The 56,185-nt window shown below is 58.3% G+C and carries 57 protein-coding genes and 3 tRNA genes (2 of these 60 cut by a window edge); 42 read left to right on the plus strand and 18 right to left on the minus strand.

Annotated features, from left to right (window positions below; translation table 11 throughout):
• From ACR0DX_RS08305 to ACR0DX_RS08335, 7 genes are all read left to right on the plus strand, one after another.
• Nucleotides 1-124 carry the 3' portion of a helix-turn-helix domain-containing protein gene (locus ACR0DX_RS08305; RefSeq protein ID WP_170352519.1) on the plus strand. It extends 833 nt beyond the left edge of the window, so the window shows 124 of its 957 coding nt (coding positions 834-957); its start codon lies beyond the left edge, outside the window; it ends in the stop codon at nt 122-124.
• Between the two features lie 169 nt (nt 125-293).
• The gene (locus ACR0DX_RS08310) at nt 294-1,802 is read left to right on the plus strand and encodes a DUF1254 domain-containing protein (protein ID WP_170352520.1); all 1,509 of its coding nucleotides are present in this window, start codon (nt 294-296) and stop codon (nt 1,800-1,802) included.
• A 196-nt stretch (nt 1,803-1,998) separates the two neighbouring features.
• A complete protein-coding gene (locus ACR0DX_RS08315) occupies nt 1,999-2,706 on the plus strand; it encodes a hypothetical protein (protein WP_170352521.1) in 708 nt (235 codons plus the stop codon).
• 55 nt (nt 2,707-2,761) lie between these two features.
• On the plus strand, nt 2,762-3,301 hold the full coding sequence (locus ACR0DX_RS08320) for a helix-turn-helix transcriptional regulator (RefSeq protein WP_170352522.1): 540 nt from the start codon (nt 2,762-2,764) through the stop codon (nt 3,299-3,301).
• Between the two features lie 86 nt (nt 3,302-3,387).
• Nucleotides 3,388-3,606 (plus strand): AlpA family phage regulatory protein, encoded by a 219-nt coding sequence (locus tag ACR0DX_RS08325; RefSeq protein WP_170352523.1) that lies wholly within the window; start codon nt 3,388-3,390, stop codon nt 3,604-3,606.
• 4 nt (nt 3,607-3,610) lie between these two features.
• Entirely contained in the window at nt 3,611-3,874 is a 264-nt protein-coding gene (locus ACR0DX_RS08330; protein WP_170352524.1) for a helix-turn-helix transcriptional regulator, read from the plus strand.
• Nucleotides 3,875-3,937: 63 nt separating this feature from the next.
• Nucleotides 3,938-4,915 (plus strand): tyrosine-type recombinase/integrase, encoded by a 978-nt coding sequence (locus ACR0DX_RS08335; RefSeq protein ID WP_480845750.1) that lies wholly within the window; start codon nt 3,938-3,940, stop codon nt 4,913-4,915.
• 73 nt (nt 4,916-4,988) lie between these two features.
• On the opposite strand, the gene ACR0DX_RS08340 is transcribed toward ACR0DX_RS08335, so the two are convergent.
• Nucleotides 4,989-5,072 (minus strand) — tRNA-Tyr (locus ACR0DX_RS08340).
• A 116-nt stretch (nt 5,073-5,188) separates the two neighbouring features.
• Here ACR0DX_RS08340 and rlmB point away from each other — a divergent pair.
• The 4 genes from rlmB to ACR0DX_RS08360 all read left to right on the plus strand — a co-directional run bounded on the left by rlmB (nt 5,189) and on the right by ACR0DX_RS08360 (nt 7,471).
• Nucleotides 5,189-5,962 (plus strand): 23S rRNA (guanosine(2251)-2'-O)-methyltransferase RlmB, encoded by a 774-nt coding sequence (gene rlmB / locus ACR0DX_RS08345; protein ID WP_170352526.1) that lies wholly within the window; start codon nt 5,189-5,191, stop codon nt 5,960-5,962.
• Complete coding sequence (locus ACR0DX_RS08350) at nt 5,922-6,245, plus strand: hypothetical protein (protein ID WP_480845752.1); 324 nt, start codon at nt 5,922-5,924, stop codon at nt 6,243-6,245. Before rlmB ends, ACR0DX_RS08350 begins: the two co-directional genes overlap by 41 nt.
• A 106-nt stretch (nt 6,246-6,351) precedes the next feature.
• Nucleotides 6,352-6,801 carry a YHS domain-containing (seleno)protein gene (locus tag ACR0DX_RS08355; protein ID WP_480845754.1) on the plus strand — a complete coding sequence of 150 codons (450 nt, stop codon included), beginning with the start codon at nt 6,352-6,354 and terminating at the stop codon, nt 6,799-6,801.
• Between the two features lie 199 nt (nt 6,802-7,000).
• Entirely contained in the window at nt 7,001-7,471 is a 471-nt protein-coding gene (locus ACR0DX_RS08360; RefSeq protein ID WP_170352527.1) for a CoA-binding protein, read from the plus strand.
• Between the two features lies 1 nt (nt 7,472).
• On the opposite strand, the gene ACR0DX_RS08365 is transcribed toward ACR0DX_RS08360, so the two are convergent.
• From ACR0DX_RS08365 to hisF, 3 genes are all read right to left on the minus strand, one after another.
• Nucleotides 7,473-8,039, minus strand: coding sequence for a hypothetical protein (locus ACR0DX_RS08365; protein ID WP_170352528.1), 567 nt, complete (start codon nt 8,037-8,039; stop codon nt 7,473-7,475).
• A 61-nt stretch (nt 8,040-8,100) separates the two neighbouring features.
• Nucleotides 8,101-8,418 carry a phosphoribosyl-ATP diphosphatase gene (locus tag ACR0DX_RS08370; protein ID WP_170352529.1) on the minus strand — a complete coding sequence of 106 codons (318 nt, stop codon included), beginning with the start codon at nt 8,416-8,418 and terminating at the stop codon, nt 8,101-8,103.
• Complete coding sequence (gene hisF / locus ACR0DX_RS08375; RefSeq protein ID WP_170352530.1) at nt 8,415-9,176, minus strand: imidazole glycerol phosphate synthase subunit HisF; 762 nt, start codon at nt 9,174-9,176, stop codon at nt 8,415-8,417. The genes ACR0DX_RS08370 and hisF overlap by 4 nt, the downstream gene beginning before the upstream one ends.
• A gap of 174 nt (nt 9,177-9,350) precedes the next feature.
• Between hisF and ACR0DX_RS08380 the strand changes: the two genes are divergently transcribed.
• Together ACR0DX_RS08380 and ACR0DX_RS08385 are read left to right on the plus strand one after the other, a co-directional pair.
• On the plus strand, nt 9,351-9,743 hold the full coding sequence (locus ACR0DX_RS08380; RefSeq protein ID WP_170353119.1) for a DUF302 domain-containing protein: 393 nt from the start codon (nt 9,351-9,353) through the stop codon (nt 9,741-9,743).
• A gap of 19 nt (nt 9,744-9,762) precedes the next feature.
• Nucleotides 9,763-10,224 (plus strand): hypothetical protein, encoded by a 462-nt coding sequence (locus ACR0DX_RS08385; RefSeq protein ID WP_480845757.1) that lies wholly within the window; start codon nt 9,763-9,765, stop codon nt 10,222-10,224.
• A 16-nt stretch (nt 10,225-10,240) separates the two neighbouring features.
• On the opposite strand, the gene hisA is transcribed toward ACR0DX_RS08385, so the two are convergent.
• Complete coding sequence (gene hisA / locus ACR0DX_RS08390; RefSeq protein ID WP_170352532.1) at nt 10,241-10,963, minus strand: 1-(5-phosphoribosyl)-5-[(5-phosphoribosylamino)methylideneamino]imidazole-4-carboxamide isomerase; 723 nt, start codon at nt 10,961-10,963, stop codon at nt 10,241-10,243.
• A gap of 134 nt (nt 10,964-11,097) precedes the next feature.
• On the opposite strand from hisA, the gene ACR0DX_RS08395 reads away from it, so the two are divergent.
• Nucleotides 11,098-11,499: a DUF2147 domain-containing protein gene (locus ACR0DX_RS08395; RefSeq protein ID WP_170352533.1), complete on the plus strand. Its 402-nt coding sequence runs from the start codon at nt 11,098-11,100 to the stop codon at nt 11,497-11,499.
• A 4-nt stretch (nt 11,500-11,503) separates the two neighbouring features.
• Here the strand turns inward: ACR0DX_RS08395 and hisH are convergent, their stop codons facing one another.
• Together hisH and hisB are read right to left on the minus strand one after the other, a co-directional pair.
• Nucleotides 11,504-12,142, minus strand: coding sequence for an imidazole glycerol phosphate synthase subunit HisH (gene hisH, locus ACR0DX_RS08400; protein WP_170352534.1), 639 nt, complete (start codon nt 12,140-12,142; stop codon nt 11,504-11,506).
• A complete protein-coding gene (gene hisB / locus ACR0DX_RS08405; RefSeq protein ID WP_170352535.1) occupies nt 12,143-12,730 on the minus strand; it encodes an imidazoleglycerol-phosphate dehydratase HisB in 588 nt (195 codons plus the stop codon). It lies immediately after the preceding gene.
• Nucleotides 12,731-12,886: 156 nt separating this feature from the next.
• Between hisB and ACR0DX_RS08410 the strand changes: the two genes are divergently transcribed.
• Complete coding sequence (locus tag ACR0DX_RS08410; protein ID WP_170352536.1) at nt 12,887-13,126, plus strand: Lrp/AsnC ligand binding domain-containing protein; 240 nt, start codon at nt 12,887-12,889, stop codon at nt 13,124-13,126.
• Here ACR0DX_RS08410 and ACR0DX_RS08415 read toward each other — a convergent pair.
• The 7 genes from ACR0DX_RS08415 to ACR0DX_RS08445 all read right to left on the minus strand — a co-directional run bounded on the left by ACR0DX_RS08415 (nt 13,123) and on the right by ACR0DX_RS08445 (nt 21,597).
• A complete protein-coding gene (locus ACR0DX_RS08415; RefSeq protein ID WP_170352537.1) occupies nt 13,123-13,989 on the minus strand; it encodes a GNAT family N-acetyltransferase in 867 nt (288 codons plus the stop codon). The two genes, ACR0DX_RS08410 and ACR0DX_RS08415, sit on opposite strands and share 4 nt — an antisense overlap.
• Nucleotides 13,990-14,086: 97 nt before the next feature.
• Nucleotides 14,087-14,161: transfer RNA gene (locus tag ACR0DX_RS08420), tRNA-Gly, on the minus strand.
• A 33-nt stretch (nt 14,162-14,194) separates the two neighbouring features.
• Nucleotides 14,195-14,269, minus strand: a tRNA-Gly gene (locus ACR0DX_RS08425).
• A 316-nt stretch (nt 14,270-14,585) separates the two neighbouring features.
• Complete coding sequence (locus ACR0DX_RS08430; RefSeq protein WP_170352538.1) at nt 14,586-14,969, minus strand: MAPEG family protein; 384 nt, start codon at nt 14,967-14,969, stop codon at nt 14,586-14,588.
• 78 nt (nt 14,970-15,047) lie between these two features.
• Nucleotides 15,048-18,485: a pyruvate carboxylase gene (locus tag ACR0DX_RS08435; protein WP_480845762.1), complete on the minus strand. Its 3,438-nt coding sequence runs from the start codon at nt 18,483-18,485 to the stop codon at nt 15,048-15,050.
• Between the two features lie 124 nt (nt 18,486-18,609).
• Complete coding sequence (locus ACR0DX_RS08440; protein WP_480845764.1) at nt 18,610-19,767, minus strand: alpha-hydroxy acid oxidase; 1,158 nt, start codon at nt 19,765-19,767, stop codon at nt 18,610-18,612.
• A gap of 39 nt (nt 19,768-19,806) precedes the next feature.
• On the minus strand, nt 19,807-21,597 hold the full coding sequence (locus ACR0DX_RS08445; RefSeq protein WP_480845766.1) for a sensor domain-containing diguanylate cyclase: 1,791 nt from the start codon (nt 21,595-21,597) through the stop codon (nt 19,807-19,809).
• A gap of 179 nt (nt 21,598-21,776) precedes the next feature.
• Between ACR0DX_RS08445 and ACR0DX_RS08450 the strand changes: the two genes are divergently transcribed.
• A complete protein-coding gene (locus tag ACR0DX_RS08450; protein ID WP_480845768.1) occupies nt 21,777-24,170 on the plus strand; it encodes an ATP-dependent helicase in 2,394 nt (797 codons plus the stop codon).
• Between the two features lie 3 nt (nt 24,171-24,173).
• On the opposite strand, the gene ACR0DX_RS08455 is transcribed toward ACR0DX_RS08450, so the two are convergent.
• Together ACR0DX_RS08455 and ACR0DX_RS08460 are read right to left on the minus strand one after the other, a co-directional pair.
• Entirely contained in the window at nt 24,174-24,464 is a 291-nt protein-coding gene (locus ACR0DX_RS08455; protein WP_170352542.1) for a DUF1330 domain-containing protein, read from the minus strand.
• Between the two features lie 485 nt (nt 24,465-24,949).
• Complete coding sequence (locus ACR0DX_RS08460) at nt 24,950-25,174, minus strand: DUF1127 domain-containing protein (RefSeq protein ID WP_170352543.1); 225 nt, start codon at nt 25,172-25,174, stop codon at nt 24,950-24,952.
• A gap of 903 nt (nt 25,175-26,077) precedes the next feature.
• Here ACR0DX_RS08460 and mraZ point away from each other — a divergent pair.
• From mraZ to ACR0DX_RS08505, 9 genes are all read left to right on the plus strand, one after another.
• Nucleotides 26,078-26,581, plus strand: a complete 504-nt coding sequence (gene mraZ, locus ACR0DX_RS08465; RefSeq protein ID WP_170352544.1) for a division/cell wall cluster transcriptional repressor MraZ — start codon at nt 26,078-26,080, stop codon at nt 26,579-26,581.
• A gap of 4 nt (nt 26,582-26,585) precedes the next feature.
• Entirely contained in the window at nt 26,586-27,578 is a 993-nt protein-coding gene (rsmH, locus tag ACR0DX_RS08470; protein WP_480845771.1) for a 16S rRNA (cytosine(1402)-N(4))-methyltransferase RsmH, read from the plus strand.
• Nucleotides 27,575-27,943, plus strand: a complete 369-nt coding sequence (gene ftsL, locus ACR0DX_RS08475) for a cell division protein FtsL (RefSeq protein ID WP_170352546.1) — start codon at nt 27,575-27,577, stop codon at nt 27,941-27,943. The genes rsmH and ftsL overlap by 4 nt, the downstream gene beginning before the upstream one ends.
• Nucleotides 27,940-29,727 carry a peptidoglycan D,D-transpeptidase FtsI family protein gene (locus ACR0DX_RS08480; protein WP_170724334.1) on the plus strand — a complete coding sequence of 596 codons (1,788 nt, stop codon included), beginning with the start codon at nt 27,940-27,942 and terminating at the stop codon, nt 29,725-29,727. Before ftsL ends, ACR0DX_RS08480 begins: the two co-directional genes overlap by 4 nt.
• Before the next feature lie 22 nt (nt 29,728-29,749).
• Nucleotides 29,750-31,231 (plus strand): UDP-N-acetylmuramoyl-L-alanyl-D-glutamate--2,6-diaminopimelate ligase, encoded by a 1,482-nt coding sequence (locus ACR0DX_RS08485; protein WP_170352548.1) that lies wholly within the window; start codon nt 29,750-29,752, stop codon nt 31,229-31,231.
• Nucleotides 31,228-32,622, plus strand: a complete 1,395-nt coding sequence (locus tag ACR0DX_RS08490) for a UDP-N-acetylmuramoyl-tripeptide--D-alanyl-D-alanine ligase (RefSeq protein ID WP_170352549.1) — start codon at nt 31,228-31,230, stop codon at nt 32,620-32,622. The genes ACR0DX_RS08485 and ACR0DX_RS08490 overlap by 4 nt, the downstream gene beginning before the upstream one ends.
• 24 nt (nt 32,623-32,646) lie before the next feature.
• On the plus strand, nt 32,647-33,729 hold the full coding sequence (gene mraY, locus ACR0DX_RS08495) for a phospho-N-acetylmuramoyl-pentapeptide-transferase (RefSeq protein WP_170352550.1): 1,083 nt from the start codon (nt 32,647-32,649) through the stop codon (nt 33,727-33,729).
• 150 nt (nt 33,730-33,879) lie between these two features.
• The gene (murD, locus tag ACR0DX_RS08500) at nt 33,880-35,280 is read left to right on the plus strand and encodes a UDP-N-acetylmuramoyl-L-alanine--D-glutamate ligase (RefSeq protein ID WP_170352551.1); all 1,401 of its coding nucleotides are present in this window, start codon (nt 33,880-33,882) and stop codon (nt 35,278-35,280) included.
• A 105-nt stretch (nt 35,281-35,385) separates the two neighbouring features.
• A complete protein-coding gene (locus ACR0DX_RS08505) occupies nt 35,386-35,760 on the plus strand; it encodes a glycine zipper family protein (RefSeq protein WP_170352552.1) in 375 nt (124 codons plus the stop codon).
• Here the strand turns inward: ACR0DX_RS08505 and ACR0DX_RS08510 are convergent.
• On the minus strand, nt 35,757-36,935 hold the full coding sequence (locus ACR0DX_RS08510; RefSeq protein ID WP_170353120.1) for a BaiN/RdsA family NAD(P)/FAD-dependent oxidoreductase: 1,179 nt from the start codon (nt 36,933-36,935) through the stop codon (nt 35,757-35,759). The genes ACR0DX_RS08505 and ACR0DX_RS08510 overlap by 4 nt on opposite strands.
• Nucleotides 36,936-37,085: 150 nt before the next feature.
• Here ACR0DX_RS08510 and ACR0DX_RS08515 point away from each other — a divergent pair, with 150 nt between their 5' ends.
• The 16 genes from ACR0DX_RS08515 to ACR0DX_RS08590 all read left to right on the plus strand — a co-directional run bounded on the left by ACR0DX_RS08515 (nt 37,086) and on the right by ACR0DX_RS08590 (nt 54,028).
• A complete protein-coding gene (locus tag ACR0DX_RS08515) occupies nt 37,086-37,421 on the plus strand; it encodes a cupin domain-containing protein (protein WP_170352553.1) in 336 nt (111 codons plus the stop codon).
• Between the two features lie 137 nt (nt 37,422-37,558).
• Nucleotides 37,559-38,722, plus strand: a complete 1,164-nt coding sequence (ftsW, locus tag ACR0DX_RS08520) for a putative lipid II flippase FtsW (protein WP_170352554.1) — start codon at nt 37,559-37,561, stop codon at nt 38,720-38,722.
• Nucleotides 38,722-39,813, plus strand: a complete 1,092-nt coding sequence (locus ACR0DX_RS08525; protein ID WP_170352555.1) for a UDP-N-acetylglucosamine--N-acetylmuramyl-(pentapeptide) pyrophosphoryl-undecaprenol N-acetylglucosamine transferase — start codon at nt 38,722-38,724, stop codon at nt 39,811-39,813. Before ftsW ends, ACR0DX_RS08525 begins: the two co-directional genes overlap by 1 nt.
• On the plus strand, nt 39,810-41,219 hold the full coding sequence (gene murC / locus ACR0DX_RS08530; RefSeq protein WP_170352556.1) for a UDP-N-acetylmuramate--L-alanine ligase: 1,410 nt from the start codon (nt 39,810-39,812) through the stop codon (nt 41,217-41,219). Before ACR0DX_RS08525 ends, murC begins: the two co-directional genes overlap by 4 nt.
• Nucleotides 41,220-41,291: 72 nt before the next feature.
• Nucleotides 41,292-41,540 carry a DUF2484 family protein gene (locus tag ACR0DX_RS08535; protein ID WP_170352557.1) on the plus strand — a complete coding sequence of 83 codons (249 nt, stop codon included), beginning with the start codon at nt 41,292-41,294 and terminating at the stop codon, nt 41,538-41,540.
• Entirely contained in the window at nt 41,537-41,791 is a 255-nt protein-coding gene (locus ACR0DX_RS08540) for a DUF2484 family protein (protein WP_170352558.1), read from the plus strand. Before ACR0DX_RS08535 ends, ACR0DX_RS08540 begins: the two co-directional genes overlap by 4 nt.
• A gap of 45 nt (nt 41,792-41,836) precedes the next feature.
• Nucleotides 41,837-42,763, plus strand: coding sequence for a UDP-N-acetylmuramate dehydrogenase (murB, locus tag ACR0DX_RS08545; RefSeq protein WP_480845778.1), 927 nt, complete (start codon nt 41,837-41,839; stop codon nt 42,761-42,763).
• Between the two features lie 102 nt (nt 42,764-42,865).
• On the plus strand, nt 42,866-43,789 hold the full coding sequence (locus tag ACR0DX_RS08550) for a D-alanine--D-alanine ligase (RefSeq protein WP_170352560.1): 924 nt from the start codon (nt 42,866-42,868) through the stop codon (nt 43,787-43,789).
• The gene (locus ACR0DX_RS08555) at nt 43,777-44,778 is read left to right on the plus strand and encodes a cell division protein FtsQ/DivIB (RefSeq protein WP_170352561.1); all 1,002 of its coding nucleotides are present in this window, start codon (nt 43,777-43,779) and stop codon (nt 44,776-44,778) included. Before ACR0DX_RS08550 ends, ACR0DX_RS08555 begins: the two co-directional genes overlap by 13 nt.
• Before the next feature lie 8 nt (nt 44,779-44,786).
• Nucleotides 44,787-46,121 (plus strand): cell division protein FtsA, encoded by a 1,335-nt coding sequence (gene ftsA / locus ACR0DX_RS08560; protein WP_170353121.1) that lies wholly within the window; start codon nt 44,787-44,789, stop codon nt 46,119-46,121.
• A complete protein-coding gene (locus ACR0DX_RS08565) occupies nt 46,108-46,521 on the plus strand; it encodes a hypothetical protein (protein ID WP_480845781.1) in 414 nt (137 codons plus the stop codon). Before ftsA ends, ACR0DX_RS08565 begins: the two co-directional genes overlap by 14 nt.
• A 350-nt stretch (nt 46,522-46,871) precedes the next feature.
• Nucleotides 46,872-48,473 carry a cell division protein FtsZ gene (gene ftsZ, locus ACR0DX_RS08570; protein WP_170352562.1) on the plus strand — a complete coding sequence of 534 codons (1,602 nt, stop codon included), beginning with the start codon at nt 46,872-46,874 and terminating at the stop codon, nt 48,471-48,473.
• 213 nt (nt 48,474-48,686) lie between these two features.
• Nucleotides 48,687-49,607, plus strand: coding sequence for a UDP-3-O-acyl-N-acetylglucosamine deacetylase (gene lpxC / locus ACR0DX_RS08575; protein ID WP_170352563.1), 921 nt, complete (start codon nt 48,687-48,689; stop codon nt 49,605-49,607).
• Nucleotides 49,608-49,734: 127 nt separating this feature from the next.
• The gene (locus tag ACR0DX_RS08580) at nt 49,735-50,577 is read left to right on the plus strand and encodes an outer membrane protein assembly factor BamD (RefSeq protein ID WP_170352564.1); all 843 of its coding nucleotides are present in this window, start codon (nt 49,735-49,737) and stop codon (nt 50,575-50,577) included.
• Between the two features lie 35 nt (nt 50,578-50,612).
• A complete protein-coding gene (gene recN / locus ACR0DX_RS08585; RefSeq protein WP_170352565.1) occupies nt 50,613-52,262 on the plus strand; it encodes a DNA repair protein RecN in 1,650 nt (549 codons plus the stop codon).
• An 80-nt stretch (nt 52,263-52,342) separates the two neighbouring features.
• Entirely contained in the window at nt 52,343-54,028 is a 1,686-nt protein-coding gene (locus tag ACR0DX_RS08590; protein WP_170352566.1) for a chloride channel protein, read from the plus strand.
• On the opposite strand, the gene ACR0DX_RS08595 is transcribed toward ACR0DX_RS08590, so the two are convergent.
• A complete protein-coding gene (locus ACR0DX_RS08595; RefSeq protein ID WP_170724331.1) occupies nt 54,025-55,392 on the minus strand; it encodes a DUF3179 domain-containing protein in 1,368 nt (455 codons plus the stop codon). The genes ACR0DX_RS08590 and ACR0DX_RS08595 overlap by 4 nt on opposite strands.
• 222 nt (nt 55,393-55,614) lie before the next feature.
• Between ACR0DX_RS08595 and ACR0DX_RS08600 the strand changes: the two genes are divergently transcribed.
• Nucleotides 55,615-56,185, plus strand: partial view of a PQQ-dependent sugar dehydrogenase gene (locus ACR0DX_RS08600; protein WP_170352568.1) — the 5' portion only. 1,055 nt of this gene lie beyond the right edge of the window; only the first 571 of its 1,626 coding nucleotides appear in the window; its start codon is at nt 55,615-55,617; its stop codon lies beyond the right edge, outside the window.

The following is a 56,185-nucleotide window of genomic DNA, read 5'->3' on the forward strand; positions in this document are numbered from 1 at the left end:
CTCGAATGGGGCTACAATAGGCAGCGTGGCCGCGACTTACGGCTTTCACCATCAAGGGCATTTCACGAACCAATACAAGCGGCTGTTCGGCTGCCTGCCATCGGAAACACTGCATCGCAATTAGACGGAAGTTTAGTCTCAAAAACCCAGTCTCAAGAGATGTTTGCAGATTTTGGATAAGAATGATGCGTGATTTTGACAGCCAAAGAGGCCACCATTGTCGAGTAGTCTGATGGTTGCGCAGCGGCGCCTTCAGCCACAAGAATTCCGATCAAATTTTTTAGGAGAGATACATGAAACTTCTTACCAATCATTTATCGGCGGCAATTGCCCTCAGCCTCATTGCGGCGGGCGCCAGCGCCTCCAAGGCCCATGCAAATGAGGACACTGTCTCAACGGAGCTTCCGCCATTGATGCAGCAAATCAACAATGGCAACTGGCTTGAGGAGTCTGAGGCGCAGAAATTGGTAGACGAACTCTACTATCATAGAGCGATTCAGGCCTACTACGACATGTTACCGGCAATGAACACCATTGGCCTGCGCGATGGGTCTGAGGCAGTGTTTGGAGCGGGCTACAACGTCATTCCGATCTGGAAAGAAAGAATGGACTCCCGCGCCTGGGTTCCGACACCTAACGCTGACGTTATTTATTCAATGGGTTACGCAGATCTCAAAGAAACCGGCCCATTGGTTGTTGCGGCTCCACCCAATACAGTGAGCATGCTCACAGATTTCTTCCAAGTAACGTTGACGGACGTAGGCGCCGCTGGTCCAGATGGCGGAAAAGGCGGACTGTATCTCCTTCTTCCACCCAACTACGATGGCCCGGTTCCGAATGGCGGGTATTACACGTTCGAGTCTCCGACATACAACGTGTTTATCTTCTTTCGCACAATCATGAAGCAGGGTGATGGTGGTCCAGATCCCTCCGAGGCGGTCGCGACGGCGGAACAAATTCGTATTTACCCACTTTGGGAAGTGGAGAAGGATATTCCGGCAATGGAGTTCCCGAACGCCTCGGGCAAGCGCCTCAACATGATGTATGAAACCGATTTCGACTTTTGGACGAAAATGAAAGAGTTCGTGGACCATGAGCCTTACTCGGCCATTCCGCCGGCTACTCGCGGTGTTTTGGCTTCCCTCGGCATCAAGAAGGGTGAGCCATTTAATCCAACTGCCAAGCAAATGGAATCCTTGAACAAGGCGATGGAAGTTGCACCAAAGATGATCTTTGCCTCCAGGCAGGTCGGTCGACCGGATGGCCGTAACTTCTATTACTATGACAGACAGTATGAACGCGTTTGGTCTGGAGCTACCGCCGAGTTTATGCAGGACGGCTACCTCGACATCGACCAAAGGGCTGCCTTTATGCAATTTGCATACAGCACGTCACCAGCAATGGTTAAACGCGTTATCAATGGTGGTGCAAAATATCCGGTTACTGCCAGAGACGCGGACGGCGAATTCTTGAATGGTAGCCACCACTACAAGCTACATCTGCCGGCGGGTATTCCGGCGAAGCTGTTCTGGGCAGTAACGCTCTACAACGTAACCGATGGGACGATGCCGGAAACTGACCAGTTCATGCCGTCTATCAATCAATTCAACGATTACGAGAAGAATGATGATGGTTCGGTTGATCTCTACTTCGGTCCGACGCTGCCAGACGGCGCTCCTGAGTCCAATTTCATCAAGACCGTTGAGGGAAGAAACTTCCTGACAGCTGTGCGACTGTTTGGAACGGGTATCGAGTTCTTCGACCAAACTTGGAAACCCGACGATGTTGCGAAAATTGACTAATTTTCAAATCGTTGGATAAAAAAGTTCTGAAAGCCCGCAGGGAACTGTGGGCTTCCTGGACAACTGTGATCGCAGCGCACCAAGGAATCTGACCTTTCACAATCGCGAAGTATCTATTGCTCTCGTGGCAACCGGCAGAAAAGCAATTCCTCGTCGAATCCACAACATTTTGTAGCTTTCTGAAGTTGACCACAAAATGACACCCCCAACGAGGCGTCGGGGGCACAACTTAAGTGAACGGCTGGCTGTCTACACCCGACGTAGGGGGCAGACTGCTCCAATAACGGGTGAAGAGTTTTCGCAACTTCTGAACTCTCGCGACGATAAGACCCGTAGCGAAATATTCTCATATCTCAGCCGGGGGCGCGACATTGGGTTCGATCAGGTGATTGTCGCGGATCCTAGGAGCGGCGCAGAAGATGATGGGCAAGAAATGACATTCTATCTGCCTGAGACTGCCGCAGCGGACATGAATGTTATCGACGAGGGAACGCTTGTTCAGGACGACGGCGCACCCGCGTACAAACTTGTGGGCAACGTCCAATTGGCTGCGCCCGCCGACAATGACCCCCGCAACCCAATGCGAACCAAAGACGCCGTCGACGTGATGCGTCCAACCATCGTAGGGGTGTTCGGCGATCAGTTCCCTTGGTCATACGCGCATCTGCGAAAAGCAGCAGAACACCTTGGGTTCTGGGACCAAGCGGTTGGCGACAAGACGAACACCGGAGTGGAGCCAATCACTGGAACGACGCTCTACTATGGAAGGGGGCGCGAGGCGGTGATGCAGTTCGCGAAACAGACCCCCGACGACTTTGTAGAAGTGGTTGGCTCGAAACAGACGCAAACAGTCTGGAAACAGCAGCACGATGTTGCGGCCTTAGAAGCCGAGCAAGAAGGTTGAAGCTGAACACACCATACGCCAACTTCAAAAGCTCTTTCCAACGGATAGTCCCGCAATGACCGAAGTACGAAAACGCAAGAAACGTGAGATTATGCCGCCGCAAAGGGAATGGCCGCCGATACCTTTAGAACCTACCGATACCGAAGACCAAGATAATACTATCGTTTCTCGTCTACCTGGCCGCAACGGGTTGGCAGGAGCCGACGATATTGTCCAATGGCTCGCGCAGTTAATGAACAAGAAAAGTGTTTCATACGATCAGCTTTCACACCTCTCAGGCGTTCCCTCCCGGACTATCAAGAAATGGTTCAGCAGCGACGAAAAATCTCGAACTATTCCCAAACTCAATACTATCCAAGCTTGCTTCGAAGCGTTGGGCCAATCGCTCATCGTCAGTCCGCCAAGTGTTCAGATTGGAAACGGCCAGAAGTTCTATCCAATTGACAACTTCCGTCGGCAACTCTTGGAAGATTGGCTAGACCAGTCGGCCAGATCGAGAGGTGTATCCGTTTCCGCCTTAATCGAAGACTTGGAAACCAATCATCGCAGGGCGATCGAGAACCAAACGAAGGGTTATCGGAGGCGAGAGTTGTAAAAGTGCCTTTTAGGGCACCAGAAAACACCGAAGAAATACTCCATGTTTTGCTCAGAACGCCCAAGAAGCTTTGTGAGGCCCGCATAGTGAGTAAGAAAACCCTGCCAAATACAGACATTCGCCCCCCTTATATCCGTGAGCGTCAGATCGTATCCCGCTTCGGAGTTTCACGAGGCACCCAGTATCGCTTGCGTCGGCGCGGCATCTTTCCGCGAGGGATACGGGTGAGTCCACGGACTGTAATATATTCTGAGCCGGAGATCATCGATGCGCTGGCCGCATTGGCTACGGATGCGAAGAGGTAAGTCAATGGCCACCGCCTCCCAAGTACGACACAGGGTCTTGCCGCCGCCTTGCGCAAGGCTGCTGTCACGTGGAGAGGCATCAGCATATGCCGGGGTTAGCCCGAATACTTTTGACCGCATGATGGGCGATGGCCTGATGCCCGGCCCCAAGCGTGTGTATAATCGCGTGCTTTGGGACGTGCGTGCGCTCGACAGTGCGATTGATGCCTTGCCGGGCGACCAAGACTCGTCAGATGCTGGCGGTTCCGACATCAATGAATGGGACTGACCAATGAAACAACTCCGAAGACCGCCCAAATACTGTCAGGGCTTTGAAGACAGACATGGCAAGATGCGCTGGTATTATCGCCGCACGGGCTATCCCCGTGCTGCATTGTCCGGTTTGCCATGGAGTCCCGAGTTCATGGCCGCTTATGAGCTGGCGGCCCAAGGCGAACGCATGGACGTGGGCAGGACCAAGAGCAAGCCGGGGACCATCACCGCACTGGTGGCTAGTTACTACCGCACGTCCGACTTCACCAACCTGTCCGATGTAACAAAACGCACGTATCGCAACATCTTAGAACGGTTTCGAAAGGAGCACGCAGACAAGAGGGTGGCCTTGCTTCAGCGCCGGCACATTCAAAGATTGGTGAACGAAAGGGCAGGAACACCATCCGCTGCGAACCGCCTCTTGCGAATGATCCGCATCCTTATGCGTCACGCAGTTGAAATGGGCTGGCGTCGCGATGATCCGACCATAGGCGTGCGCAAGCTGAAAGAAAATACAGGGGGCTTCACTACTTGGGAGGATGAACACATTGAACGTTTTTTGGCGCATCATAAGCCCGGGTCTCGGGCGCATTTGGCGTTGATGCTTTTGCTCTACACGGGGCAGCGCAGGGCCGATGTGGTGCGCATGGGGCGGCAACACGTCAGAAACAATGTGCTGACGATCACGCAGCAAAAGACGGGCCAGCAAGTTTCGATCCCGATACACTTTGAGCTGAAACGTACCCTCGATTCTTTGCCGAAAAACAATTTGACATTTTTGGTGTCCGACCGAGGCGGCCCGCTGAAGCCCGAGAGTTTCACCAATTGGTTCAAGCGCATGGTTCAAGACGCCGGACTTTCTGGCTTGTCAGCTCACGGTCTGCGCAAGGCAACTTGTCGAATGTTGGCAGAAGGCGGATGCACACCGCATCAAATCATGGCTATCAGCGGTCACAAAACCCTGTCCGAAGTCACCCGTTACACTGTGGCCGCAAGCCGCGCGCAACTGTCTGAGGACGCTATGGCATCAATGGGTAAGGTCAAAGAAAGAACGTAAACTGTCAAACCTCATACAAAAGTTTGACAATTCGCTCTGTAAGTATCTGACTATTTTAAGTGAAATTTGGAAATGGTGGGCGACCCTGGAATCGAACCAGGCGTGCGTCTCCGCGAGGGAGTTACAGTCCCCTGCCACACCTTGCGGCCTGTCGCCCACTGTCAGGCGTTGCACCTGACGTGGAGGCGTGATTACTAGCGCCTTAAACGAGCGTCAACAGGAAAATACTGCTTTGGCGCAGGAAACCGAATTCACGGCCCGGAGGCCCAAGAAATGAAGAAACCCAAGTGGGTCGTTGAAAAGGAACAGGCGCGCAAGGCGGCCGCTTCTGAAACTGTATGGCTGTTCGGCTTGCACGCTGTGCGCGATGCCCTGATGAACCCCAAACGGCAGAAATTGCGCCTAATCGTGACCCGGAATGCCCGCGACAAGCTGAGCGAAGCCATTGAATTTGCAGGGATCGAGGCTGAAATGGTTGATCCGCGCAAGTTCACGGCTCCGATTGATCCAGGCTCGGTGCATCAGGGGGCCGCGCTTGAGGTAAAGCCGTTGGATTGGGGCGGGCTGGCCGAAAACTGTATCGGGCGTGAACATCCGCGTGTCATTCTGCTGGACCGTGTGACCGACCCGCATAACGTCGGAGCGATTCTCCGCTCGGCCGAGGTTCTGGGGGCCAGTGCGGTCATCGGAACCCGTCACCACTCGGCGCCGGAAACCGGTGCCTTGGCCAAAACGGCCAGTGGAGCGCTAGAGCGGCAACCTTACCTGCGCATGCGCAACTTGGCCGATACAATCGTTGAGCTGCAGAATATGGGTTTTCTGGTCCTAGGCCTGGACGGTGAGGCCGAGCAGACGATTGAGGCGACGCTGGATAGCAAGTTCGACCAACCGGTCGCCTTGGTGCTTGGGGCCGAGGGGCCGGGGTTGAGGCAGAAAACCATGGAAACCGTTGACCACTTGGTGAAAATTGACGCAGCAGGCGGCTTTGGATCGCTGAATGTCTCAAATGCGGCCGCAATTGCCCTATATGCTTCAAGGCATAGATAGACAGGAGAGCGCCATTTCCACCCCTTCGAAAATTGTCACCTGCTGCTATTGCGGCACCCGAGCTGCGCTGGTGCTGAAAGGTAAGCAACGCCACGAGCTAAGCTGTTCAAGTTGCGGCGCACCGTTGCACGACCTCAAAATGGTGCCGAAGCGCAAGCTGTCCGACGCAAAGCCGGACCGCCGAATCGAAAAACCGCGAAAGACTAAAAAGAAGAAGAAAAAGAGCGTCTTTTCACATGTGTTCGACGAAGCATGGGATGTGATCGAGGATATTTTCGACTAGGGCGTTTATTCACCCACGCGCGATCACATCCGCGTTAATTGGGGTTTCAGCGGCGTTAATCAATTGCATCTTGATACCCTGACTTCCTAATGAAGACCTCATGAAGATGAACCGACGTTTCCTATTGGGCGCGATAACCGCCTCTATGCTTGCTCCTGCTGCGTTCGCGCAGCACTTACCCGTGTTTTACAAGACGGATGGAGCAGCTATGGCTGGGTATGATGCGGTGTCGTATTTCAACGGCGATGCCCCTGTTCGCGGCCGCCCAGAGTATTCTGTGGTGTGGAAAGGGGCCGAGTGGCACTTTGCGACACCTGAAAACCGTGATGCGTTCGAAATGAACCCGCGTGCGTACGCGCCTCAGTTCGGAGGGTACTGCGCTTATGCGATGGCTCAGGGGGAATTGGTCAGTACAGACCCGAACCTGTGGCAGGTGATCGATGGACGTCTTTACCTGACGCACTCGCCAGCGATCGAGCGTATGTGGGAACAGGATACAAGCGGGTTTATTCGAATGGCCGAGGCAAACTGGCCTGTTATCCTCTACGAGAACTAGACGATTTTCCGCTTTTCGTGATCTGTCATCACAAAAATGCGCGCCCCCTCTTTTTTTTAGCCGAGACATGCTTAAATGTCACAGTGACCGCGGAACGGAACTGCCGCGGGTCATTTCACTGTCCCTCGTTCCAACACCTTGCGCCCGGGTTATCACCTGGGCGCTTTTTTCTTTGATGGACTGCGCATAGGGTGGCGGCATGACTGAATACACAGACGCATTTCTGTCGAACATCCTTAAGCGCACGAAAACTGTGGCCGTGGTTGGTGTTTCGATGAACCCGGTCCGGCCCAGCTATTATGTTGCGCGCTACTTATCACTCAAGGGCTATACGGTTATCCCGGTCAATCCTGGGCATGCGGGGAAAGAGCTGTTTGGCACCAAGGTTCGGGCGTCTTTGTTAGATGTTCGGGAATCGGTCGATATGGTTGATATTTTTCGACGGTCCGAGGCTGTCCCTCCGATCGTTGATCAAGCACTGGATGCGTTTCCGGAATTGGGAACCATTTGGATGCAGATCGGTGTAGAACACGCCGACGCTGCAGCAAAGGCGCAGGCGCGCGGAGTTGATGTGGTGATGAATCGCTGTCCCAAGATCGAATATCAGCGCCTTTTCGGCGAGCTGCGGATGGGAGGGTTCGCGACCGGGGTGATCTCGTCCAAGCTATAAGCTATTCGCCTGTATACGCGAGGAGCTCGCCGTATTGTTCGATACGCCTTTGTGTCAACACAACCTCGCGCGGGACCCAGTCATATCGGGTGTCCTCGCTGAAGGGTGACCAAAAAAGAGTTCCGCCGTACCGCCAGGGGTCCAGAATGATTCCGTCCTGCATCCCATCTTCTGAACGACTGATAATCGCGGTGCTGTGGTCAATTCGCAGCGGGTTATCCGCATTGGCGATGGCCCGGTGCATCTTCAGGGTTTTGAAACCCTCTTGGTTCAGACGCTGCTCGATATCCTCGGCCCAGTGCCAGCACAGTCCGCGCGGCTTTAGGCCCTTGTTGACCTTGGCATTGTGGATTAGCGGGGGATCGGTGATCTGGTATTCCTGCGCCAGCTGCGCGGTATAGGCATAGGTGATACGTGCAGCGCGGTCGGCCTCGGATGGATCAATGCCGGGCCCCAGATTGCGGATTTCGGCGGCCAGACGTTGCACTTCGTCCCCGGTCTGGGGCGGGGGGCCGGCACAGGCAGTCAGCGTCACAAGGGCCAATAGGGTGGCCAAGGTTTTGATCATCTGCGGGCCCTTTGATCCGTTCGGTGTTGAAACCCGATCATAAAGGCACGTCGGCGAAAGCCTAGCCCTTTGGCCTTGCAGCTTTTTCGGAGATGCCGCTGATACCTTGACGGCGGGCCAGTTCGGCCAACACGTCATCCAGCGCCACATCGCGCGCGGCTAACATGACCAGCAGGTGATACAGCACATCCGCTGCCTCGGCTGTCAGCCCGGCTTTGTCGTTCTTGACCGCTTCGATGATGGCTTCGACGGCCTCTTCGCCGAATTTCTCGGCGCATTTCTCGGGGCCTTTGGACAACAGCTTGGCCGTCCAACTGCTGTCGGGGTCCGCCCCCTTGCGCGAGTCGATCGTGGCGGCCAAATCGTGCAGGATACTCATGTCAGCCTCATGGGGATGCCGGCGGCGGCCATATGCTCTTTGGCCTCGCGGATAGTGTATTCGCCGAAATGGAAGATCGAGGCCGCAAGAACCGCACTGGCCCCACCTTCCGTGACGCCTTCGACCAGATGGTCCAGATTGCCGACCCCGCCCGAGGCGATCACCGGCACGTCCACCGCATCAGAAATGGCGCGGGTCAGCGGCAGGTTGAACCCCGCCTTGGTGCCGTCGCGATCCATTGATGTCAGCAGGATTTCACCCGCACCCTTGGCAACGACGGTTTTGGCGAACTCGACCGCGTCGATACCGGTGGGCTTGCGGCCGCCATGGGTGAAAATCTCCCACTTGCCGGGGCTGACGGTTTTGGCGTCAATTGCGCACACGATGCACTGACTGCCGAACTGATCGGCGGATTCGGCGATCACATCGGGGTTGGCCACGGCGGCCGAGTTGAAGCTGACCTTATCCGCCCCAGCCAACAGCAGGGCACGTACGTCATCTTTGGTGCGCACGCCGCCGCCTACGGTCAGGGGGACAAAGCACTGCTCGGCCGTGCGCTGAACCACGTCGAACATGGTGCCTCGGTTTTCATGAGTGGCGTGAATGTCCAGAAAACAGATTTCATCCGCGCCAGCCTCATCGTAAGCCTTGGCCGTTTCCACCGGGTCGCCCGCATCGCGCAGGCCGACGAAATTGACGCCCTTGACCACGCGGCCATCAGCGACGTCCAGACAGGGAATGATGCGTGTCTTCAGCATGTCGAAGTCCTTTGTTGGCGCACCTCTAACGGCAAAGCCCCGCCAATGCCAGACTTGTGATTGTGATCTGCCGCGAAGCCGTGGAAATTAGACGTGAAATTCATGAAAAGGATTATCGAGATGCGACATCTTATTCTTGCTTCAATACTCACATTCGGAGGGGCACTGTCCGCCATGGCAGACGACATCATCAAAGTTGAGACAAATAAATCCGTGGCCGAGGCGCTGGACGCGCTTGAGGCTGCCGTCGGCAATGCAGGCGCGACCGTCTTTGCCCGCGTCGACCATGCCGCCGGGGCCGAGAAGGTGGGCACACCGATCCCGGCCAATCAGGTGCTGATCTTCGGCAACCCTGCGCTTGGTACACCCGCCATGCAGGTCGACCCGCGCGCCGGGCTGTTCCTGCCGCTGAAGGTTCAGGCTTACGAGGACGCCGACGGGCAGGTCTGGTTGGCCTATGAAGACCCGAAAGAGACCTTGGACGATCTCAATGGTGTTTCTGACGCCCCAGTCATCGAAAAGATGCGCGGTGCACTGGCCAAACTGACTGCAGCGGCCGCGCAATAAGGTTCTGCCACGCCGGCGGGTGCGTGGCGATACCTCTCAAGTTTTGGGATGGCGGCGATTTGTGATAGAATTGCCGCATTTTAAAGCACATATTGGGAAGTTTTTTATGAAAATTACCTTACAAACAATGAGCGCAGCAGTGATGTGTGTCGGGGTGTTTACCACCGGAGCGTTTGCGCAAGATTTCATGTCCAAGTCAGAACTTTTGGCAACCCTACCCGGGTCAACAGTCCGGTCTATTTCTACTCAGGATGACAAGACCCAGTGGGCACAGGCATACAGCACTGGTCGCAAAAAAGGTAAACTTGCAGGTAATTTCGGGGGAAACTCCTACGACGGCGAGTGGTATGTTGATGGCGATAAGTGGTGCGAAAAGACCGGAGACTGGACGGGTTGTTTTCAATTCGTAAAAATCAGTGAAACGGAGCTGCAGCCATACAAAGATGGGCAGCCCCGGAAACACACATGGAAGCTGGAATAACCGCCGGTCGGCTTGATTACGCGCCGAGCGTGGCCAGCGCTTCTTTCAGATCAAGCGCCCCGTCGTACAGCGCACGGCCCGAAATCGCGCCATTCAATGCCACGCCACAATCGCGCAGGGCGATCAGATCATCTAGCGAGCTCACTCCGCCCGACGCGATCACCGGAATGGACACGGCGCGGGCGAGGGCGGCTGTGGCTTCAATATTCGGGCCCTGCATCGCGCCGTCGCGGTTGATATCGGTGTAGATGATGGCCGCGACGCCCGCATCCTCGAAGCTGCGGGCAAGTTCGGTGACCTCGACATCAGTTTCCTCGGCCCAGCCTTTGGTGGCTACCATGCCGTTGCGGGCGTCGATACCCACGGCGACCTTGGCGGGAAACTCACGCGCGGCTTCGCGCACCAGATCGGGATTTTCGACCGCAACGGTACCAAGAATGACGCGGGCGAGCCCTTTGTCGATCCAGGTTTCGATTGTGGCCATATCGCGGATGCCTCCACCTAGCTGGGCGGGGACTTTGCATGCCGACAGGATCGCCTCGACCGGGGCGGCGTTGACCGGCTCGCCGGCGAAGGCACCGTTCAGGTCGACCAGATGCAGCCACTCGCACCCGGCTTCGACAAATGCTTTCGCCTGGGCGGCCGGGTCGTCATTGAACACAGTCGCCTTATCCATTTCGCCACGCAACAGGCGCACGGCCTGGCCGTCTTTGAGGTCGATGGCGGGGTAGAGGATCATGATCGGCGGCCCTATATCAGTGTTACACGCGGGGGATATCGCACAAGCGGGGCAGGGGATGCAACGCGACGCGGGGTCATTCTTGCCCGACGACATAAGGCGCGACAAAGTGGCCTCATAAAAGGGAGAAGATCATGAAATCTACATTCATTGCAGCAGCGGCCTTTTCTGTTCTTTCTACGGCAGCGCTGGCAGACCCGGTCGACGGTCTTTGGAAAACCGAGCCCGGAGATGAAGGCAACTATCTGCACGTTTCGATCCAGCCCTGCGGCAGTGCCATCTGTGGAACCATCGATAGTGCGTTTGACGCCTCGGGCAATCAATCGTTGAACTATGAGAATCTGGGTAAACAGATGATCTGGGATATGCAGGCGCAAGGGGATGGCGCTTATGGTGGTGGCAAAATCTGGGCCCCGGACCGCGATAAGACCTACAGTTCAAAGATGCAGCTGGACAGCCAGAACAAGCTGACCGTCAAAGGCTGTGCTGCGGGTGGTCTGATCTGCCGCGGCCAGACCTGGACCCGCGTTCAGTAAAGGATCAGGGCTTCCACGTCAGGAAGTTGCCGATCATGCGCAGCCCCACATCCTGGCTTTTCTCAGGGTGAAACTGCATTCCAACCATCGTGTCACGGCCAATCACGGCCGTGACGTCCTGCCCATAGTCCACATAGGCCAGACGCTGTGCCGGGTCCGCGACCCGGAAGTGGTAGGAGTGGACGAAATAGGTGTGATCGCCGGATTTTATCCCTTCAAACACCGGGTGATCGCTTTCCAGAACCAGATCGTTCCAGCCCATGTGCGGGACTTTCAGCGCGCTGTCTGACGGTTCAATCCGCACCACATCGCCCGCAACCCAGCCCAGACCATGGGTGTCGGTGTATTCGTGGCCCGTTGAGGCCATCAGCTGCATCCCGACGCAGATGCCAAGAAACGGACGGCCTTTTTGCTCCACCGCCTCAACCATGGCGTCGTGGATGCCCTTATGGCCGCGCAGTTCGGCGGCGCAGGCCGGGAAAGCCCCGTCGCCAGGCAGAACCAGCCGGTCGGCGCGCGCGACAACATCTGCGTCCGCGGTCACGACGACCTCGCCCGCATCCAATTCCCGCGCCATCCGCTGAAACGCCTTTTCCGCCGAGTGCAGGTTGCCGCTTTCGTAGTCAATGATCGCTGTCAGCATCTACAGCGCGCCTTTCGTGGATGGAATCGCATCCGCCTTGCGCGGGTCGGTTTCGACCGCGAGTCGCAGGGCGCGGGCGACGGCCTTAAAGGCAGCTTCGGCAATGTGGTGGCTGTTGAAGCCGTGCAACTGGTCGATATGCAGGGTGATGCCGCCATGGGTGGACAGTGCCTGAAAGAACTCACGTACCAGCTCGGTGTCGAACGTGCCGATCTTGTGCGTCGGCAGGTCCACGTTCCAGATCAGGAACGGACGGCCCGACAGGTCCAGCGCACAGCGCACCTGCGCGTCATCCATCGGCAAGTGGCATTCGCCATAGCGCCGGATGCCCTTCTTGTCGCCCAATGCCTGCGTCAACGCCTGACCCAGCGCGATGCCGGTGTCTTCGACCGTGTGGTGGTCGTCGATGTGGTAATCGCCCTTGGCGCGGATCGTCATGTCGATCAGCGAATGACGCGCCAGCTGGTCCAGCATATGATCGAAGAACCCGACGCCGGTCTGGTTGTCATAGGTGCCGGTGCCGTCCAGATTGACCTCGACCGAGATCTCGGTCTCGGCGGTCTGACGGCTGATCTTTGCGCTGCGCATGGGCGAATTCCTTTTGCTACAGGCGCGCTTATAGACGGGGAAGGGCGCGCATATCCAGACCGCAAAGGCGCATTCGCCGTAAACTGTTGCAGGGGATTGCACCCCGACGCGCCTCGTGCCAGCTTGCGACCAACACGAACCAATAAGGCCCGGCCCATGTCCATCTGCGTTTTTATCCAGATCCGCTGCAAACCCGGCACCACCTATAAGGTGGCCGAAGACATCGCCCTGCGCGAAATTCATTCCGAGCTTTATTCGACCAGTGGTGAATACGACCTGCTGCTAAAGCTCTATATCCCGGAAACTGAAGATGTGGGTCATTTCATCAACGAAAACTTGCTGGTGATTCCTGATATCGAAAGATCGCTGACCACGATGACGTTCAAGGCGTTCTAACCCAACTCAAACGTAGTTACCCCGAAAACCCGACTCAGGTCGATGTCCGGTTCATGATCGGAATACATGCGCGCTGTTTCGAACACTTTCTTTAACTCCAACTGCTGCGCCATCGCGATAGCAGCATCGTTGGGCTGGGGCATGTCGACAAAGACATCGTGATCGCGATGATCTACGGGAATAGCGGCGAGCAAACTGGCCAAAAGCGCCTGAGCAATTGCGGCGTCATCGGCAAAAAGCGGGCCGACTTTGTACCCCGTTTTGCAGGGGCGAAGGGTGGCATATCCTCTGATCTGACCATTTTCGGTGTAGACGCGTGAGATGTGGGAGTAGGCGCTTAGCCAGCTTTGCAAAAATGCGTCCCGCGCTGCCGGGAATAGCTGTCGGTCGTAGGCTTTAAGGGCGTCGGTGGCTGTCTTTATGGGCGCAACTCCATTGCCCAGAACTTGACCTAGTTTGGGCAAGACCTGTCGAACGGGGGCGCCGAAGCGGAAATTGTTGTAGGCAAAGGTGAACCCTGATTTCCGGTAATTATCCTGTTGCTCGACCACGCCATCCAGCCCCATGTTGCGGCCTTCACAATGGGCAAGTGCGTGTCTGGCTATCTCGAGACCGTGGCCGTGATGTCGAAATTCGGGCCGAACAATGTAAAAGCCAAGGAATGAAAAAGCGTCGTCATAGTTCACGGCCGAGACCGACGCGATCATCTCACCATCCAGAAAGCCGCCCAGAAATCCATTTGGGTCTGTTGGGCGAAAACACTGAGCGTCGTGCACGCCGGGGTTCCACCCTTCGCGGCCGGCCCAGTCAACGGCGTGTTGCAATTCATCGGCGGTCAGTGACCTGATACTATATCCTGACATGTTAAAATCCTGAAACTTGTAACGATAACACCTACAACGCCAACAGAATGGCGCAACAATCGGCAGGTGGCCAGAAAAGTTTCAAGAATTTGGTATCTGGAGCGGGCGAGGCGATTCGAACGCCCGACCCTAACCTTGGCAAGGTTATGCTCTACCCCTGAGCTACGCCCGCATCAGATACTATGTTGGTCCGAAGACCTCTCAATGGAGCGGGCGAGGCGATTCGAACGCCCGACCCTAACCTTGGCAAGGTTATGCTCTACCCCTGAGCTACGCCCGCGCCGTTGAGTGAGGAGGGATGTATAAATTCCCGCGCAGGGCTGCAAGCGGAAAAGCACAAAAAGGCGCAAAAATATTTCGACGGAAATGCGCTGCTGAAGTGTTCAAGACATAGAGCAACGTAAAACAACAAGGATGGAAACGAGGAAATGAAGCGGGTGGCAGACATAAAGACGGCTCTATTGGCCGGTTTGATCGTTTTAAGCTGCGCACTGAGTGTGCGGGACGAGGACAGGCTTGGAAAGGCCGAGCCTGACCTCGGGCAATTGCCTAGGGTTGAAACACGCGTTTTGACCGGCTGACCCGTGTTGCGGTGATCAAAAGGCCAATATCAGATTCGAGATAGCCGCCACCAGAAGGGCTGTGAACGTCAAAACCATACCGAGTTGGCGTAGGATAACGATCTGAGGCGTCTTGCCGAATCCATAGGCATGCAGCATGCGCCCAGCCAGCAAACACAGCCCCAACAGATTGACCAACAGGCCGCTCGCCCCCTGAAGCTCGACCATAGCGATCAGCAGCAACCCAAACGGAGCATATTCTGCAAAGTTGGAATGGGTTCGTACCGCTTTAAGCATCTCGCCGTTGCCCGAGTCGCCATACGAGATCTTTTGGCTCCGGCGGGTACTAATGACCCAGCCGCTGAGAGCAACGTAGATGATCGCCAGCAGCGCAGCGTAGATAGGTGTGATAGACAGCATGTTTTCCCTTCCGATTGCAAAGCGACGGGCCGCCCGGATGTCCGAGCGGCCCGAAGGTTGGGAATTAAACTAGATCGTTCACTCAAGTTCGACCAGTAGGTCCTTAGCGTCAATCTGGCCGCCGGGCTGCACGTGGATCGCCTTAACGGTCGCGTCACGCTCTGCGTGGATGCCAGTTTCCATCTTCATGGCTTCGATGGTCAGCAACAGGTCGCCTTCCTTCACCTCTTGTCCGGCAGTAACGGAAACGGTTGCGACGACGCCGGGCATTGGTGCACCGATGTGGCCGGGGTTGCCGGTTTCAGCCTTGGGGCGCGTCTGTGTCGACGACGTGACAAGACGGTTCGGCACTCGAATTACACGCGGTTGGCCGTTGAGTTCAAAAAAGACCTTCACTTCACCTTTTTCGTCGGTCTCACCAATAGCCTGACACCGAATTTCCAACGTCTTGCCGGGGTCGATCTCGGCCGTGATTTCTTCGCCCGGTTCCATTCCATAGAAAAATGTGCGCGTGGGCAGGGTACGAACCGGACCATAGGTACGGTGGCGGCCCATATAATCCAGGAAGACCTTGGGATACATCAGATACCCGTTCAGATCCTCGTCATCGACCTCTTTGCCTTCCAGTTGCTTCGACAGCTCGGCGCGGGTGGCTTCAAGATCGACGGCAGGCACGTCCTTGCCGGGGCGGTCCGTATTAGGGGCCTCGTCCTTGAGGACCTTCTGGATGATAGTGTCTGGGAACCCGCCCGGAGGCTGGCCCAGGTTGCCGCGCATCATATCCACGACTGAATCAGGGAAGGCCACATCCGTATCCGGGCTTTCCACGTCATCGCGGGTCAGGCCCTGGCTGACCATCATTAGCGCCATGTCACCAACCACCTTGGACGATGGTGTCACCTTGACGATATCGCCGAACATCTGGTTCACGTCGGCATACATCTGAGCGACCTCATGCCAGCGTTCCTCCAGCCCCAAGCTGCGCGCCTGCGCCTTGAGGTTGGTGAACTGACCGCCGGGCATTTCGTGCAGATAGACTTCCGAGGCCGGAGCCTGCAGGCTGGATTCAAAGGCCGCGTATTGGCCACGAACTGCTTCGAAGTAGTCACTGATCTCGCGGATGGCCTTGATGTCCAACCCGGTGTCACGCTCTGTGTGGCGCAGCGCCTCGACCACGGTGCCCAGCGTCGCCTGAGAAGTGTTGCCCGAAAAGCTGTCCATCGCGCAATCCACCGCGTCCACGCCCGCCTCGGACGCGGCCAGAATGGTGGCGCTGGCGATGCCCGCGGTGTCGTGCGTGTGGAAGTGGATCGGCAGTCCGACCTCTTCCTTCAACGCGCGGATCAAGATCTTGGCCGAGGCCGGCTTCAACAAACCAGCCATGTCTTTCAGGCCCAGAACATGCGCCCCCGCGTCGCGCAGCTCTTTCGCCATGCCGACATAGTATTTCAGGTCATATTTGGCGCGATCCGGGTCCAGAATATCACCGGTATAACAAACGGTGCCCTCACAGATTTTGCCGTTTTCAACGACAGCATCCATGGCCACGCGCATGTTCTCGACCCAGTTCAGCGAGTCAAACACCCGGAACACATCGATATTCTGCGAAGCCTGACGGACGAATTCCTGCACCACGTTGTCGGGGTAATTGGTATAGCCAACCCCGTTCGCACCGCGCAGCAACATTTGAGTCATCAGGTTCGGCATCGCTTCGCGCAGGTCACGCAGACGCTGCCACGGGCATTCCTGCAGGAACCGATAGGCCACATCAAAGGTCGCACCGCCCCAGCATTCGACGCTGAACAGCTGCGGCAGGTTGGCCGCATAGGTCGGTGCCACCTTGATCATGTCGATCGAGCGCATCCGGGTGGCCAACAGCGACTGATGCCCGTCACGCATGGTGGTGTCGGTGATCAGCAGCTGGCGCTGCGCTTTCATCCAGTCGGCAACAGCCTGCGGACCTTTCTGTTCCAGCAGGTTGCGGGTGCCCATCTGGGGTTCCCCCTTCAACGCGGGGGGCTTGGCCTCTTTCAGGTCGGCGCGGGGTTCGGGACGGTCCTTGGTCTCGGGGTGCCCGTTCACGGTAATATCCGCGATATAGGTCAGAACTTTGGTGCCCCGGTCGCGGCGCCGCTTGAAGGCAAACAGGTCCGGCGTCGTGTCGATGAACTTGGTGGTGTATTCGTTCGACAGGAAGGTCGGGTGCTTCAGCAGGTTGATAACAAAGTCGATATTGGTACTGACACCGCGAATACGGAACTCGCGCAGCGCCCGGTCCATCCGCGCAATCGCAGCCTCAGGCGTGGGCGCCTTGGCCGTGACCTTGGTCAGCAACGAGTCGTAATAACGCGTGATCACCCCGCCCGCATAGGCCGTGCCGCCATCCAGACGAATGCCCATTCCGGTGGCCGAGCGATAGGCGGTGATGCGGCCATAATCGGGGATAAAATTGTTCTGCGGATCTTCGGTCGTGATCCGCGTCTGCAGCGCGTGACCGTTCAGACGCACGTCGGACTGGCTGGCAGCACCAGTTGCTTCGGCCAGGGTTTTGCCCTCGGCGATCAGGATTTGCGCCTGCACGATGTCGATGCCCGTGACCTCTTCGGTGACGGTATGTTCGACCTGTACGCGGGGGTTCACCTCGATGAAGTAGAACTTGCCGGTTTCCATATCCATCAGGAATTCGACCGTGCCCGCGCATTCATAATTAACGTGGGCGCAGATTTTGCGGCCGAGTTCACAGATTTCCGCGCGCTGTTCGTCAGACAGATAAGGGGCAGGGGCGCGTTCCACGACCTTCTGGTTCCGGCGCTGAACCGAGCAGTCGCGTTCGTACAGGTGGTAAATCTCACCGTGCTTGTCGCCCAGAATCTGCACCTCGACATGTCGGGCACGGGTGATCATCTTTTCCAGATAGCCTTCTCCATTGCCAAAAGCGGCCTCGGCCTCGCGGCGGCCTTCCAGTACCTTTTCTTCCAGCTGTGCCTCGGATTCGATCGGGCGCATCCCGCGTCCGCCTCCGCCCCAGCTGGCCTTCAGCATCAGCGGGTAACCGATCTCGGCGGCCTCTGCGCGGATCGCGTCCATGTCATCGCCCAGAACCTCGGTTGCCGGAATGACCGGAACGCCAGCTGCAATCGCAACGCGGCGGGCGCTGGCCTTGTCGCCAAGGGCGCGCATGGTTTCAGCTTTCGGTCCGATGAAGGTTATGCCGTTCTGCACACAGGCATCCACGAAATCGGGGTTTTCCGACAGCAGGCCGTAACCCGGGTGGATCGCGTCTGCGCCGCATTCCTTGGCGACGCGGATGATTTCATCTATCGAAAGATATGCAGCCACCGGGCCCATGCCTTCGCCAATGCGATACGCCTCATCCGCCTTAAAACGGTGCAGGCCCAGCTTGTCCTCTTCGGCGAAGACAGCGACGGTGCGTTTGCCCATCTCATTGGCTGCGCGCATCACGCGAATGGCAATCTCGCCGCGGTTGGCGATCAGGATCTTGTTGAAGTCGGTCATTTGCGGTCCCGGTCTTTATGGTTTGGCCGTGTTCATAAGCGGACAATACGCGCACGTATATCAGTCGTTCTGGGTAGAACCGGCATGTTAACGCTCGCAAACGCCCTATGTTGGCGCTAACGTATTACACGTGCCGCGCCGCAGCATCAATCTGAGATATCGCAGGTGGCAAGTGATCTAGAGATTCTGCCCCTAGCTGACCCATATTCGCCAGCAGATCCTGCCGCAGAATGTCTATCGCATGGTCAGGGCCATCGACGCCTAGGGCTGCGAGAGCATACATGAAACCACGCCCAAGCATGACCAAATCTGCGCCCAGTGCTTTCGCGCGCAGAATATCCAGCCCCCCTTCGATGCCGCTATCGAGTATCAGTGGCAGATCTGTCGCGGCACGAATGGCTGGTAGCGCCTCGATACTTGCGGGGGCGGCGTCGAACTGTCGACCACCGTGATTGGATATCCACAAGGCGTCGACACCCGCCTGTTTCAGCGGTTCAGCATCCTCGGCACGCATGACCCCTTTAACTATGAAAGGACCATCCCACGCATCGCGCAGCCATCTGACATAGTCCATGTCCGGCGACGTACGCAGTAGATACCCAACATGCGCTGTCGGAGGGAGATTGCTTGAATCGTCGGTGTATTTGTCCAATGTGCGCATCCGCGGTGGCCCACTACGCGCCATGGCAAGGGCCCATGCAGGCCGCTGCATGATTTGTGCCAGCAAGCGGGGGGTCAGCCTGGGTGGGTTCGTAAGCCCCGAACGGATTTGTCTTTCCCGTCGAGACGCCACCGGCACGTCCGCAGTCATTACCAGCGTGGAAAATCCGGCAGCTTTGACCCGGTTGAGCAAATCCATGCGGATGTCTGGGTCCTTTGGGGGGTAGAGTTGAAACCACGCGTCATCCCCGATGTGGCCGTCCAGGTCTTCGGGGCTTTGGGTCGCAACGTTTGACAGGGTGAAAGGCAGGCTTGCCGCCGCGCAGGCCCGTGCCAAAACCCCCTCGGCGTCGGGCCAGATCAAGCCCGCCATTCCGATCGGAGCTACACCAAACGGGAGCGGGTAACGTTTCCCCAAAAAATCGGTGCCGGTGTCGCAAGATATCGTTCCGTGCAGGATTGAGGGCAAAAAGCGAATACGATCCAGGGCGGCGCGGTTTCGGTTCAGAGTCGCTTCGACTCCGGTACCGCTGTCCAGGTATTCCCACACGAAATGGGGGATTCTGGTTTTGGCCCGACGCTTCAGATCTTCGATGCTGGGGTATCTGCTGTGCAAATCCATACGGATTGATCGTGGTTGGCGTCTGATTCGGCAAGAAATTTAGGACTTTGCGCTAATTTTGGCGATGGAAGGTGTTGTAACGCCAGTCTGATCCCCGCGCCCAGAGCTCGGATCAACCTTTCCGGCAACCTGAACCTGATTGCGGCCCTTGTCCTTGGCCTCATACAGCGCATCATCTGCCGATCGCATAAGATCTTGCGGCATGGTTCCATGCGCTGGATAATTGGCGACACCCACAGAAATCGTTATGCGGGGCAGCGATTTTTCACCGTACCGCACGGTAATACCCTCAACCGCCTGGCGCAGCTGTTCAGCTCGGGTCATGGCATCTTCCGGAGTATTGTCGGGCAGGATCAGCATGAACTCTTCCCCGCCGATCCTGCAGGCGATCTCATCCCTGTCACACCCTTGTTCCAACGCCGATCCAACGGAACGCAAAACCATATCTCCGGCGTCATGGCCATGAGTGTCGTTGAACTTTTTGAAATGATCCACGTCCACTGCAATCAGGCTGAGCGGAGCGCCTGTTTGCTGGCTGCGGCTAATGGACTTGCGCAACGTCTCGGTCATATGGCGCCGGTTGAACAAGCCGGTCAGCGGGTCCCGCACTGACTGGTCATGCAACTGGTCGCGCATCCGAACGTTGGCGATTGCCATGCTGATTTGCTCTGCACATAGCTGCGCCAGTTTGCGGCTTTTGTGAAAGCACTTGTCGCGACCTTCCAGCGCCCGCAGATGCAGCAGACCAACCGTTTCGCCGTGGGCCAGAATCGGGAAGCAGAAGTAAGGACGGCCATCATGGGGCTCGGCATGTTCACATACAAAGTCAATCTCGGACGCACCGAATTCATAGGTTCGCCCCCGACGCAGGCCCCAGCATCCTTCGGGGTGGATGTGAGACTTATGCGTGCCACCATTCCAACTGGCACACCCATCCAGCACATCGCGTGAGTTCGAGTATACATACACACTGCCCTCTGACTCGGGCAGGATGTGGGTCATAAAACGCGAGACCATGTCGAACAGCTCGTCCAGAGACCGGCTGGATTGCAGCCATTCATTCAACTCGCCCAGCAAACGGACTTCTCGGGCCAAACGCAGTTGTTCGTCCATAAGCTCACGTTCCTTGGCTGCGCGCCCGCGAAGGCTTAGAACCTGACGGCGGTTAGAGCGGAACACGACCAATGTCACGACACTGAACGCAAGAAGGGCAACAGTGCTAAGAATAAACAGAGACAGTCGCACGCGATCTATGAACAGGTTCCTGACATCTGTAATGTCCGAATAGAACTCAATCGCGCCCAGAAAACGACCGTCTCGAATGATCGGAGTGTAGATTTCGGCAACGTGGCGTGTTTGCGGGCCCGAGGCGTGAATAGCGTCGCCATCGAAATCCTCGACCTCGGACAAAGGTTTTTCTTCGTGTTTATAGTAGATATTGCCCTGTTTGATTACGGTGTCAAAGTACGGTTTGGAGTTCACTGACCCTAGGTCGGAGGACCGTGAAGACCAGAAGACGCGACCATCTGCGTTGAACAGTTTGAAACGATAGATGTCGGATGTTGCAGGCAAAAGCTCAAGAAACTCCTGATCATGGCCGCCGACGAAACCTGTTTGGAACGTGGCATGAACATCCTTCAGGTGCGATGTCACTTGTTTGCCGAGCTGCGTAGCTTCTTTTCTCAGGTCCGCTTCAAGCATACGGTCCACGACAGGAGCAGGAACAGCGTATATTCCCCAGCCAGAAAACGCGGTCAGGGACAAAAGCGTCAGCACAATGGCCGCCAATTTCAGCCGATATGACCAGCCTGGTTTAAGTTTTTGTTCCATGATCGCGCTCCCACAGCTTTGAATTCACTATCGGGTGCGCTTTTTGAGCAAAGGTTAACGCGGGCCGGCAAACTGCAGAGCTGTTGAATAGAATTGCTTCTAGTTCAAACGGTAATTCTTGGCGAACAAGGGGTGAACAAACCCTTTCCCTCTGGCCTTATTCGGCGTAGTTTGGCACGATGAGCAGTTTCGATGAAATGGACGCCTTTGAAGGCGCATCCCTGTCCCAGCGCGCCATGGTTGCGCGCCCCGCACCTTATCTTGATGAACTGAACCCGGCGCAGCGCGAAGCGGTTGAGCGTCTGGATGGGCCGGTTCTGATGTTGGCTGGGGCGGGGACCGGCAAAACTAAGGCACTCACGGCGCGGATTGCGCATCTTCTGACCAAGGGGCAGGCGCGGCCGAACGAGATTCTGGCCGTGACATTCACCAACAAAGCCGCGCGCGAGATGCGTGATCGCGTGGGTCGCCTTTTGGGCCAACCGGCCGAGGGGATGCCGTGGCTGGGCACGTTCCATTCGATCTGCGTCAAGCTTCTGCGCCGCCATGCGGAACTGGTGGGTTTGAAATCGAACTTCACCATTCTGGACACGGATGATCAGCTGCGCCTGCTCAAGCAGTTGATCAAACTGGCGAATATTGACGAGAAACGCTGGCCCCCGCGAATGTTGGCCGGGATCATCGACGACTGGAAGAACCGCGCGCTGACGCCCGACAAGGTGCCCGCCGCCGATGCGGGGGCGTATAACAGCAAGGGTATTGAGCTTTATGCCCAATACCAGACCCGCCTGCGCGAGCTGAACGCCGTCGATTTCGGCGATCTGCTGTTGCACATGGTCACGATCTTACAGCAGCACGAGGATGTGTTGCAGCAATATCAACGTTGGTTCCGCTACATTTTGGTGGACGAGTATCAGGATACCAACGTCGCCCAATACCTGTGGCTGCGGCTGCTGGCCGGGGCGCATAAGAACATTTGCTGCGTGGGCGATGATGATCAGTCGATCTATGGCTGGCGCGGGGCCGAGGTGGGCAATATCCTGCGGTTCGAAAAGGATTTCCCTGGCGCGTTTGTGGTGCGGTTGGAGCAGAATTACCGCTCGACCCCGCATATTCTGGCGGCTGCGTCGAACGTCATTCGCGGCAATGAAAACCGTCTGGGCAAAGAGCTGTGGACGGATGCCGAAGACGGCCACAAGGTCAACCTGATCGGCCATTGGGATGGCGAGGAAGAGGCCCGCTGGATCGGTGAAGAAATCGACGCGCTGCAGGGCGGCACGCGCGGGATTCGTCCGATGAACCTGGATGAGATCGCGATTCTTGTTCGTGCCTCGCACCAGATGCGCGCGTTTGAGGATCGGTTTCTGACCATCGGTCTACCATATAAGGTGATCGGCGGGCCTAGATTCTATGAGCGGATGGAGATCCGCGATGCCATGGCCTATTTCCGGTTGGTGGTCAGTCCCGGAGACGATCTGGCGTTCGAGCGGATTGTGAATACGCCCAAGCGCGGTTTGGGCGACAAGGCGCAACAGACGATCCAAATGACCGCACGCGAAAATGGCGTGTCGCTGGTCGATGGGGCACGGATTGCGGTCGACAATGGGCTGATCAAGGGCAAAGGCGGCAAGGCTTTGCGTGAGCTGATCGAGGGGCTGGCGCGCTGGAATGCGATGACGCGCGGGCCGCGGATCGAGGTCGAGGATGATACGGTCATCGACGACGGCGCGCCGCTGCGGTTTGGTGAGCCTGAAGTGTCGCATATCGAACTGGCGCAGATCATTCTGGATGAATCCGGCTATACGTCCCACTGGCAGAATGAAAAGACGCCCGAGGCGCCGGGGCGGTTGGAAAACCTCAAGGAACTGGTCAACCAGTTGGATAATTTCGAGAACCTGCAGGGGTTCTTGGAACATGTCAGTTTGGTCATGGACAATGAGCAGGACGGCGACGGGGCCAAAGTCTCGATCATGACGCTGCACGCGGCCAAGGGGTTGGAGTTCCCTGCCGTGTTCCTGCCAGGATGGGAGGATGGTCTGTTCCCCTCGCAGCGGTCGATGGACGAATCCGGCCTCAAGGGTTTGGAGGAAGAACGGCGGCTGGCCTATGTGGGCATCACTCGCGCGGAAGAGGTGTGTACGATTTCCTTTGCCGCCAACCGGCGTGTCTTTGGGCAGTGGCAGAACTCGATGCCGTCGCGGTTTATCGACGAATTGCCTGAAGATCATGTGGAGGTGCTGACACCTCCGGGCCTTTATGGTGGCGGGCAGGTGGCGGCCAGTATCGAAACCCGCGCGGCAGAGGCGAATGTCTACAACTCGCCGGGCTGGAAGCGTATGCAGGCACGGCAGGGGCAGTATGGGATGTCGCAGCCCCGCGAAAGCCGCAACACTGTGATCGATGCAACCGCGGTGGCCAGTTTCACGCTGGGCGAGCGGGTGTTTCACCAGAAATTCGGATATGGCGCCGTGATCGACATCGAAGGTGACAAGGTCGAGGTTGATTTTGACAAGGCCGGGGTAAAGAAAGTCGTCTCGCGCTTTCTGTCGGCCAAGGATGACGTGCCGTTTTAAAGGTCACAACCCATCAACAAGCACCAGATTTGTCGACGCTGTGTTCTGCCTGATCTTTGCCAGCGCCACATAGTCCGGGTCGTTTTTCCACGCCTCGGCGGCCTCCATGCTGGGAAACTCCATCAGGACAATGCCGTCCTTTTCCCATTCTCCTTCGATCACTTCGACCGGTTTTGACGAAACGGTCAGCAATCGCCCGCCGTGGCGGTCGAATATCTCCAGGAAACCCTGAAGGTAGCCTTGATAACCTTCGGGGTCGTGAATGGAAATCTGGGCGATGAAATAAGCAGGCATGGAACACTCCGAAACAGCGCGTCCCCATAAGCTTACAATTTCTGACTGATAAAGAAAAACGGCGGTTTCCAGGGAGGAGGAGAGGAAACCGCCGTTCTTTGCAACATCAAGGCAGGGAGGAGGAGAGCCCCGATGTATCCGAACCCGGGTTTGATCCCGGTATGTCAAAGTCGCGGCGACACCAGGGAGGAGGAGAGGTGTCGCCGCGCTCTTGCAACATCGAGACAGGGAGGAGGAGAGCCCCGATGTATCTGTTTCCGGGTCTGATCCCGGTATCTGTAAGACGCGGCGACGTCAGGGAGGAGGAGACGTCGCCGCGCGCTTTCAACACCGAGAAAGGGAGGAGGAGAACCCGGTGTGTCACGTTCCGGCATTCAGGGCCGGTATAATCTGCGGCGGCATCAGGGAGGAGGAGAGATGCCGCCGCTGAAATACAGGTCCTAAAGGGAGGAGGAAGGACCTGATCTCGGTATGTCGTGTTGCGCTTAACGCGCGACGTATTCTTCGGCCGCTTGCAGTGCAAGGCGGCGGATCATCGACCGGTGCAGGCCCAGATCGGCCAGCTCGCGGTTCGACAGATCAGACAGTTCGTTGACCGTCTGACGATAGATGCGATAACGGGCGTACCGGGTTTTTGCGGCTTCAATCAGAGAAGCCAGGCCGGTTGCCGGTGCGCCTTTGAGCGCGGTCTGGTGTGTTACTGCTGCCATTTGCTTAACCCGATATGTCTCGTTGCTGCCGGATCGTTCCGGCGTTTGCTTGAGACTGAAGATAGGCGAATGCTGCGATTGCACAATAGCTCACGTCGTCAATGCTGCTATGCGGCAAGTGCATAGATATCAAAGCGTTGTAAGATATCCGCCAAAAGTGCCTTAAAAATAAGGGTTTTCACGATTTACAGTTTTCGCCACAAGTGTCACCTTGATTTCTTACGCATTAAGTTTGCCCCAACTTTCATCGCTATTTCCTGAAATTTGTGCGCTTTGAGAGCGCCCTCGCTCATTGAAAAAGAGAAGAATCTTTTGGGGGAGGGGTAAATGGGAAACCATGGGTCTTTCTGCAGACGATGATAATCAGCTCGTTTTCAGACGCTGATTCGCGGTTTTTAGGGTGTGTTTGAATGGCGATTACCCAAGAATCCGCGCTTTAGGGTAAAAAGTTGGGAAATCGTGGGACATGGTGGGTTCAGCTCATATTTATCTATATGTCGTGGCAAAACGCGATCTGAATACTTTTTGTGGTACACTTTTCCTGTTTGCGTCTATTGAATTCCTCCTTATATTGGGCCTTCCGTGATGGTATGCCTGAATTTTTTATTTGATTTCCATGAATTCCCATGGCATCCCTTATTCATCCGATGAGGACGAGGCACATGGGGCACCAAACGACCCCGAACCAATAAAATTCAGGTTTCATACAGGCATCTCGCTTTCATCAATCAAGAGATCCGGCGCGCGGGCGAGCAGACATCCCCCCAGGTGGCGCGCGCAGCTGGACTTCCCGCTCAGCGGGCCAATGCGGCGGGTTGATCAGTGGCAGCAGATCAACCCGCCGTTTTTCATCCGGGGGGAACGTGAAGTTCAAGTGGGGCGCAAGCGAAAGGGACAGTCGTCTTGGCGCGCAGGTTCAGAGGTGAAAGCCACCACAAGGTGGATACGAAGGGCAGGGTGTCGATCCCGGCCTCATTTCGCCGTGTGCTTGAAACTTCGGACCCGAACTGGCAACCCGGTGATAACCCTGAGCTTGTGATCGTCTACGGCGATCATCGTCGAAAATACCTTGAATGCTACACAATGGAGGCGATCGACGAGGTCGACGCCAAGATTGATGCTTTGCCGCGCGGATCTATGCAGCGCCGGATGCTGCAACGCATGTTCCACGGTCAGTCCCATCCGACCAACGTTGATGAAACGGGTCGTCTGGTACTGCCCGCCAAGCTGCGCAACAAGATCGATCTGGAAGGCGAGGCTTTCTTTATTGCCGCCGGCGATACTTTCCAGATTTGGAAGCCCGAGACCTATGAGGCTGAAGAGCTGGCAAAGGCGGAAGAGTGGTTGGACGATCTGCCCGATGACTTCGACCCGATGGTCTATCTTGATGGCGTCGAGGGGGCGTAGCGGCATGGCCGACGCTCTGACCCCTTCGGACAAACCTCATATCCCTGTTTTGCTGCGCCCATTGCTGGCGGCCGTCGCTCCGGTCTCGGGCGTATGGTTGGATGGCACGTTCGGTGCCGGTGGGTACACAAAAGGTTTGCTTGAGGCGGGGGCTGAGAAGGTTATCGGTGTGGACCGCGATCCGTTGGCCTTTGAAATGGTCGCGGATTGGGTTGGTGACTACGGCGACCGATTGGTGATGCAACCCGGTGTGTTCTCACGCATGGATGAGTATGCACAGGATTTGGACGGAGTTGTGTTGGACCTGGGCGTGTCCTCGATGCAGCTGGATCAGGCCGAGCGTGGGTTTTCCTTCATGAAGGACGGCCCGCTGGATATGCGGATGAGCCAAGAAGGCGAAAGCGCTGCAGATCTGGTCAATGCCGCGTCCGAGGCGCAGTTGGCTGATATCCTGTTTCACTTTGGAGAAGAGCGCGCCAGCCGCCGCATTGCCAAGGCCATCGTCAAGGCGCGTGGGGAGGAGGCGATCACGACGACCCTGCGTTTGGCTGAGATCATCGAATCCTGCCTGCCGCGCCCGAAGCCGGGTCAATCGCACCCGGCAACGCGAAGCTTTCAGGGTCTGCGAATTGCGGTAAATGCGGAATATGAGGAACTGTTTCAAGGTCTTATGGCCGCCGAGCGGGCTTTGAAGCCCGGCGGACAACTGGCAGTGGTGACGTTTCATTCTATTGAAGACCGTATGGTCAAACGGTTCTTTCAATCGCGCTCGGGAAAGACCGGGCGCGCCAATCGTTACGCGCCTGAAATCGCGCAGGACTTGCCGCAATTCACCTTGAAAACGCGCAAGGCGGTAGGGCCGGACGATCAAGAATTGCAGGAGAATCCGCGTGCGCGCTCGGCCAAGTTGCGTGTTGCTGTGCGGACCGAGGCTCCGGCGGGGGAAATTGAGGCCCGCGCCATTGGGATGCCGCAAATTGGGGGAAGGGCAAAATGAAGAGTGTATTGTATGTGATGACTGCGCTTTCGGTATTTGGGTTGGCTTTGTGGGCCTATCAGGAAAACTACCGCACGCAGCAGGTTGTTAAAGAGACACAGAAGCTGCAGCGTGAGATCGGCATGGCGCAAGTTCGGCTGGCGGTTCTGAATGCAGAATGGGCCTATCTGAACCGCCCGGACCGGTTGCGTGAACTCGCCGACCTGAATTTCGAGCGTCTGGGCCTGCTGCCTCTGCGCGCAGAACAGTTTGGGCGGGCTGACCAGGTCTCTTATGCCGAAGATCCCGATCTGCCGATCGTTGATCCGATCGAACTGCAGGCGATCACGAACATTCAGGCGTTTGGCGAGGTGCAAATCCCATGACCCGGACACCGCTGCGCCCCTTAGCCCGTATCCTTGACGCCCGCGCCCGCGGCGAAAACCCCAAAGCCATCGAGCGCGAAAATATCCGCCAGCGTCACGAAGACATGAAAGACCGCGCCCGCGCCCGTGCTGAAGGGCGCCTTTTGGTTTTGGGCCTGTTCTTTTTCTGTGCGTTTTCGGTAGTTGGTTTTCGCATGGGGATGCTCGCCACCTCCGAGGCGCAAGAGCCGCTGGCCAGCGCGCCCGGTGCCGCCATCGCCATGCAGCGCGCCAATATCGTCGACCGTGAAGGACGCATTCTGGCGACCAATCTGGACACATACTCGGTCTATGCGCAGCCGCCCTTGATGATCGACCCTGAAGCCGCCGCTGATCAATTGGTTGCGATCTTCCCCGATCTTGAAAAAGAACGTCTGGTCAAGGATTTCACCGGCAATCGTAAATTTCTGTGGATCAAGAAACGCATCTCGCCCGAGCAGAAGCAGGCCGTCCATGACATCGGCGACCCCGGCATCCTTTTCGGCCCGCGTGAGATGCGACTTTATCCCAACGGCAAGCTGGCCGCGCATATTCTGGGCGGCTCGGGCTTTGGTCGCGAAGGCGTCAGCGCCGCCGAGGTAATCGGTGTCGCGGGCGTTGAAAAGCAATTCGACGATTATCTGCGTGATCCGGCTAACGGCAACAAACCTCTTCAACTGTCTTTGGACCTGACTGTTCAGGCGGCGGTCGAACAGGTTCTGTATGGTGGCATGAAAATCATGAACGCCAAGGGGGCCTCGGCCGTTCTTATGAACGCCCATACGGGTGAGGTCGTTTCGGCAGCCTCGTTGCCGTCTTTTGACCCCAATGACCGCCCCCGCCCGCCAACTTCGGGGTTTGATCCCTCGGACAGCCCATTGTTCAACCGCTACGTGCAGGGCGTGTACGAGCTGGGCTCGGTCTTCAAGATTTTCACGGCGGCGCAGGCGGTTCAGCTTGGGCTGGTGAATTCCGAGACGATCATCGACACGTCGGGCCCGATGCGGATCGGTCGCTTCCCGATTGGCGAGTTCAACGGCAAAAATTACGGCAAGATCAGCGTGGCGGATGTGATCGTCCACAGCTCGAACCGGGGAACGGGGCGGCTGGCGCTGCAGATCGGCGCAAAACGGCAGCAGAATTTTCTGCGTTCGCTGGGTATGTTCGATCCGACCCCGTTTGAAATTGTCGAGGCCAAGGGCGGCGAGCCTTTGAAGCCCAAGAAATGGGGCGAACTCAGCACGGTTACGATCTCTTATGGCCATGGTCTGTCGACAAGCCCGATGCATCTGGCGGCGGGCTATGCGGCGATTGCCAATGGCGGGCACTATGTCAGCCCGACGATCCTGCGCAAAAATGGGCCTCAATACGGGCCGCGCGTGATGTCTGACAGTGCAGCGCAACAGGCGCAGCGGATGTTGCGCAAGGTTGTCACCGACGGCACCGCCAGTTTCGGCGATGTTGCAGGCTATGACGTGGCGGGAAAGACCGGCACGGCTGATAAGCCCAAACCACGTGGCGGCTATTATGATGACAAGGTGATTTCCACCTTCGCGACAATCTTTCCGGCCTATGATCCAAAATACGTGCTGATCGTTACGCTGGATGAGCCATCGATCGTCGCCTACGGCGAAAAGCGCCGCACGGCTGGCTGGACAGCCGTGCCCGTTGCTGCCGAGCTGATCGGGCGCATTGCCCCGTTGTTGGGGTTGCGACCTCGGCTTGAGCCTGAAGCGCGCGCTGCTATAACGCTCACCTCAAATTAGACCGTCCGACAGAGGGTAGGGCATGGGCACAAGACCAAAAACACTCAACCAACTGGCCCTGACCGCACGCGGAGGCGCGAATCCCGAAATCACCGGTCTGGCCGTAGACAGCCGCGAGGTGCAGGAGGGCTTTCTGTTCGCTGCCTTGCCCGGCACACGGGTCCATGGCAGCGCGTTCATCCAATACGCCCTGCGCATGGGCGCGGCGGCGATCATGACGGACGCCGAAGGGGCCGAGATTGCAGCCGATGAACTGGCCGCTTCAGACGCGGCCTTGGTCGTTGTCGAAGACCCGCGTCAGGCGCTGGCCGGTTGTGCCGCACTATGGTTTGGCGCGCAGCCACAGACCATTGTGGCCGTGACCGGGACCAATGGAAAAACCTCGATCGCCACATTCGTGCGACAAATCTGGATGGAGCTGGGCCACGCCGCCGTTAACCTTGGCACCACCGGGGTCGAAGGCGCATGGACTGCCCCTCTGGCCCACACCACGCCCGAGCCGATCACGCTGCATCGCTGTTTGTCCGAAGCTGCCGCAAATGGCGTGACCCATGCGGCGATGGAAGCTTCCTCGCACGGGTTGGAACAGCGCCGTCTGGACGGGGTCCATCTGGCGGCTGCCGGATTTTCGAATTTCACGCAGGACCATCTGGACTATCACGAGACGTTCGAAGCGTATTTCGCCGCCAAGGCTGGTCTCTTCGACCGGGTTCTGCCCCAGGACGGCACAGTCGTGATCAATATGAGCGACCCCAAAGGAGCCGAGGTCCGCAAGATCGCCAAGGCTCGTGGACAGGAGGTTCTGACCGTTGGTCTGGGCGATGCAGATCTGTGCCTGATGAACCAGCGTTTTGACGCGACCGGGCAGGACTTGCGGTTCTCGTGGAAGGGCAAAGTGTTCCAGACCCGCTTGAACCTGATCGGAGGTTTCCAGGCCGAAAACATCCTTCTGGCCTGTGGTTTGGTGATCGCGGGCGGGGAAGAGCCTGAACGCGTGTTTGAAACTCTGCCGCATCTGACAACCGTGCGCGGTCGAATGCAGCTGGCCGCAACGCGCCAAAACGGTGCGGCGGTTTTCGTCGACTATGCCCATACGCCAGATGCTGTGGCCACTGCCCTCAAGGCGTTGCGCCCGCATGTGATGGGCCGCCTGATTGCCATTGTTGGCGCAGGCGGTGACCGCGATGCGACCAAGCGGCCTTTGATGGGGCAAGCGGCTGCAAATCATGCCGACGTGGTTTTTGTCACCGACGACAACCCGCGTAGCGAAGACCCGGCCACCATCCGCGCCGCTGTTCTGCTTGGCGCGCCCGAGGCGACTGAAGTTGGCGACCGGGCCGAAGCGATCCTGCGCGGCGTCGATGCTCTGCAACCGGGCGATGCTCTGTTGATCGCGGGCAAGGGGCATGAGACCGGCCAGATCGTTGGCGATCAGGTTCTGCCCTTTGATGATGTGGAACAGGCCAGCATCAGCGTGGCCGCGCTGGACGGGAGGGTAGCATGACGCTCTGGACTGCGGCTGAGGCGGCCGAGGCTACCGACGGGCGTGTGACCGCCGACTGGGTGGTGAATGGCGTGTCGATTGACACGCGCACTTTGCAACCGGGCGATCTGTTCGTGGCGCTGAAAGCGGCGCGAGACGGGCATGATTTCGTGGCGCAGGCGTTGGAGAAGGGGGCAGGGGCCGCTTTGGTCTCGCGCATCCCCGAAGGCGTGGCCGAGGATGCGCCGTTGCTGATCGTCGACGATGTGCAAGCGGGGCTGGAGGCGTTGGGCCTAGCCGGTCGGGCCCGCACGGATGCGCGTGTGGTTGGTGTGACAGGAAGTGTCGGCAAGACTTCGACCAAGGAAATGCTGGCCAATATCTTGGAAGCGCAGGGGAAAACCCATGCAAGCGTCGCCAGCTACAACAACCATTGGGGCGTGCCGCTGACCTTGGCGCGGATGCCGCGCGACACCGAATTCGCCGTGATCGAGATTGGCATGAACCATCCCGGAGAGATCGCTCCGCTGACTCAGCAAACCCGCCCGCATGTGGCGTTGGTGACGACCGTGGCGGCCGTGCATCTTGAGGCGTTCGAGTCGGTCACGGGCATCGCCCATGAAAAGGCTGCGATTTTCGAGGGGCTGGAGCCCGGAGGCACAGCCATCGTGAACGCCGACATTGACGACGCGGATGTGTTGCGCAGTTGTGCGCAGGCTCAAGGGGCGGGAATCGTCGAATTCGGGCGGAACGCTGCGGATTATGTTCTGACGGATGTGGCGCAGACCGCCGACTCGGTCCATGCCTCTGCGGCGCTGGACGGGGCGCCATTCAGTTTTGACGTAAGGTCGGCCGGTACGCATTTCGCCATGAACGGGCTGGGTGCTTTGGCGACATGCGTTGAGCTGGGCGTCGATCTGGATCAGGCCATTGTCGGGCTGCGCCGGTGGTCTCCGGTCGCGGGCCGCGGCGTGCGCGAGACGCTGCTGCTGGCGAGCGGTGGGCAGATTGAACTGCTGGATGACAGCTATAATGCCAACCCGACCTCGATGGAGGCGGCCTTGGACGTTCTGGCCGCAGCGCAGGGCCCGCGTAGGATCGCGTTCTTGGGCGATATGAAGGAATTGGGCGCGCAGGAAACCGACATGCACGCGGCCATGGCCGATGTTGCGGCGATGGCGCATGTGGATCAGGTGCATTGCATCGGTCCGTTGATGCAGGCGCTGCATGATGCGTTGCCCGAGGGGAAACGCGGGCTTTGGACTGAAACCAGCGCCGAAATGACCTCGCATCTGCCGGATCTGATCCGCGCGGGCGATATCGTGCTGGCCAAAGGATCTTTGAGCATGGCGCTGGCGCGGATTGTTGACGGTTTACGGAAAATGGGGCAAGGGGGCGCGCTTGAGCCATGATCGCCGCACGAGAAAGGTGTTAGAATGCTTTATTGGTTGACCAATCTGTCCGATGGCGGGGATTTCTTTAACCTCTTTCGCTATATCACCTTCCGCGCGGGCGGTGCTTTTATGACGGCGCTGATTTTCGGGTTCCTGTTTGGCAAACCGTTGATCAACGTGCTGCGCCGCAAGCAGGGCAAAGGTCAGCCGATCCGAGATGACGGCCCCGAGGGGCATTTTTCCAAGGCAGGTACACCGACAATGGGCGGGCTGCTGATCGTGGGGGCTCTGGTCACGTCGACGCTGGTTTGGGCGCGGTGGGACAACCCCTATGTCTGGATGGTCTTGTTCGTGACGCTGGGCTATGCGGCGATTGGCTTTGCGGATGACTACGCAAAAGTGTCCAAACAGAACACTAAGGGCGTGTCGGGCAAGATGCGTTTGGCTTTGGGCGTGTTGATCGCAGTGCTCGCTTCGGTTTGGGCAACGCTGCACCACCCCGAGGCGTTGCAGAACCAACTGGCGGTGCCTGTGTTCAAGGATACGCTGGTCAATTTGGGTATTTTCTATATCCCGTTCGCGATTGTTGTAATTGTTGGCGCTGCGAACGCTGTGAATCTGACCGATGGGCTGGACGGTTTGGCGATCATGCCTGCGATGATCGCGGCCTCGACTTTAGGTGTGATTGCCTATGCGGTTGGGCGGGTCGACTTTACCGAGTATCTGGATGTGCATTACGTGCCGGGTACAGGCGAGATTTTCATCTTTACCTCGGCCTTGTTCGGCGCAGGGCTTGGGTTCCTGTGGTACAATGCACCCCCGGCTGCGGTGTTCATGGGCGATACTGGATCATTGGCTTTGGGCGGTGCCTTGGGAGCCATCGCGGTAGCGACCAAGCACGAGCTGGTGCTAGCCGTGGTCGGCGGCCTGTTCGTTGTTGAAGCCCTGAGTGTTATCATTCAAGTTCTGTATTTCAAACGCACCGGACGGCGGGTGTTTCTGATGGCGCCAATCCACCATCACTATGAGAAAAAGGGCTGGGCTGAGCCCACTATCGTGATCCGGTTCTGGATCATCTCTCTGATCCTGGCGATGATCGGGCTGGCGACGCTTAAGGTCCGGTAACGCTCCCGCCAGGTTCGGGGGGCCTGCGGACCGCCTGCCACCTGTTGGGCCCGGCTCGCGCTGACGCGCGAGCCTTTTGCGTCTCTTGCCAAGGCTTGTGTCTTCTGCGCAGGGTGGCCGCGACATGTACGACAGAACAAGGTGGGCAGGATGATCCCGGTCAAAGGGTTTTCGGGGCAGAAAGTAGCGGTGCTTGGGCTTGGTCGCTCGGGTCTGGCCACGGCGCGTGCGCTTAGGGCAGGCAAGGCAGAAGCCGTCTGTTGGGATGACAATCCCGCTGCTCGCGAAAAAGCCGAGGCCGAGGGGTTTGCCTGTGCCGATCTGCGCCGCCAAGGGGCGTTCGATCAAATCGCTGCGCTGATCGTCTCGCCCGGTATCCCGCATCTCTACCCTGTACCAAATCCCGTCGTCGCGGCCGCACTTGATGCCGGCGTGCCGGTCGACAATGATATCGGGTTGTTTTTTCGATCGTTTGCGGGCCCGGAATGGGATAATTTCGACACACCCCCACGTGTTATCGCGGTCACGGGCTCTAACGGCAAATCAACCACGGCGGCATTGATCCATCACATTCTGACCGAGGCAGGCCGAGAGGCCCAGTTGGCCGGAAACATTGGGCGTGGGGTTCTGGATATTGAACCCGGTCGGGATGCTTCAGTCGTCGTGCTGGAGCTGTCGAGCTATCAAACCGAACTGGCGCGAGCGTTAACGCCGGATATCGCGGTGTTTACCAATCTGTCTCCGGATCATCTGGATCGGCACGGGGGTATGGGTGGCTACTTTGCCGCCAAACGTCGCCTGTTTGCCGAAGGTGGCCCGGACCGGGCAGTGATTGGCGTCGACGAAAATGAAGGCGCGTTTTTGGCCGGGCAATTGGCCGAAGGCCCAACGGATGACCGGGTGATCCGGATCTCGGTTGCCCGAAAACTGACGGGGCCCGGGTGGCAGGTTTTTGCCCGCAAAGGGTTCTTGTCCGAATACCGCAAAGGTCGACAGGCAGGCGCGATTGACTTGCGTAACATTAAAGGGCTGCCGGGCGCGCATAACCATCAAAACGCCTGCGCTGCTTATGCCGCATGTCGCGCGCTTGGGCTGGCCCCGCGCGTGATTGAGGATGCGTTGCACAGCTATCCCGGTCTGCCACACCGCAGCCAGATCATCGCCGAAGCGAATGGGGTGACTTTTGTGAATGATTCGAAGGCCACCAATGTAGACAGCGCGCTCAAGGCGCTAAGTGCGTTTAAGAACGTCCGGTGGATCTGCGGCGGGCTTGAGAAGGAAGGCGGTTTGTCTGCCTTGAACACAGCCTGCGATCAAGTCGTCAAAGCCTACGTCATTGGGCGGGAGGCCGCCGGTTTCGCCATGCAGCTCGAGGTGGAGGCGCAGGTCTGTACCACAATGGCCGAGGCCGTCGCGCAGGCTGTGGCGGATGCGGCGCCGGGGGACACAGTATTGCTAGCCCCAGCTGCGGCCAGTTTCGATCAATATGACAATTTCGAGCAACGCGGAGAGGATTTCGCAGCACAGGTTCGTTTGAACCTTTCACTTTAGAAATTTGCAATAGATTGCCGGTTGGGCCAAGCTGCGGTGCTATGTGCTTGACGCCCATTACTAATTGGTCTTGCTTGCCTGTAAATTCAACACGAGGTTATCGTTATGACTTACCGTAAGTTTTCTCTGGTCCTGCCTGCGCTTTTGGTGGCCGGAGCCTGTACAAACACTGGTGCGAATTATCAGCCCGTCATCGATGGGCCGGTCGGCCCGAATTACAACTTCGACCTGCAGCAATGCCAACAGCTGGCAGCTTCGCAGGCGACGGTTGATGGAACTACTGCTGGAAATGCGGCAATTGGCGCAGCAGGTGCTGCTGCTGTCACCGGGATTGTTCAGGACAGCAGTGACGATTTGGGCAGAGCAGCGATTGCCGGTGCACTTGTGGGCGCCAGCGCTGACGTGATCAACAAGAACCAGAACAAAGAGGTCATTGTCCGCAACTGTATGCGCGGACGGGGCTATAACGTCGTAGGCTAACCTGCAGCTATGGCGGTTCCGGCGGCGTGACCCGAAGACCACGCCCACTGGAAATTGTAACCGCCCAGCCAGCCGGTAACATCCACCGCTTCGCCAATCGCATAGAGGCCGGGGACATCCCTGGCCTCCATCGTTTTGGACGACAATTCATCCGTGTTGATCCCGCCCAAAGTAACCTCGGCGGTGCGATACCCTTCGGTGCCAGAGGGGGTGAGGGACCAGTTGGACAGCGCCGTCACCAGATCGTTCAGGGCGGCGTCGGACTGGTCGGCCAGATTACCGCGCATTGGTATTTGGTGTTTCAGGTAGTCGACCAGCCGTGCGGGCAGGTGTCGTGCCAGTTCGGTGGTCAGGGCCTTGCGCCCTCCGGCCTGACGCTGATCGCGCAGCAGGTCAAACAGAGGCAGGTCGGGGATCAGGTTCGCATGGATCGCCTCACCTTCATGCCAGTATGACGACAGTTGCAGCACCGATGGCCCGCTAAGTCCGCGATGGGTGAACAATAGCGCTTCGTCGAAGCTGGTGCGATCGTTTGACAGGCGGGCGGGCAAGGACACACCCGAAAGCTCCTTGAACCGGCCATCCGAAAAGGTGAACGGCACCAGCGCCGCCCGCGTGTCTGTAACGCGCAGGTCGAATTGATGGGCGATGTCATAGGCTAACCCCGTTGCGCCCATCTTGGGGATCGACTTGCCGCCTGTCGCCAGCACCAGATTTCGGCAAATCAGTTTTTGGCGCTGGCCTTCGCGCTCGACCTCGATCGCAAAGCCGTATTCGGTTTTGCGCAGATCACGTACCGAGGCTTGCAGCCAGAGTTCAGCCCCGGCGCGGGTCATCTCGTCCAACAGCATCTGGACAATCTGCTTCGAAGACCCGTCGCAGAACAATTGCCCCAGAGTTTTCTCATGCCACGCGATTCCGTGACGCCCGACCAGATCGACAAAATCCCATTGCGTGTATCGCGCCAGTGCGGATTTGCAGAAATGTGGGTTTTGCGACAGGAAACTTCCGGGGCCCGCATACATATTGGTGAAATTGCAGCGCCCTCCGCCTGAGATGCGGATTTTCTCTCCGGCTGCTTTGGCATGGTCGATCACCAGAACACGCCCGCCGCAGTGGGAGGCACACATCATACCGGCTGCACCGGCACCAAGGATGATCGTGTCAAAGGTCATGGACGAGGGGATGGCGCGGATCGCGTCGGAACGCAAGAGCATGCCGTCGTCTCGCTCAAAGTGTGCTGGTAAGTGGGCAATCCCGATTGCCAGCCGCTGAAAGCACTGTCATCCTGTGGCGACAGTTCACCCGAGGAGAAGGAACAATTCATGCATTACCCGGACTTCATAACGGTCTTTCCGAAACTGGACGTTCCTTTCCCTGAAGATGTGGTGCAGACGGCTGTCATTCGCTCGGAAGCAGGTCTGGTAGCGTTCTTCACTTTTCTGAAGGATATGGAGCTTCCGCTTCATTCGCATGGTGCGCAATGGGGCACGGTCGTTGAAGGTGAGATTGCACTGACGATCGGAGACCAGACGAAAACTTACCGTCCGGGCGACAGCTACTCGATCCCGGCGGGGGTCGAACACGGAGGCCAGATCAAGGCCGGTACGCGCGTGATTGATGTCTTTGAGGAACCGGACCGGTACCCAATTAAAGCGTGACGCGTTATTTCAACTCTGGGGCTGATCGAATTCCGCTTATGCCCCTCATTTCCCTAGCCCCAAAGCCAAAATCGCTGTAGAGTCTCAATCAGACCCCGAAAACGGGGCGTGAACGAGGCAGATAGTGGCGGTATCTCATGACTGAGATGGTGTATGGCGCGGTCCGGGACACGCGCGGCGAACCGATTCTACCAAAGTGGTGGCGCACGATTGATCGCTGGACCATGTCCTGCGTGCTGATCCTGTTTGTCATCGGATTGTTGCTGGGGTTGGCTTCATCGCCGCCGCTGGCCGGGCGCAACGGGTTCGATCCGTTCCACTATGTTGAACGGCAGGCGCTCTTTGGCGGGTTGGCGCTGGTGGCGATGCTGCTGACCTCGATGATGTCGCCCACACTGGTGCGACGTTTGGCGGTACTGGGTTTTCTGGGCGCGTTTGTGGCGCTGGCTTTCCTGCCGGTCTTCGGGACCGATTTCGGCAAGGGCGCGGTGCGCTGGTACTCGCTGGGATTTGCCTCGCTGCAACCTTCTGAGTTTCTGAAGCCCGGCTTCATCGTTGTCGCCGCGTGGCTGCTGGCGGCTTCGCAAGAGATTAACGGCCCTCCGGGGCGATTGTGGTCCTTTGCGCTCTGTATGGCGATTGTGGCGATGCTGGTGCTGCAACCGGATTTCGGGCAGGCCTGCCTTATCCTGTTTGGCTGGGGCGTGATGTATTTCGTCGCCGGTGCGCCGATGCTGTTGCTGGTCGGCATGGCGGGGGCCGTCGTGTTGGGCGGCATGTTCGCCTATTCGAATTCCGAACACTTTGCCCGCCGCATTGACGGTTTCCTGAACCAAGAGGTCGATCCGACCACGCAGCTTGGCTATGCCACCAACGCGATCCGCGAAGGCGGTCTGTTCGGCGTTGGCGTGGGGGAGGGGCAGGTGAAGTGGTCCTTGCCCGATGCGCATACCGATTTCATCATCGCTGTCGCGGCCGAGGAGTATGGGCTGATCCTGGTGCTGATCATCATCGCGCTTTATTCGCTGATCGTCGTGCGCTCGCTGCTGCGGTTGATGCGCGAGCGTGACATGTTCATCCGTCTGGCAGGCACCGGTCTGGCCTGCATGTTCGGCGTTCAGGCGATGATCAACATGGGCGTGGCGGTGCGCTTGTTGCCCGCCAAGGGCATGACGCTGCCGTTCGTCAGCTATGGCGGCTCGTCCCTGATTGCGGGCGGCATCGCCGTGGGCATGTTGCTGGCCTTCACCCGAACCCGCCCGCAGGGTGAGCTGGGTGACATTCTACGCGGTCGCGGCTGATGCCTTATCTTCTGATCGCGGCAGGCGGCACCGGGGGGCACATGTTCCCCGCGCAGGCGCTGGCCGAGGCGATGCTGCAGAAAGGCTGGCGCGTGCGCCTGTCCACTGATGCGCGCGGTGCGCGCTATACCGGCGGCTTTCCGCATTCGACCGAGATTGTTGAGGCGACTTCGGCCACTTTCGCGCGTGGCGGGCTGGCGGCCAAGGCGCTGGTCGGGCCAAAGATCGCGGGCGGCGTGACCAGTATGGCGATGCAAATGATGCGCGACCGCCCGGACGTGGTGGTTGGCTTCGGTGGCTATCCTTCGATCCCGGCGCTGGGGGCCGCGACGCTGCTGAACATTCCGCGCATGATCCATGAGCAGAACGGCGTGTTGGGTCGGGTGAACCAGCTGTTTGCCAAGCGCGTGGCGCAGGTGGCCTGCGGGGTCTGGCCCACGGATTTGCCCGACGGCGCAAAGGGCGTCCATACCGGCAACCCGGTGCGCGGCGCGGTGCTGGAACGTGCCGCGGCAGGCTATATCCCGCCCGGAGACTACCCGATGTCAGTTCTGGTGATGGGTGGCAGCCAGGGTGCGCGTATCCTCAGTGATGTGGTGCCCGGCGCGCTTGCGGCGCTGCCGGAAGACCTGCGTGCCTATATCCGCGTGGCGCATCAGGCCCGCGATGAAGATGGTGAACGTGTCACCGCCTTTTACGCCGACCATGGCATCCGGGCCGAAGTTCTGCCCTTTTTCGATGATGTCCCCCGGCGCATGTCCGATGCGCAGCTGGTGATCAGCCGCTCGGGCGCGTCTAGTGTGGCCGATATCTCGGTCATCGGGAGGCCCTCGATCCTTGTCCCCTTTGCCGCCGCTGCGGGCGACCATCAAACCGCCAATGCGCGCGGGCTGGTGCAGGCGGGTGGCGCGATCATGATCCCCGAAAACCTGCTTGACGTTGCCGCGCTGACCGAGCAAATCACCGCCGTTCTGACAAACCCCGAGGCCGCACAAAAGATGGCCCGTGCCGCCCTATCGACCGGAGCCCCGGACGCGACCGAGCGTCTAGTTCACCTTGTCGAAGAGCTGGCGCAGAAGGAGACCCCATGAATCCAGCCACCAAACTGCCGCAAGACGTAGGGCCGATCCATTTCGTTGGTATCGGCGGGATCGGGATGTCGGGGATTGCCGAGGTGCTGCTGAACCTGGGCTACCGGGTGCAGGGCTCGGACCTCAAAGCGTCCAAGATCACGGACCGTCTGGCCGGGCTGGGGGCCGAGATTTTCGTAGGCCAACGCGCCGAAAACCTTGAAAACGCAGCCGTTGTTGTTGTGTCTACCGCGATCAAGCCGGGCAACCCCGAGCTGGACGGCGCCCGCGCGCAAGGCCTGCCGGTGGTGCGCCGCGCCGATATGCTGGCCGAGCTGATGCGCCTGAAATCAAACATCGCCATTGCCGGAACTCATGGCAAGACCACCACGACCACCATGATGGCCGAGCTTATGGTGGCGGGCGATTTCGACCCCACCGTGATCAATGGCGGCATCATCCATGCCTACGGGTCCAACGCGCGGATGGGACAGGGTGAATGGATGGTGGTCGAGGCCGACGAATCCGACGGCTCGTTCAACCGCCTGCCTGCGACTATTGCCATCGTCACCAATATCGACCCCGAGCATATGGAGCATTGGGGTGATTTCGACCGGCTGCGGGATGGGTTTTACGAGTTCGTCTCGAACCTGCCCTTCTACGGTCTGGCCGTGTGCTGTACCGACCATGCCGAGGTGCAGACGCTGGTGGGCCGCATCAGCGATCGGCGCGTGCGCACCTATGGGTTCAACGCGCAGGCCGATGTGCGGGCCGTGAACTTGACTTATAAGGGCGGCGTCGCGCATTTCGATATCCACCTGCAATACGAAGACACGGTGATCGAGGGCTGCACCCTGCCTATGCCCGGCGACCACAATGTTTCGAACGCTTTGTCCGCCGTGGCTGTGGCCCGCCATCTGGGCATGAAAACCGCTGAAATCCGCGAGGCTCTGGCCAATTTCGGTGGCGTCAATCGCCGCTTTACCAAGGTCGGAGAGGTCGAGGGCGTTACCATCATCGACGACTACGGCCACCACCCGGTTGAGATTGCCGCCGTGCTGAGAGCCGCACGCCAAGCCAGTGATGGGCGTGTGATCGCCGTTCACCAGCCGCACCGTTATTCGCGCCTGTCGAATCTGTTTGACGATTTTTGCACCTGTTTCAACGATGCCGACGTGGTCGCAATCGCTGATATTTTTGCTGCGGGTGAAGACCCGATCGAAGGTGCATCGCGTGATGATCTGGTGCAGGGCCTGATCCGCCACGGTCACCGTCACGCCCGCGCGCTGCTGGATGAAAACGATCTGGAGCGTCTGGTCCGCGAACAAGCCCGTCCTGGTGACATGGTTGTTTGCCTCGGCGCCGGGACAATCAGCGCCTGGGCCAACGGTTTGCCCGACCGGTTGCAACGTAAACAAGCTGTTTGACGCAGGGAACCAACTTGACGCTCGACTGATTTGAGCGTTTGCAGCCGCGAAACAACGTCCTCGGAGGGGCGCATGGTAAATTCAGTGGTGTTTGCGGGGCTGTGGGTCATTGCCTCGACCATCGTGGCGATGTTGCCGATGCGTCTGCAGTTTCCGCCAGGCGTGGTGCTGTTTGTCAGTGCACCCGCGCTGATCGTCTGGTTGGGTCATGACTTCGGCTGGTTCATTTCGGTGCTGGCCTTTGCCGCTTTCGCATCGATGTTCCGCAACCCGATCCGCCACTACTGGCGCCGTTGGACCGGGCAGGAGGTTCAGGAATGAATTGGTCAATCGCTCTGGCCGCGTTGTGGGGGATCGCCGCAAATGTGCTGGCGATGATCCCAAGTAAGGACAACCACTGGACCCGCGCCTATGTCCTGATCGCGGTGGGGATTCCGATATTGGGCTATGTCACCTTGCAGAACGGCCCGTGGATCGGACTGTTGGTGCTGGCGATGGGTATGTCCGTGCTGCGCTGGCCAGTGATTTATCTGGGGCGGTGGGTGCGTCGGATGCTTGGTTCGGCTCAGTGACAGTTACGGCTTGCGCGGAGGAAATAAATCCGCGAAGGAACCGGAATGACATCTGTTCCTGAACCCCGTGGCAAACTGACCCAGAACCGAGCGTTGAACGACCTGACATGGCTTCGTGTCGGCGGTCCGGCGGATTATTTGTTCCAACCTACGGATATTGACGATCTGAAAGCGTTTCTGCGCGACCTGCCCGAAGATTTCGACGTGTTCCCCATGGGTGTCGGATCAAACCTGATTGTTCGTGATGGTGGCTTGCGCGCCGTGGTGATCCGGCTGGGGCGCGGGTTCAACGGGATCGAGGTCGCAGGTAACACCGTCACAGCGGGTGCCGCGGCGCTAGATGCGCATGTGGCGCGCAAAGCGGCAGATGCAGGTGTGGACCTCACGTTTTTGCGGACCATTCCTGGCTCGGTCGGTGGGGCGGTGCGGATGAACGCGGGTTGCTATGGCAGCTATACGGCGGATGTGTTGCGCAAGGCCACGATAGTGACGCGCCAGGGGGAGGTCGTGGACCTGACACCGCAGGACCTGAACTTCCGCTATCGGCAGTCGGATTTGCCCGATGGGGCGGTGCTGATTTCGGCCACGTTCGAGGGGCCCGCGGGTGATCCACAAGCGCTGCATGACCGGATGGCGGCGCAATTGCAAAAACGCGATGAGACCCAACCCACAAAAGACCGCAGCGCAGGTTCGACCTTCTGCAACCCGGCAGGGTTTTCCTCGACGGGCAGGGCGGATGACGTGCACGATCTGAAGGCGTGGAAAGTGATCGACGATGCCGGGATGCGCGGGGCCACCAAGGGTGGCGCGCAGATGAGCGAGAAGCACTCGAATTTCCTGATCAACACTGGCGGTGCCACTGCCGCTGACCTTGAAGGTCTGGGCGAAGAGGTGCGAAAAAAGGTTTACGAAACAAGCGGCATCACGCTAGAGTGGGAAATCATGCGGGTCGGTGACCCGTTGAAGAAATAAAGCCCCAACCGTCAGACCAAAACAGGCAAATTCAGGCGACGGATCAAAGGCATAAACGCAGTACGGACCACCGCATAAGGTCCGGGGACATTGAGGCGCTAAGTGGGTAAGTCGAGCAGGACACACCCCAAAGTGGCGGTATTGATGGGCGGCCCCTCGGCGGAACGCGAGGTGTCACTCAGCTCTGGGCGCGAATGCGCAGCCGCCCTTAGGGGAGAAGGCTTTGAAGTGGTCGAACTGGACGCAGGTCCCGACCTCTATGCGCGTCTTTTGGACATCAAACCGGATGTGGTTTTCAACGCTCTGCATGGACGCTGGGGGGAAGATGGCTGTGTGCAGGGCCTGCTGGAGTGGATGCGCATTCCGTACACGCATTCCGGCGTGCTGGCCTCGGCGCTCGCGATGGACAAACAGCGCAGCAAAGAGGTGTTTTCCGCAGAAGGTTTACCTGTTGTTCCCAGCGTGATCGTGCCCAAGCCCGATGTGTCCGCCGAACATGTGATGGATCCGCCCTATGTGGCCAAGCCCAACAACGAAGGGTCCAGCGTCGGGATCTATATCGTCCACGAAGGCTCGAACGGGCCACCGCAACTGTCCGACGACATGCCAGATTACGTGATGGTCGAAAAATACGTGGCCGGGCGCGAGTTGACCGTGACCGTGATGGGCGATCGCGCTCTGACCGTGACCGAGATCATGACTGATGGCGGATGGTATGACTATGATGCCAAATACAAGCCCGGCGGCTCGTGGCATGTGCTGCCTGCCGACATCCCGCAGGATATTTTTGACCGTTGCATGAATCATGCGCTGAAAGCCCATAACGCACTGGGCTGTCGCGGTGTGACCCGTACTGATTATCGTTGGGATGACAGCATGGGCGCAGATGGTCTGTTTTTGTTGGAGACCAATACCCAGCCCGGAATGACACCGACCTCATTGGTGCCCGAGCAAGCCGAACACTGCGGTATGACCTTTGGTCAGCTGTGTGCCTGGATGGTGGAGGACGCCTCATGCGACCGTTAAAAGCCACGCGCGCACCTGTCATTCATCGGTCCAAGCCATTGGCGGGTCCGGATGCCGATTTCGCTTCAGGCGAACGCCACGAAACAGAACCAAAACTGCGGTTAGGCGGCGTGAAACTGTTCGGCCGCAAATCGCAACGGTTCGACCCGGCTCCGTCTCGCCTCAGCTACCGACTACAGCGTTGGATGCTTACGCCGGGCATACGCCGCGGTCTGAAGTATGGGTTGCCCATCCTGGCCATTTGCGCGGCTACGGGGCTTTATTTTAGTGCAGAAGACCGGCGAGAGGCGGTTGTGGCTTATGTCAATGACATCAAGACCTCGATCCAGCAAAGACCGGAATTCATGGTTAACTTGATGGCCATTGATGGCGCTGGACCGAACCTCTCCGAAGACATTCGTGAAGTTGTGCCACTGGATTTCCCGATCAGTTCCTGGGATCTGGACGCCGAACAAATCCGCGACACGATTACCGGTCTTGATCCTGTCAAATCTGCGACGGTTCGCATTCGCCCCGGCGGAATTCTTCAGGTTGATGTTGTTGAACGCCAACCCGTGGTGGTTTGGCGCACGCGGAGCGGAACCGAGTTGCTGGACGAAACCGGCGCGCATGTTGAGCGTGTCGCCTCCCGCAAGGACCACGCGACTCTGCCGCTTATTGCAGGAAAGGGCGCGGACGAACATGTCGCTGAGGCACTGCAACTGCTGACAACAGCGCGCAGCCTCGGGGCGCGCGTGCGGGGTCTTGTTCGAATTGGCGAACGCCGCTGGGATCTGGTTCTCGACCGAGGTCAGCGCATCATGCTGCCAACCGATCGGCCCGTGCGCGCACTGGAACGCGTCTTGGCGGTTAATGAGGTGCAGGACCTGTTGGAACGTGACGTGGCCGTTGTGGATATGCGGCTCGGACAACGTCCAACCATAAGAATGACCGAAGCTGCCAGCGAAGACTGGTGGAGTACAAAAACAGACGTGAGTAGCAGGCAGTAACGACCATGATGACCGATCTCTATCAGTCCCAACGGGCCATGCGGCAGATGCGCAGACAGGCGATGCAACGCGGTGTTGTTGCGATTCTGGATGTAGGAAGTTCCAAGATTTCCTGCTTGGTGCTGCGTTTCGACGGAACAGGGCGGTTAAGTGAGGACAACAGCATCGGGTCTCTGGCCGGTCAGACCGGGTTCCGGGTTATCGGCGCTGCGACCACACGTTCGCGCGGGGTGCAGTTTGGCGAAGTCACTGCGATGCAGGAAACCGAACGCGCCATCCGGACCGCTCTGCAAGCTGCGCAGAAGATGGCCGATATTCGGGTCGATCACGTGATCGCCTGCTTCTCGGGCGCGAACCCCCGGTCTTATGGGTTGGATGCGCAAGTCGATCTGGAAGGACAGGTGGTCAGCGAAGCCGAGGTCGGACGTGTGTTGAACGCCTGCGACGTGCCGGACTATGGCGCGGGTCGCGAGGTACTGCACGCACAGCCGGTGAACTTTGCGTTGGACAATCGCTCGGGCCTTATCGACCCTCGGGGGCAGATGGGTCAGACCCTTGCGGTCGATATGCACATGCTGACGGTTGATGCGGTCGCCATTCAGAATATCGTGCGCTGCATCAAGCGCTGTGATCTGGAATTGGCCGGGATCGCGAATTCGGCCTATGTCTCGGGCATTTCCGCACTTGTCGAGGATGAGCAGGAACTGGGCGCGGCCTGTATCGACATGGGTGGCGGCACGACAAGTGTGTCTATCTTTATGAAAAAACACATGATTTATGCCGATTGCGTACGCATGGGCGGCGATCATGTGACGTCGGATATCTCGATGGGGCTTGGCGTTCCAGCGAATGTGGCCGAACGCATCAAGACCTTCAACGGCGGCGTGCATGCTACCGGAGCGGATGATCGCGACCTGATCGACATCGGCGGCGATACCGGAGATTGGGAACATGACCGGCGCACCGTCAGCCGCGCCGAGTTGATCGGCATCATGCGTCCTCGTGTAGAAGAGATTTTGGAAGAGGTCCGCATTCGACTGGATGCTGCCGGGTTCGATCATCTGCCCAGCCAGCAGATCGTTCTGACCGGTGGAGGAAGCCAGATTATGGGTTTGGACGGTTTGGCGACTCGTATTCTGGGGCAGCGCGTTCGTCTTGGCCGGCCCCTGCGTGTTCACGGGTTGCCGCAATCGGCGACTGGTCCGGGATTTTCTTCGGTGGTGGGGCTCAGCTTGTTTGCGGCGCATCCGCAGGATGAATGGTGGGACTTCGAGATCCCTGTCGACACCTATGCTGCACGCCCGTTCAAGCGGGCTGTCCGTTGGTTCCGTGACAATTGGTAAGACACTGGTCGCGGCACTGCTTGTCGCGATTCCCGCCTCGGTTCAGGGCCAGACCCTGATCACGCCCGAGGCTTTTCTGGGGGCCGTTGTAGGCAAGACCGTCAAATTCTACGATTTCCATAACGGTGGCTTGGTTGGCACCGAAGAGTTCCTGAGCCCGAGTCTCTCGGTCTGGCGCATGGAGGGTAGGGGTTGCGTTTACGGAAAAATTACAACCCCCGATGGCCAGCTTTGTTTCCTGTACGACGACGATGCCGATGGATTTCCCGTGTGCTGGTGGCCTTTCGTGCACAATGGTAGTTTCATGGTTCGCCTGGCGACATTGGCGAATACCGAAATCCAGATTGTGAGAGAGATTTCTGATGAGGGACTGAACTGTCCAAGTACTCCTATTGGTTGAAGAATTCCCTTGCGGATGAACGTCGAATCCAGCAAGATATCCACAAGGCCCGACAGAGGCCAAGCGTGAGGACCCGAGCAGTTTTCCGCGCCTTGTAAAGACGATAAATCCGTATGTGACATGCTCGTAATCTACGGCGCGGCGGTCGCATCTGTTGTGCTGGATTGAGTTCGTTCCGCAACATCTGGCAAACAATACGAAATACTGGCGTGGAACGCCTTATTTCCTCCATATTTTGTGGATTCTGGCGATTTTTGGCGTGACGTTTGCGGTTTCGGTCGGTAGAATTGTGGCAGGATAGGTAAGAAAAACACCGCGTTGGCGGAGCATATAAACAGGCGGACAGAAGCATGACATTGAATCTTTCGATGCCCGGGCACGATGAATTGAAGCCTCGGATTACGGTATTTGGCGTAGGCGGGGCAGGCGGCAATGCCGTCAATAACATGATTGAAAAACAGTTGGATGGCGTGGATTTCGTGGTCGCCAACACCGACGCTCAGGCGTTGCAGCAGAGCCAGTCATCGGCTCGTGTGCAACTGGGCGTGAAAGTCACCGAAGGTTTGGGTGCCGGTGCGCGTCCGACCGTGGGTGCCGCAGCCGCCGAGGAAAGCATCGAGCAGATCGTGGATCATCTGGCTGGTGCGCATATGTGCTTCATCACCGCCGGTATGGGCGGTGGCACCGGAACGGGTGCGGCTCCGATTATCGCGCAAGCCGCGCGCGAATTGGGCGTGCTGACCGTGGGCGTTGTGACCAAGCCTTTCCAGTTCGAAGGCGCCAAGCGGATGCGTCAGGCCGAAGACGGCGTTGAATCGCTGCAAAAGGTCGTCGATACACTGATCATTATCCCGAACCAGAACCTGTTCCGCTTGGCCAACGAAAAGACCACGTTTACCGAAGCGTTCTCGATGGCGGATGATGTTCTGTATCAGGGCGTCAAGGGCGTGACTGATCTGATGGTGCGTCCGGGCCTGATCAACCTCGACTTTGCGGATGTGCGCGCCGTAATGGATGAGATGGGCAAAGCCATGATGGGAACGGGCGAGGCCACCGGCGAGGATCGTGCGGTTCAGGCTGCCGAGAAGGCGATTGCCAACCCGCTGCTGGACGAAATCAGCCTGAAAGGTGCCAAGGGTGTCCTGATCAACATCACCGGTTCGCATGATCTGACCCTGTTCGAGTTGGACGAGGCGGCCAACCGTATCCGCGAAGAAGTCGACCCCGAGGCGAACATTATCGTTGGCTCGACCCTGGACACGGCTATGGAAGGCGGAATGCGGGTTTCGGTTGTTGCCACTGGCATTGACGCGACCGAAAAGTCCGAGGATGTGCCGGTTGCGCGTCGCTCGATGTCAGCCCCGCTGACGCGCACTGTGTCGGCAGAAGAGCCTGTGCAGGAAGACGCATATGTTTCCGCGCCCGAACCTGCAGAGGCCGAACCGGCTCGTGAGCCTTCGCTGTTTGAAGCGGCCGAAGAGCCTCAGTTCCAGCCGCGCGCCGAACAGGATGACGATGACCTGCCTCCTCCGGCTTATCAGCCGCATGTAGCCGAATTCGAGCCGACGCCTGATCCAGTTGAAACTGCGACCGACAGCTATGTCGCGCCTCAACCGCAGCCAGCTGCTGGGACACCATCACCGGAAGCGCTGCAGCGTTTGCAGGCAGCGGTTCAGAATGTTCCACCGTCTGATCGTGGGTATGTGGCGCCGCGGCCTCAGCCAACGGCTGCGCCGGCACCCGCTGCTCAATCCGATGCGGATCGCCCTCGGTTCGGGTTTAACCGGCTGATCGACAGAATGACCGGCCACGCGGCCGATACGCCGGCACAGCCCCAGCGCCAACAGCCCGTGATGCGCCAATCTGACGCTACGGCGCCGGCGCATGATGAGGCAGACCCCGAGCAAGATCGGATTGAAATTCCGGCCTTCTTGCGGCGTCAAGCCAACTGATCGCGGTAACAAATTGATTAAGAAGGGTCGCTGTTTGGCGGCCCTTTTTCGTTTTAAAACAATTACGTAACCGGGTGTAAGCAGGCTTTTGCCGATCTGTTACATTCATGTTTCATTCGGTTACAAAGAGTGAGTTGAGCCTTTTGCCCGCGTTCCTTAACTGAGATGTCAACACGGCCAAATTAGGTCGGACACCACTCACCGAGGCCCAAATTGCAACATACGCTCAAATCTCCGATCACGTTTACCGGTGTAGGGCTGCATAGCGGCAAGCCTGCGAATATGGTGCTGAAACCGGCGGCAGCTGGCCATGGCATCTGGTTTAAACGTACGGATATTGAACTGGGCAATGCACTGGTCCCTGCGATCTATGATGTGGTCGAGCGAACTCCGCTCTGCACCCGACTGATCAACGATGCGGGTGCTTCGGTGTCGACGGTTGAACATATAATGGCTGCGCTGGCAGGATGTGGTGTCCACAACGCACTGATCGAGATTGATGGCCCCGAAGTTCCGATCATGGATGGATCGTCAATCGAATTTGTGCGTGGGATCATGGCGAAGGGCGTGCGCCGTCAGGCCAGCCCGGTTCTGGCCTACGAAGTATTAAAGCCTGTGACTGCTTCACGGGAAGGAGCGAGCGCTTCGATTGCGCCTGCCGACGGTCTGATTATCGACTTCCACATTGATTTTGAGGACGGCGCCATCGGACGCCAGACCAAAACTCTGGACATGCGTAACGGCTCATTTGCGCGGGAACTCAGCGATTGCCGCACTTTCTGCCGCCGCACAGATGTTGAAGCGATGCGCGAAAACGGTTTGGCCCTTGGTGGAACACTGGAAAACGCGGTCGTCGTGCAAGGGAACGAAGTTCTGACACCCGGCGGGTTCCGTCATGCCGACGAAGCCGTGCGCCACAAAATGCTGGACGCACTAGGCGATCTGTATCTGGCCGGTGGTCCGATTCTCGGCCACTTTACCGGGGATAAGTCGGGACATGCGATGACGAACACTCTGCTGCGCAAGTTGTTTGAGACACCCGGAGCAGTTCGTCCGATCCTGTGCACGCCCGAACAGGCTGCCCGTCTGCCAGGGCAAGGGCTGGTTTGGAACGAAATTCCCGAAGTCGCTTGATTGGATCAACTCTGTCGACAATTCCGACAGTAGGTAGACTAAGGCGTTTTGCCCCGGAATTATATGTGCTAAACCAAGCCTCAAACCGGGGCGTGCCTCGACAAGCAAGACGACAAGGATAGGCGGAATGGGTGGCACCAAGGCGGCAGTCAGATTCGCGGGCGCGTTTCTTCTGACAGCAGTTTTGACAGCATGCGGAGGCCAGGGGGCTGACCGCAACCAGAATCTTGAGGGGTTCACTCCTGAACAGATATTCACGCGTGGCGAGTTCGAGCTGTCGCAGAATCGGCAGGACGACGCGGCTTGGTACTTCTCTGAAGTCGAGCGCTTGTACCCTTATTCCGATTGGGCCAAGCGAGCGCTGATCATGCAGGCGTTCTCGTATCATTCCGACAAGAATTATGAAGAAAGCCGTGCTGCGGCACAGCGGTTCATAGATTTTTATCCGGCGGATGAGGATGCAGCTTATGCCCAGTATCTTCTGGCGCTTAGCTATTATGACCAAATCGACGAGGTTGGACGCGATCAGGGGCTGACGTTCCAGGCGTTGCAATCGTTGCGGACCGTGATCGAAGTCTATCCTGACAGCGAATATGCAACTTCTGCCGTTCTGAAGTTCGATCTGGCCTTCGACCATCTGGCCGGCAAGGAGATGGAGATTGGGCGCTATTACTTGCGTCAGGATCACTACACTGCGGCGATCAACCGCTTCCGCGTCGTGGTTGAGGATTTTCAAACCACCTCGCACACCGCCGAAGCGCTCTATCGTCTGATCGAAGCGTATCTGTCGCTGGGTCTGGTGGATGAGGCACAGTCGGCAGGGGCAATTTTGGGATTCAATTACCAATCTTCCGAGTGGTATGACGCGGGCTACAAGTTACTGACGTCGCGCGGGCTTGACCTTAAGAGCCGTGGCAACAACTGGCTTAGCACAATTTACCGCCAGACCGTCAAAGGTGAGTGGTTGTAATCGTCATGGCCAAAGCTCCGGGACGCTAGGATCCGATGCTTCGCGCCCTTGATATCCGCGACATGCTGATCATCGACCGGCTGGAACTGACGTTCCAACCGGGTTTGAACGCGTTGACAGGCGAAACCGGCGCAGGCAAGTCGATCTTGTTGGATTCCCTGGGCTTTGTGCTGGGCTGGCGTGGACGGGCCGAACTGGTCCGTCAGGGGGCCGCGCAGGGCGAGGTGGTGGCCGAGTTCGAGCTGTCCGAAGATCACCCCGCCCATGCGATTCTGGCTGAGGCCGGGCTGCCGGGAGGCGAGGAACTGATCCTGCGTCGTGTCAATACCGCCGAGGGGCGCAAAACCGCGTGGGTCAATGACCGGCGCTGCTCGGGCGAGGTGTTGCGGGCGTTGTCCGAGACCCTGGTGGAGCTGCATGGCCAGCATGATGACCGGGGTTTGCTTAACCCGCGCGGGCATCGGGCGATGCTGGATGATTATGCCGGCGTTTCGGTTGATCTGGCTGCGGTACGCACTGCTTGGACTGATATGTCGCGGCTGCGCAAGGCGCTGGCTGAGACCGAAGCGGCGCTGGCCGCTATGCGCGCGGAAGAGGAATTCTTACGCCACGCTGTGGCTGAGCTGGACAAGCTGGACCCGCAACCGGGCGAGGATGCTGATCTGGACGCGCGCCGCCGCATGATGCAAGGGGCCGAGCGCATCCGTGATGACGTGGCCCGCGCGTTTGATCTGTTGGGCGGGAACGGGGCCGAAACGGCCATGTCCGATGCCGTGCGCTGGCTGGAGGGCGTGTCTGACAGCGCCGGCGGTCAGTTGGAGGAGCCGATCGCCGCCTTGGGCCGGGCTCTGATTGAGTTGGGCGAGGCGCAGGACGGTGTGAATGCTTGCCTGCAGGCGTTGGAGTTCAATCCGGCTGAGCTGGAACAGGCCGAAGAACGCTTGTTTGCAATTCGCGCTCTGGCCCGCAAACATGACATGGCTCCGGACGATCTAGGCGCCTTCGCTGATACGCTGCGCGACCGTCTGAACAAGCTGGACGCAGGCGATGCCGATCTGGCCGACCAGCGCGCGGCGGTTGCGGCTGCGCAGGATGCCTACGATCAGGCGGCAGCCAAACTTAGCACCGCACGCCAGCAGGCGGCAGGGCAGTTGGATGCGGCTGTGATGGCTGAATTGGCACCACTCAAGATGGAACGCGCGGTGTTTCAGACCGAACTCACCGCCGCCGATCCCGGCCCCGAAGGCATTGACGCGGTGGCCTTCACCGTCGCCACCAACCCCGGCGCGCCGTCCGGGCCGCTGAACAAGATCGCCTCGGGTGGGGAACTCAGCCGGTTCCTGCTGGCACTCAAGGTCTGTCTGACCGGCGATGACAGCGCCCGCACGATGATCTTTGATGAGATTGACCGCGGCGTCGGTGGCGCGACTGCAGATGCGGTGGGGCGGCGTCTGGCGTCTTTGGCACAGGGTGGGCAGGTGCTGGTCGTCACACACTCGCCGCAGGTCGCGGCCCGCGCGGCGCATCACTGGCGGGTGCAGAAACAAGTGACCGACGGGCTGACCCTGTCCACCGTCATCCCGCTGGCCGAACCGGACCGCGTGGATGAGATCGCGCGCATGGTCGCGGGCGACACGATCACGGATCAAGCCCGCGCCGCCGCCCGTGCCCTGTTGGACGCATAGCGCCTCACAGACGCGCGATCCGGCTTTTATCTGTGCCCTCCGTGGCTTAGTAAGGGATATCTTCTGATCCCCGAGGGCACATGACCCAGTCAACCCGCACCGTTCTGCGCAACCAACTGCATCAGGCTTTGGCCGCGATGAAGGATGGCTGGCGGGTAATGCGACGGCGGGGGCCAAGCCAGATCCAGTTCTGGTTCATCGCTCTGGCCATCGGCATCGCCGCCGGGTTCATGGCGCTGGGGTTCCGCAAGGGGATCCGGGCGCTGCAGGCGTGGGTCTACGACACCGAAGATATCCTGCTGCTGCATTCCCATGTCGAGAAACTGCCGTGGTTCATCGTGCTGATAACGCCGATCATCGGAGGTCTGATCGTGGGTATCATCCTACACAAGTTCACAGATGACGGGCGCGTGCGTTCGGTCGCGGATGTGATCGAAGGCGCGGCGCTGACTGATGGCCGGGTCGAAGGCAAGGCAGGGATCGCATCCCTGTTCGCCTCGCTGATCACGCTTAGCACCGGTGGGTCCACGGGGCGCGAGGGGCCGGTGGTGCATATGGCCGGGGTGATTTCGACCTGGGTGTCGAACCGTATCCACGCGGATGGGATAACAGGCCGCGACTTGTTGGGTTGCGCAGTGGCGGCGGCGGTTTCGGCCAGCTTTAACTCGCCCATAGCAGGCGCGCTGTTCGCGCTCGAGGTGGTGCTGCGCCATTTCGCGGTTCATGCATTTGCGCCGATCGTGATCGCCTCGGTTGCGGGAACGGTGATCAACCGGCTGGAATATGGCGACGTGACCGAGTTTACCCTGGATACCCCCGGATCGCTGCAGTTCTATGTCGAGTTGCCGGCCTTTCTGATCCTTGGCCTGATCTGCGGCCTGGTGGCGCTATTGCTAATGCGTTCGATCTTCTTTGCCGAAGACATCGGCAATCACATCCAGACTCGCCTGTCCTTGCCGGGTTGGCTGCGCCCGGCCGTGTCTGGGGCGATGCTTGGTCTGATCGCCATCTGGTTTCCCCATATCATCGGTGTGGGCTACGAAACTACGATCCGTGCCCTGACCGGAGATTTGGTTCTATCGGCAGCCATCATGTTTGCCGTGATTAAGACCGTGGCTGTAGCGATCACCATGGGTGGGCGTATGGGGGGCGGGGTGTTTTCGCCGTCGCTGATGGTGGGGGCGCTGACTGGGTTGGCCTTTGGCCTGATCGCCACTGGGTTGCTGCCGGATGTGTCGGGGACACATACGTTGTATGCTTTCGCCGGAATGGGGGCGGTGGCCGCTGCCGTTCTGGGCGCACCGATCTCGACTACAATGATCGTTTTTGAGCTGACCGGAGACTGGCAGATCGGGTTGGCCGTGATGGTCTCGGTCTCGATGTCGACCGCGCTTGCCTCGCGATTGGTGGACCGGTCGTTCTTTTTAACCCAGCTAGAGCGCCGTGATGTGCATCTCGCCGCCGGGCCGCAAGCGTATCTGCTGGCGATGCTGCGTGCTGGGACGGTGATGCGGCCCTTGGGGGATGCCCGATCGATCAGCCGCGATGAGGCACAAGCGCTGATCGAGCAGGGCTTGTGTGTGCAGGCCAGCGCGACGCTTGAGGCCGCGATGCCTTATTTCGACCGCGAGGATATCCCTTGTATCCCGGTCGTAGTGATCGACGATGACGGGTGCGAAAACCCGGTCGGCGCACTTTATCACATAGATGCGCTTAAGGCTTATAACCGCGCGCTGGCGGCCACAGCCGCCGAAGAGCATTCCTAGCCGCGATAAACTGTTGCCGTGTCGCCCAGATAGTTGTCCCATGCGAACCAGTACGAGATATGCCCGGCCACGCGCGGCAATTCCGTACCGTCCGGTCCGATCAGTTTTTCCTCGGTCAGGCGCCATTTGCGGCCCTGCTGATCAACCAGTCCGCCCTCTGACGCGGTAAAACGGTTTGACCCGCGCTCATAAGCGCGCACGGCGCGTTTGTCGGGATTACCAATCAGAACCAGCGGGCGGTTGGCAATCGCGTCGTTGATCACGCGCGTGCTGTTGAACGCATCCAGCGGCCAGGCCCGTGCCGCGCCGAACTGTCGGATTGCAAAGATATAATCCTTTTGCCGGTGCTGTGATTGATCCACCAGTGCCGGGAACATCAGCTCGGGCGACGCAAAATACTCGCTATAAACCACGCCCGAGCCATAATTCCGACGATGCCCGGTGTTCAGCGACAGGATTCTGGTATCGGGGTGCGACCCTTTCCAGCTTTCCCAAGTGGTGATCACCACGGGGCGCTGTTTCAGCTGGATCCCGCTATCGACCAGCGGGCCGACGACGGGTTTGCCGGTGTATTGGTTCCACAGCGAATGGGTCACGCGATCGAACATCAGCTTGTTGGACCGATAGAGGAACCCTGACGAGCCAAAGACCAGCGGCTTGCTGCGCCCCGACACTTGCGTTTCAAACAAAATGCCCGATCCGCAGAGCGTGCAATAAGCCAGAGCCAGAGGCACCCCACCGATTACATCGTTGAACATCTCGTGCCAGCCCATGATCCGCAACGGATAGGCGCGCGAATCCCCGTTGATCGAGACGCCAAAGACCAGGTCATCGTCTTTCATGTAGTCCGCGCGCGCGGCCGGGATCAGCGTCGGATTGTCCAGCGAGGGGATGCCGTCCTTTTGAACACCGCCCCATGTGATCTCCTCCAGCCGGATCTTCATTTTGCCGGGTTGCAGGTATTCAGGGCGCAGGAAATCGTCAAAATTCGAGTCTATCCCTAACAGCACCTCGCGCTTGAACGGGATCAGCGATGGGTGCGGTACGATCTGTGGATTGCGTTCTTGCCAGATCATCCAGTCGAACCAATCCACACCGATATTCTCACCAGCCAGGGTTTGCATGACTTCCGTGATCTCATCACTGCGCCGACGTCCATAACGCATCGCCGTCAGCAGCGCCGGAATTACATCCGGCTTTCCGCGTTTGACAAGAAACGCCATGCCTTCTTCGAATTCAGAACTGCTTCCGTAAAGTGTCGTGCGGATGGCATCCAGGACAGGATCGCTCTGAGCCCAAAGCGGGGCGGGCAGCATTACAGCGGTCCCCAGAATTCCATTTAAACTACGGCGAGTGATCGGCATTGCGTCCTCCGGCTATGGTCGCACGTATTTTGCACGGGATCGTACCAGAAATCATTCAACAGCCGCGTGAACTCATCGTGAGGGCTGCAAGGGTGCAACGCGAGCGATCTTGTTGTGCGCGGCACGGTCTGGTCGGGTTGCTACCGGTTGTGTTTCAGGGTTCTATGTGGCCGAGCAGCGCCAGAATGCACGGCGAAAACAAAAAAATTTTGAGGTCAGGGAATGAAACTGTTTAAGCGGATTTTGACCAGCCCGGTCATCATGGTGACACTTGCTGCATCTGTCGTGCTATTGGTGCTCGAGGTCGAAGAACTGCGTGAAAGCCACTCGGGTATTACGCATACTGCGCCAATTTGGTCATCTGACCGTGTTGCGCAGGTCGAAACAATTTTTGCCGCCTTGAACATGGAAACTTTGGACGTTCCGGTTGAGCGTATTGGAAGCGGAGGCGCACTAACCAGCCTTGGGAACGATCTCGTTCTTATGACACACGAGGGTGGCTTCTTTGAGGTCGGTGGCGAAGAATCGAAACGACTTGACATAGAGGCTCCACCAAACGGGTGGTCTGCCATGCTGGATTTTGAATCTTCTAATCCAGACTACAATTTTGCCCACTATTTCTTTCGATACAATGATGTGGATGTTGTAGACGATCAACTGATCGTTTCTTTCACAGAATGGGTCGAGGGCGAGAACTGTTATCGCACGGCAATCTCGACCGCGCCATTGCAAGGCGCGTCTGCTGAAACTGCCTCAATCAAAGCCGAAGACTGGACTTTGCTGTTCGGGACAG

The sequence above is a fragment of the Ruegeria sp. D3 genome, assembly GCF_056534465.1.

Bases quoted from the DNA above. Each gene is read 5' to 3' on its own strand.
- ACR0DX_RS08310 (WP_170352520.1), top strand. From the start codon at position 294: ATGAAACTTCTTACCAATCATTTATCGGCGGCAATTGCCCTCAGCCTC.
- ACR0DX_RS08315 (WP_170352521.1), top strand. From the start codon at position 1,999: ATGACACCCCCAACGAGGCGTCGGGGGCACAACTTAAGTGAACGGCTG.
- ACR0DX_RS08320 (WP_170352522.1), top strand. From the start codon at position 2,762: ATGACCGAAGTACGAAAACGCAAGAAACGTGAGATTATGCCGCCGCAA.
- ACR0DX_RS08330 (WP_170352524.1), top strand. From the start codon at position 3,611: ATGGCCACCGCCTCCCAAGTACGACACAGGGTCTTGCCGCCGCCTTGC.
- ACR0DX_RS08335 (WP_480845750.1), top strand. From the start codon at position 3,938: ATGCGCTGGTATTATCGCCGCACGGGCTATCCCCGTGCTGCATTGTCC.
- rlmB (WP_170352526.1), top strand. From the start codon at position 5,189: ATGAAGAAACCCAAGTGGGTCGTTGAAAAGGAACAGGCGCGCAAGGCG.
- ACR0DX_RS08350 (WP_480845752.1), top strand. From the start codon at position 5,922: ATGCGGCCGCAATTGCCCTATATGCTTCAAGGCATAGATAGACAGGAG.
- ACR0DX_RS08355 (WP_480845754.1), top strand. From the start codon at position 6,352: ATGAACCGACGTTTCCTATTGGGCGCGATAACCGCCTCTATGCTTGCT.
- ACR0DX_RS08360 (WP_170352527.1), top strand. From the start codon at position 7,001: ATGACTGAATACACAGACGCATTTCTGTCGAACATCCTTAAGCGCACG.
- ACR0DX_RS08365 (WP_170352528.1), bottom strand. From the start codon at position 8,039: ATGATCAAAACCTTGGCCACCCTATTGGCCCTTGTGACGCTGACTGCC.
- ACR0DX_RS08370 (WP_170352529.1), bottom strand. From the start codon at position 8,418: ATGAGTATCCTGCACGATTTGGCCGCCACGATCGACTCGCGCAAGGGG.
- hisF (WP_170352530.1), bottom strand. From the start codon at position 9,176: ATGCTGAAGACACGCATCATTCCCTGTCTGGACGTCGCTGATGGCCGC.
- ACR0DX_RS08380 (WP_170353119.1), top strand. From the start codon at position 9,351: ATGGCAGACGACATCATCAAAGTTGAGACAAATAAATCCGTGGCCGAG.
- hisA (WP_170352532.1), bottom strand. From the start codon at position 10,963: ATGATCCTCTACCCCGCCATCGACCTCAAAGACGGCCAGGCCGTGCGC.
- ACR0DX_RS08395 (WP_170352533.1), top strand. From the start codon at position 11,098: ATGAAATCTACATTCATTGCAGCAGCGGCCTTTTCTGTTCTTTCTACG.
- hisH (WP_170352534.1), bottom strand. From the start codon at position 12,142: ATGCTGACAGCGATCATTGACTACGAAAGCGGCAACCTGCACTCGGCG.
- hisB (WP_170352535.1), bottom strand. From the start codon at position 12,730: ATGCGCAGCGCAAAGATCAGCCGTCAGACCGCCGAGACCGAGATCTCG.
- ACR0DX_RS08410 (WP_170352536.1), top strand. From the start codon at position 12,887: ATGTCCATCTGCGTTTTTATCCAGATCCGCTGCAAACCCGGCACCACC.
- ACR0DX_RS08415 (WP_170352537.1), bottom strand. From the start codon at position 13,989: ATGTCAGGATATAGTATCAGGTCACTGACCGCCGATGAATTGCAACAC.
- ACR0DX_RS08430 (WP_170352538.1), bottom strand. From the start codon at position 14,969: ATGCTGTCTATCACACCTATCTACGCTGCGCTGCTGGCGATCATCTAC.
- ACR0DX_RS08435 (WP_480845762.1), bottom strand. From the start codon at position 18,485: ATGACCGACTTCAACAAGATCCTGATCGCCAACCGCGGCGAGATTGCC.
- ACR0DX_RS08440 (WP_480845764.1), bottom strand. From the start codon at position 19,767: ATGGATTTGCACAGCAGATACCCCAGCATCGAAGATCTGAAGCGTCGG.
- ACR0DX_RS08445 (WP_480845766.1), bottom strand. From the start codon at position 21,597: ATGGAACAAAAACTTAAACCAGGCTGGTCATATCGGCTGAAATTGGCG.
- ACR0DX_RS08450 (WP_480845768.1), top strand. From the start codon at position 21,777: ATGAGCAGTTTCGATGAAATGGACGCCTTTGAAGGCGCATCCCTGTCC.
- ACR0DX_RS08455 (WP_170352542.1), bottom strand. From the start codon at position 24,464: ATGCCTGCTTATTTCATCGCCCAGATTTCCATTCACGACCCCGAAGGT.
- ACR0DX_RS08460 (WP_170352543.1), bottom strand. From the start codon at position 25,174: ATGGCAGCAGTAACACACCAGACCGCGCTCAAAGGCGCACCGGCAACC.
- rsmH (WP_480845771.1), top strand. From the start codon at position 26,586: ATGGCCGACGCTCTGACCCCTTCGGACAAACCTCATATCCCTGTTTTG.
- ftsL (WP_170352546.1), top strand. From the start codon at position 27,575: ATGAAGAGTGTATTGTATGTGATGACTGCGCTTTCGGTATTTGGGTTG.
- ACR0DX_RS08480 (WP_170724334.1), top strand. From the start codon at position 27,940: ATGACCCGGACACCGCTGCGCCCCTTAGCCCGTATCCTTGACGCCCGC.
- ACR0DX_RS08485 (WP_170352548.1), top strand. From the start codon at position 29,750: ATGGGCACAAGACCAAAAACACTCAACCAACTGGCCCTGACCGCACGC.
- ACR0DX_RS08490 (WP_170352549.1), top strand. From the start codon at position 31,228: ATGACGCTCTGGACTGCGGCTGAGGCGGCCGAGGCTACCGACGGGCGT.
- mraY (WP_170352550.1), top strand. From the start codon at position 32,647: ATGCTTTATTGGTTGACCAATCTGTCCGATGGCGGGGATTTCTTTAAC.
- murD (WP_170352551.1), top strand. From the start codon at position 33,880: ATGATCCCGGTCAAAGGGTTTTCGGGGCAGAAAGTAGCGGTGCTTGGG.
- ACR0DX_RS08505 (WP_170352552.1), top strand. From the start codon at position 35,386: ATGACTTACCGTAAGTTTTCTCTGGTCCTGCCTGCGCTTTTGGTGGCC.
- ACR0DX_RS08510 (WP_170353120.1), bottom strand. From the start codon at position 36,935: ATGACCTTTGACACGATCATCCTTGGTGCCGGTGCAGCCGGTATGATG.
- ACR0DX_RS08515 (WP_170352553.1), top strand. From the start codon at position 37,086: ATGCATTACCCGGACTTCATAACGGTCTTTCCGAAACTGGACGTTCCT.
- ftsW (WP_170352554.1), top strand. From the start codon at position 37,559: ATGACTGAGATGGTGTATGGCGCGGTCCGGGACACGCGCGGCGAACCG.
- ACR0DX_RS08525 (WP_170352555.1), top strand. From the start codon at position 38,722: ATGCCTTATCTTCTGATCGCGGCAGGCGGCACCGGGGGGCACATGTTC.
- murC (WP_170352556.1), top strand. From the start codon at position 39,810: ATGAATCCAGCCACCAAACTGCCGCAAGACGTAGGGCCGATCCATTTC.
- ACR0DX_RS08535 (WP_170352557.1), top strand. From the start codon at position 41,292: ATGGTAAATTCAGTGGTGTTTGCGGGGCTGTGGGTCATTGCCTCGACC.
- ACR0DX_RS08540 (WP_170352558.1), top strand. From the start codon at position 41,537: ATGAATTGGTCAATCGCTCTGGCCGCGTTGTGGGGGATCGCCGCAAAT.
- murB (WP_480845778.1), top strand. From the start codon at position 41,837: ATGACATCTGTTCCTGAACCCCGTGGCAAACTGACCCAGAACCGAGCG.
- ACR0DX_RS08555 (WP_170352561.1), top strand. From the start codon at position 43,777: ATGCGACCGTTAAAAGCCACGCGCGCACCTGTCATTCATCGGTCCAAG.
- ftsA (WP_170353121.1), top strand. From the start codon at position 44,787: ATGACCGATCTCTATCAGTCCCAACGGGCCATGCGGCAGATGCGCAGA.
- ftsZ (WP_170352562.1), top strand. From the start codon at position 46,872: ATGACATTGAATCTTTCGATGCCCGGGCACGATGAATTGAAGCCTCGG.
- ACR0DX_RS08580 (WP_170352564.1), top strand. From the start codon at position 49,735: ATGGGTGGCACCAAGGCGGCAGTCAGATTCGCGGGCGCGTTTCTTCTG.
- recN (WP_170352565.1), top strand. From the start codon at position 50,613: ATGCTTCGCGCCCTTGATATCCGCGACATGCTGATCATCGACCGGCTG.
- ACR0DX_RS08590 (WP_170352566.1), top strand. From the start codon at position 52,343: ATGACCCAGTCAACCCGCACCGTTCTGCGCAACCAACTGCATCAGGCT.
- ACR0DX_RS08595 (WP_170724331.1), bottom strand. From the start codon at position 55,392: ATGCCGATCACTCGCCGTAGTTTAAATGGAATTCTGGGGACCGCTGTA.